Below are 57,156 nucleotides of genomic sequence, written 5' to 3'. Positions count from 1 at the left end.
ATCTGGGCGCAAAACGAGCAGACGGACGTGCAAATGGAGAGTGAAAAGAGAGGAATACGCAGCAGATCAACGGGCAGCAAAGGCGCGGGGAGGGTGAGCTGGCGGCGAACAAAGAAGAAGCCGATCGCCAGCAGGGCGATGAGCTCAGCGCCGGTAAGCATCAGCGATTGTCCCTGCGCAAAGCCGCTCAGCGCCGTAATCAGCAGGCCGAAGGTCAGGGCATTCATCACCGCGCTCGCCACGTCGAAGCGCGGCATACTGCTTTTGGGGCCGTTAGCGGGAAGAAAGCGCAGGGCAAAGAAGATAGCGACGATACCCAGCGGCACGTTAATGGCGAACAGCCATTGCCATGACGCGACGGAAAGGATCGCTGCCGCAATGGTTGGCCCGGCGGCAGAAGAGACGGCCACAATAAACGAGTTTATCCCCATCCCGCGCCCCAGATGGCGCTGGGGATAAATCAAGCGGATCAGCGCCGTGTTTACGCTCATGAGCGCCGCGCCGCCAAAACCCTGCGCAATACGCGCTAGCGTCAGGGTATGCAGTGAATCTGAAAGGGCGCAGAACAGGGAGGTAAACGTGAAAACCACCAGGCCACACTGATACACCCGGCGGTAACCGAACATATCGCCCAGGAAAGAGAACGAGAGCAGTGAAACCACAATCGCAATCTGGTAGGCGTTAACAATCCAAATCGAACTGGCGGGTGAGGCATGCAGGTCGCTGGCGATGGTTGGCAGGGCAACGTTGGCAATCGCGCCGTCAAGGACGGCCATGGAGATACCGATAATGATGGTCGCTATTGCGCCATACCGCTGGGGTAAGGGCAGACCATCGGAAAGATTCTTGTCCATCAGGAGTAAAAAGCTCAGCGTGAAATTATTCTCAGGGTAACTATTTTAGCATTGTTACAGCCGCGATATGTCGCAGATTTGTAACGAAGTAAACGCGGATTGATTGCAGCTGACATGACGGGAACTTATAATAAAAACCAGTTCTGATTTTTATAAAACACTCGCTATGAGGTGGTAAATGGCTATTGCGGATTTGGATAAACAACCAGATTCTGTTTCTTCCGTGCTGAAGGTGTTTGGCATCTTACAGGCGCTTGGAGAAGAGCGTGAAATAGGTATTACAGAGCTGTCGCAGCGCGTGATGATGTCAAAAAGCACCGTTTATCGCTTTTTGCAAACCATGAAATCATTGGGTTACGTTGCGCAGGAAGGCGAATCTGAAAAATATTCTCTGACGCTGAAGCTGTTTGAATTAGGTGCGCGTGCGCTACAAAATGTTGACCTGATCCGCAGCGCGGACATTCAGATGCGTGAAATCTCTCGCCTGACCAAAGAGACCATTCATCTCGGTGCGCTGGATGAAGACAGCATCGTTTACATTCATAAAATCGACTCCATGTACAATCTGCGCATGTATTCGCGCATTGGGCGCCGCAACCCGCTCTACAGTACCGCGATTGGTAAGGTTCTGCTGGCGTGGCGCGATCGCGAGGAAGTGGAGCAGATCCTCGAAGGCGTGGAATACAAGCGCAGCACGGAACGAACCATTACCAGTACGGAAGCGCTGCTGACGGTGCTCGACCGCGTGCGCGAGCAAGGGTATGGCGAAGATAACGAAGAGCAGGAAGAGGGGCTGCGCTGTATCGGCGTCCCGGTATTTGACCGCTTTGGGGTGGTGATTGCGGGCTTAAGTATCTCTTTCCCAACCTTACGCTTCTCCGAAGAGCGTCTGCATGAGTATGTGACTATTCTGCACACTGCCGCACGTAAAATTTCTGAACAGATGGGCTATCACGACTACCCGTTTTAATCCCTGCTGAAATGAAAAAACGCCGCATCTGATGCGGCGTTTTTTATGCCTCATGAACCTGGCTGATTAGCCGTTATCAATCACGACGGATGTTTTACGCAGTACAGGACATTGGGTTAAGCCAATGATCCCGCTGTCAGTATGCAGATACTGGGCGGTGCTCATTCCTTGTGCGGTTAGGTATTTACACTGAATGCCTAACCCGGCTGCGTTTTCTGTGCTCCCCACAAGCACACCATAGCCCGTTAACAGAAGGCCAATCCAGACAAGGGCCAGTGCAATAATTGTTCGAATGATGAATCGCATTATTACCTCTTTTATCGTTGTTATCGTAATGCTAGCGTAACGTGTTTACGCAATGAAACAAGTGCAGCATTCTTAAAAACCGCGATGGAGGCGCAGTTAGCCCTTGTTTAAGATAAGCGTGATAATCTCGTTACATCAGGTCCTTAGACGGAGTGTGGAGTGAAAAAAATACGCTGGGTAATTCTGATTATCGTACTGATAGCGTGCGTGGTGTTATGGACGCAGACGATCAATGTGATGTGCGATCAGGATGTACAGTTTTTTAGCGGCGTTTGCGCAATCAACAAATTTATTCCGTGGTAATACACATTTTTTCTCAACGTGATTTCCTTCCTTCACGCCAGTGGTAAAATAGACGTTTTTATTGAGGTGGTGAAATGGGTGAGTTACTGAATTCAGGGCTGCTGAATATGGCATCCCTGATGATTTCTTTGGTGGTTCTGCTTGTGGGGCTGGTCATCTGGTTTTTCGTGAATCGGGCCAGTTCGCGTACAAATGAGCAGATCGAACTGCTGGAAGCGCTGCTCGATCAGCAAAAACGCCAGAATGCATTGCTACGCCGTCTTTGCGAGGCTAACGAACCGGAAGAGAAAGACGCGCCGAAAGACGCGGTCGCTGAAGATAACAAAGACGAAGACGACTTTATCCGCCTGGTGGCTGAGCGTTAATCTTTTTAGTCCTGGGAGGTGGCTGTGGTCTGGAAAAATCCCTGGTATGACCCCTCCCTGAAACATCATACCCCGAACGGCTTTCGTAATACCCTTCCTGTCGGACATCAACCCGGTGACCTTGAACGTTGGCGTAAAGCGCGCAAAGAGGCCGGTTTACCGAAGCCGCCCGCGCTGGGTTATGACGATTTCATCCGCCAGTGGTGGCAACCCGTTGAGCTTGCGGCATCTCATGAAGATGGGGTGTGGTGGCTCGGACATGCGAGTGTGTTGCTGCACCTGGACGGCAATATCATCCTTACCGATCCGGTGTTTTCACGACGTGCTTCTCCGCTGCCTTTCCTGGGACCACAGCGCAAAACGCCTCCCGTACTGTCTGTCGAGCAACTTCATCAGCTTGATGCGGTTGTCATCTCCCATAATCATTACGATCATCTTGATGACGCAACCATTCGCAGAATCCTCAAGCGCTTTCCCGACGTCTGTTGTTTCGTTCCGTTGGGCCTGGCCGACTGGTTTCGTCGCCGGGGAGCAAAACGCGTGGTCGAACTCGACTGGTGGCAGAGTTTCACCTGGCAGGGGATGACGCTGACCGCCGTGCCGGCACAGCACTGGAGCATGCGCACGCCATGGAACCGCAATCGTTCCTTATGGTGCGGCTGGGTGATGGAAGGACGGCATCACCGTTTCTGGTTCAGCGGTGATACCGGCTATTCGCCTGAGCTGTTGTTGATTCCTGAACGCCTGGGCCAGATAGATGCCGCCGCGTTGCCGATTGGTGCCTATGCCCCACGATGGTTCATGGCTGTTCATCATATGGATCCGCAATCAGCGGTGGCATTGTGGCAGCAGTTGGGTTGCCCTCTGGCGTTTCCCATTCACTGGGGCGTGTTTGAACTGGCAGATGAAGCTTTAGATGAACCTGTGCAGGAGTTAACTGACGCGCTCGATAATTTAGCACCAGTTAATCATTCTTTCAGGATACTGAAAATTGGTGAATATTTATCCTTCTAAACGAAGCGATAAATTGTTGCATATATTCTTGATGTAAACGCGCCTGGGAATGTTTTATTTTTATCGAAACGTTTTGCTTGCCTTCTTTTGATGCAGAGTCATAAAAATTTCATTATTTTGGTGCATAACGCTGTTTATTCGCTGGTGCATTTTAATACAGATGGAAGCGGGTTTTTAACAGTGTTTTTTCTCTGAAACAATTTGGTCGCGTTACAATGATTTAAGCATAACTTTTCACAAATTGTTCTAACTCAATCAGGGGGAAAGATTTCTTTTCCTGGTTGCTGGACGGTTCGTAATGAATGAGCTATGTTAAAAAAGTCTTAGATTACAGCGGTTGTGCAAGCAATGCTGGGTCTTTGTTACGCAGCAGGGCTGTCTGTACGCGATGCGCATAATTGTGCAAAACCTGACAGGCACTGTTCGAATTTGTGCGGCGGATCGAGACATGTTTAAAAATGGCTTGCCATATTAAACATAGTGTGTGATAACACGTTTTGGGTCAAACGAGGTACAGTTCTGTTTATGTGTGGCATTTTCAGTAAAGAAGTCCTGAGTAAACACGTTGTCGTTGAATACCGCTTCTCTGCCGAACCTTATATTAGTGCCTCATGCAGTAATGTCTCAGTTTTATCTCAGTTAATGCCTGCGGGCTAAGAAAACACTCTAAGGAATTTTGCAAAATGGCAAAGATTAAAGGTCAAGTTAAGTGGTTCAACGAGTCTAAAGGTTTTGGTTTCATTACTCCTGCTGACGGCAGCAAAGACGTGTTCGTACACTTCTCTGCAATCCAGGGTAACGGCTTCAAAACTCTGGCTGAAGGCCAGAACGTTGAGTTCGAAATTCAGGACGGCCAGAAAGGCCCAGCTGCAGTTAACGTAACTGCTATCTGATCGAACCGCTGCTGACTGAAGTGCCCGGCACTTCACTCTCAGACATAAAGCCTCGCCTGTCGCGGGGCTTTTTTATGTCCCTTATCTTTCAAAATATTACCATCCACGGTCTTGTTAGTAACTTGTTGCAAAGCTGCGAGGTTAGTAGCACTGTTTTGCCACCCTAAACCCATCTTTTCCCGTTAAATCAGTGCGTTGTTTTACAGTCCTGGGGTTCAGGTGAAGAAGAAATCGATAGCGACCGTCGGAAATTTCACGCCGGCGCGTTTTGTGCTGCTCTGTTTAGCTATTTTTTGTAGTCTGGCTTTTCTGCTGGGTCGCGTTGCCTGGCTGCAAATCATTAAGCCTGACAATCTGGTGAAGCAGGAAGATATGCGATCCCTCCGCCAGCTGGCGATTGATGCGCCGCGCGGCATGATAATGGATCGCGAGGGCCGCCCTCTGGCAGTGAGCGTGCCTGTCCAGGCCGTCTGGGCCGATCCTAAGACGGTGCTGGCAAAAGGGGGCGTCAACCTTGATGAGCGCTGGCAGGCGCTGGCCAGCGCGCTGCATCTCTCCCTCGGCACGCTCTCGGCACGCATCAACGCCAACCCGCAGGGTCGTTTTATTTACCTTGCCCGCCAGGTCGATCCGGCACAGGCAAAGTGGATCGATAAACTGAATCTGCCCGGCATCAATTTACGCGACGAGTCCCGCCGTTTTTATCCTGCTGGCCATGTGGCAGCGAACCTGATTGGTTTCACCAATATTGACGGGCAGGGCATTGAAGGTGTGGAAAAGAGCTTCAACGCCCAACTCACCGGCAAGCCGGGCGTGCGTCAGGTGAGGGAAGATCGCTATGGGCGCGTGGTTGAAAACCTGACTGAAATCGCGCCCTCACCGGCGCATAACATTCAGTTAAGTATTGACGAGCGGCTGCAAACCATCACCGAAGATGCGCTCGACAATGCCGTGGCCTGGAACAAGGCCGAGTCGGGGGCATCGGTATTAATTGATATCCCAACCGGGGAAATACTCGCGATGGCGAGCTATCCGGATTTCAATCCCAATAATCGGGAAGGCGCGACGATAAATGATTTCCGCAACCGCGCGATCAGCGATACGTTCGAACCCGGTTCGACCGTCAAGCCGCTGGTGCTGATGACGGCCCTGCAGCAGGGCCTGGTCCAGCCGGACAGCGTGATTGACACCCATCCGTATACCCTTGACGGGCATCGCATTCGCGACGTGGGCTATTACCCTGAGCTGACGATGACCGGGATCCTGCAAAAATCGAGCGACACCGGCGTTTCCCGGCTTTCTCTGGCGATGCCCGTTCAGCACCTTATTGATACCTATCGAAACTTTGGTTTTGGCACCAATACGGGGCTTGGCTTAACGGGGGAAAGTTCAGGGCTGTTGCCACAGCGTAAATACTGGAGCCAGCTCGATCGCGCGACCTTTGCCTTCGGCTACGGGCTGATGGTCACGCCGCTCCAGCTGGCCCACGTCTACGCCACGATTGGCGGGTTCGGGCTTGAGCGTCCTCTCTCCATCACCCGCATCGATCCCCCCGTTATCGGGCACCGCGTCATGCCGGAAGAGATTGCGCACGAAGTGGAGCACATGATGGAGAGCGTTGCGCTGCCGGGCGGCGGTGGCGTTAAGGCTGCCGTGCGTGATTACCGGGTGGCGGTGAAAACCGGCACGGCGAAGAAAATTGACGATAGCGGGAAGTATGTCGATAAATACGTCGCCTACACCGCGGGCGTTGCGCCTGCCAGCAATCCGCGTTTTGCTCTGGTGGTGGTGATTAACGATCCGCAAAATGGGGCCTACTACGGCGGTGCCGTCTCCGCGCCTGTCTTCAGCGAGATTATGGGTAACGTGCTGCGTCTGGAGAATATCAAACCTGACGGATTACCGGCGGGGTCCGATCACCTTATCGTCATGCGCTAACCGGGCGTTTATAACAGGGGCGAATAGCGGTACACTTCGCCCTTTGATTATGCTCCGGAGTTGCCATGTCCTTCAGCTGTCCCCTTTGCCACGCCCCCCTGACGTACTCAGATAAACGTTATACCTGTCCGCAGGGGCATCAGTTTGACCAGGCAAAAGAAGGCTACGTGAATCTTCTGCCGGTGCAGCATAAGCGCTCGCGCGATCCTGGCGACAGTGCAGAGATGATGCGGGCGCGCCGCGCGTTTCTCGATGCCGGGCACTATCTGCCGCTGCGGGAGACCGTCGCGCAGAGGCTGAATGACATTCTGCCGGCTTCCGCCACCGCCATGCTCGATATCGGCTGTGGGGAAGGGTACTACACCGCACGGTTTGCGGAGGTTGCTCGTGAGAAGGGCGCACAGACATTCGGTCTGGACGTGTCGAAAGTGGCCATTCGCGCGGCGGCGAAGCGTTATACCGACGTGACGTTCTGCGTGGCGTCCAGCCACCGGCTGCCGTTTGACGATGCCAGCATGGACGCGGTTATCCGCATCTACGCGCCGTGTAAGGCGGAGGAGCTGGCGCGCGTCGTGAAACCGGGCGGATGGGTGGTCACCGTGACGCCTGGCCCGCGTCATCTGATGGAGCTGAAAGGGCTGATCTACGACGAAGTGCGTCTCCATGCCCCTCATTCTGAACAGCTGGCCGGTTTTACCCTGAAGCAAGCGGAATCGGTGGCGTACGAAATGACGCTGAAAGGGGAAGAGGCCGTCGCGTTATTGCAGATGACGCCGTTCGCGTGGCGGGCAAAACCTGAGGTATGGGAAACGTTAGCGGCACACTCAACATTTCGCTGCCAGACGGACTTCAGCATCCACGTCTGGCAGCGCGAAGATTAACCGGCGAAGTGTGCCCAGAGGATCTGGGCGCCAATGCCAATCAGCACAATCCCCCCGAGGATCTCGGCGCGTTTACCCAGCAGCGGGCCGATAAACCGTCCGACCATCATGCCCAGCGTGGACATAATCAGGGTTGCACAGCCAATAGCCAGCGCGGTGGCGATAATATTGACCTGCAAAAATGCCAGACCGACGCCGACGGCCATCGCATCAAGGCTGGTGGCAATGGCCGTGGTGACCAGCAGCCAGAAGCCGTGGCGGTGCTGCGGCTCCTCGTCTTCATCATCGCCGCCGCGAAAACCTTCAATGACCATTCGGCCACCGAGAAACACCAGCAGGACGAAGGCAATCCAGTGGTTCCACTCCAGCACGAACTGGCTGGCGAGCATGCCAAGTCCCCAGCCGAGAAGCGGGGTCAGCGTTTCGATAGCGCCAAAAATCAGGCCGGTACGCAGAGCTTCTGAGAATTTAGGTTTGTGGAGCGTGGCGCCTTTTCCGATGGAAGCAGCAAACGCGTCCATGGACATGCCAAAAGCGAGAAGGATCGTAGCGGAGATATTCATAACAGCGTCCAGACCGGGGATATCCATATGACACATCACTGCCCCCAGTAAACAGCAGTTGATGTATCTATGGTCTCGCCTGATCGCAACGCACATAAGACATGCGGTAAGCGATCCGTACGTGCCACGTTTTTCAACGAGTATGTTGACACGTACATTTCCTGCGAACAGGAAATCGGCTACTCCCCAACGACGGGCGCAACCTTAACATATTTTGAGAATATAAAACAACAATGAAAAGGCATTATTTAAATCGTTTGTTGATAACGATTTTCATTTGTCTTTAATCGTGAAAATATCGTTAACAAATAGCGTTCAAATTAGCAGTGGGGATATAGCTTTGGCTATATTGCTTGCGCAAAATAAACACAAGTTATAGCCATTGCTATATAGCTAAGTTATTGAGTTTTAACAAGTAACTTGTATATCTTTTCCAGGTCATCAATATTCTTCACCCGAATAAGCAGGCGGCGTTGTTCTAATTGCATCACCAGTACGCCGTCCTCGGATAAATTCATCTCTTTAATACGGTTATATTCTATCCATACATTGGCGAAGAAGAATCCGTGGGATTTAAAAATGATTTTCGGCGTGCGGATCCAGAACAGATAAATCGCCATTAATGCCAGCGCACATAATAACCATGTGGTTAATAATGCACCATGGCTGGTGACGTTATTGTAAATAAGAATGGCGATGAGGCCCACGAAGATAAAGGCATCCACGCGCCCGCGTCGTAGCAGGGGAAGGGAGAGCAGCGTCTCGCCGTGACGGCGCGGCATGATGAACTCGTCATAGATCGCATAAGCCAGAAGGGCAATAATAAATAAAACCAGTACGATGTCCGTGACAGTCATTCTTCCTCCAGATAACCAATAAAAAACCGGGGGCAAGCCCCCGGCGTCTAACGTTATTGCATTACAGACCCAGCAGGCCGACGGCGTAACCCGCGATACCGATGACGAAGAAGCCAACGATAATCCACAGCGGGTTCACTTTCTTACGCAGCAGCCACATACAGGCGAAGGTCAACAGCAGCGGGACCAGGCCCGGCATCAGCTGGTCCAGAATCGTCTGCACGGTGGTGACGCGGGTCTGACCATCCTGTCCGGTGATGGTCGATACCACCAGCGGGATGTTCACGTGCGTCCACTTGTTAACCAGTGCCCCCATGACAAACAGGCCGAGGATTGACGCCCCCTCAGTCAGTTTCTGCAGGAAGCCACCGCCCATGTCCTTAACGATGTCCACCCCTTTACGGTAGCCGTAGGCCACGCCGTAGTAACGGGTCAGCAGACGCACGGCGTTGAACAGGATGAAGAACAGCAGAGGGCCAAGCAGGCTGCCGCTCATCGCGATACCGGCACCCAGCGCCGCGAACACCGGACGCACGGTACCCCAGAAGATCGGGTCACCGACGCCGGCCAACGGGCCCATCAGGCCGACTTTGATACCGTTGATGGCACCGTCGTCAATCTCTGCGCCGTTCGCACGCTGCTCTTCCATCGCCAGCGTTACGCCCAGAACGGGGGCCGCAACGTAAGGATGGGTGTTAAAGAATTCCAGGTGACGCTTGATGGCCTGACGGCGCGCTTCGTTGTTTTCCGGATACAGGCGTTTGATCGCCGGAACCATGGAGAAGCAGAAACCCAGCGCCTGCATACGTTCGAAGTTCCATGAACCCTGAAACAGGTTAGAACGGATGAACACGCCACGAATATCACCCGGAGTGAGTTTTTTCTCGGTGGTAGTTTTTGTCATATCAACCATGTCGCTCACCTGTTAGTCCAGTTCGTTATCGAGATCGTTGTTACCAGCAGCCTGCGCTGGGGCACCCGCGACGCGGTTATATTTCGGGCTGAGCTGGATGTAGAGAATCGCCATTACCGCACCAATCACACCCAGTGCAACCAGGTTGAAGTTGGTGAATGCCGCGGTCACGAAGCCGAGGTAGAAGAACGGCATCAGGTAGCCTGCGCGCATCATGTTGATGACCATCGCATAACCAACGACCACGATCATGCCGCCCGCGATGTTCAGACCGCCGGTGACCACTTCAGGAATGGCGTTCAGCATGCTCTGGACTTCACTGGTACCGACGGAGATCGCAACGATAACCGCCGGGATCGCGATACGCATCGCCTGCAGGAACAGGGAAGAAACGTGGATCCACGACAGTGCCGTGAGGTTGCCGTTTTCGGCGGCCTTATCCGCTGCGTGCTGGAAGGCTACGGTGATAGTACGAACAATGATGGTCAGAACCTGGCCTGCGGCTGCCAGCGGGATCGCCAGGGCGATACCTGCACCAATACTCTGGTGACCGGCAATAACCAGAACGGTCGAAATGATAGAGGCCAGCGCGGCATCAGGCGCAACTGCCGCACCGATGTTCATCCAGCCCAGGGCGATCATTTCCAGGGTACCACCGATGATGATACCGGTTTTCATGTCACCCAGAACGGCCCCAATCAGCGTACAGGCCACCAGAGGGCGGTGGAACTGAAATTCATCAAGTACGGATTCCATACCCGCAATACATGCGACGACGAACACCAGTACAATCTGAAGAGTGGTAATCTCCATTGCACTTCTCCTATTACATAAACTTTATGTGAGAACCGGCGCGGGCTTATTTCCCAACTTTGCCGATCAAATCCATCATTTTCAGTTTTTGATCCGTGGAAACCTTACGGGCTTCCAGCTCAATACCGCGCGCATTCAGCTTGTTGAATGCCTCGATATCTTTCGCATCAACTGAAATGGCGTTGTTGACCTGCGTTTTGCCCTGACGGAAGGCCATACCACCAATGTTAACGGAGGTGATTTTCACGCCGCCTTCAACAATGCGCTCAACGTCTGTCGGGTTAGTGAACAGGAGCATTACGCGTTCGCCCGCATATTTCGGGTTGTTGTAAACGCGGATCATCTTGGCGACATCCACGACGTGCGCGGTAACGCCAGGCGGAGCAACCTGTGTCAGAAGGGTTTTACGAACGGTGTCGGCGGCCACTTCGTCGCTGACTACGATAATACGTTGAACGTTGGTCTCTTTGGTCCAGCGCGTGGCAACCTGACCGTGGATGAGGCGGTCATCAATACGCGCAAGGCCAATCACCATGTAATCATTCGGCCCCATCGGTTTTGCCGGCGCTGCCGCTTTCGGTGCCGCTGCGGGCGCAGGGGCAGGTTTTTCCACCGGCTGTGCTTTAAGGGCTTTCACCCCTTCACGGCCCGTTTCAACGGCCAGGGCCACCAGCTCGTCGAAAGACGGATTGTCGTCGCGCGCCATGAAGGTTTCCACCAGCATGGGGATATTGACCCCGGCGACAACTTCATAGTGCTCTTTATCGACGACAATGCGGCTGGCAGCATTGAACGGGCTGCCGCCCCATGTATCAACGAGAAACAGCACGCCCTTGCTGGTATCCAGCTTCGCGAGTTGAGCGTTGTACTTCTCAATCAGCGTCTCGGCGTTTTCACCGGGAACGAAATCGATCCAGCCGACGTTTTCCTGCTCGCCCAACAGCATCTCTGCCGTTTTGAGTAGCTGCTCAGCAGCCCAACCATGTGTGCCTATGACAATAGCAATGGTCACTTGCTACCTCCTTTTATTATCATTAATACGCCTGCCGGGCAGTCGTACTGAGAATCGTATTGGCGAACCGAATCGATTCAGATAAGGGTTAGAGTTCAAAAACTAAGACTTCCGCGAATTATTTTAGATAGTGAAAAAATAATTTATGTGATGAAGATCCGTAATTTAGCCACGCGCGACAGATTTATCTTAAGGGTACAGCCACTGTGTTACAGATCTTTGCAAAGGAACGTAAATCTTTGCTAAAAATGCATTGTGTCTGATATGTTTAGCCTCCGTTTAATTGTTCAGGAGTATAGGGCTACAGCCCACTATATGGACCGTCACCGACGTCAGTCATCTTTCAGGCCATTTCGCGCCTTTTTCACCGGCGATCCTCGCCACGTATCGACTCTGTCTGCCTCTGTTTTGCCCACGTTGAGTGGGGCACCGTTTCGTCATTCCTTTAGCAGGAGCTTGTCATGGAATTCTTAATGGACCCGTCAATCTGGGTAGGATTGCTCACGCTGGTGGTGCTGGAGATTGTTCTCGGCATCGATAACCTGGTGTTTATCGCCATCCTTGCGGATAAGCTGCCGCCAAAACAGCGTGATAAAGCGCGTCTGATTGGTCTCTCGCTGGCGCTGGTCATGCGACTGGGTCTGCTCTCCGTTATCTCGTGGATGGTCACGCTGACCAAACCGTTGTTCTCCGTCATGGATTACACCTTCTCCGGCCGTGATTTGATCATGCTGATCGGGGGGATATTCCTGCTCTTTAAAGCGACGACAGAGCTCCATGAGCGGCTGGAAAACCGGCAGCACGATGATGGTCACGGTAAAGGCTATGCCAGTTTCTGGGTGGTGGTGCTGCAGATCGTGGTGCTGGATGCGGTCTTCTCGCTGGATGCGGTGATCACGGCGGTCGGCATGGTGAACCACCTGCCGGTCATGATGGCGGCGGTGGTTATTGCGATGGCGGTCATGCTGCTGGCGTCGAAACCGCTGACGCGTTTCGTGAACCAGCATCCGACGGTGGTGGTGCTGTGTCTGAGCTTCCTGCTGATGATTGGTCTGAGCCTGGTGGCGGAAGGCTTTGGCTTCCATATTCCGAAAGGCTACCTGTACGCTGCGATTGGCTTCTCGATCCTGATCGAGCTGTTCAACCAGATTGCGCGTCGTAACTTTATTAAGCAGCAGTCAAATCAGCCGCTGCGCGCCCGTACCGCGGATGCCATTCTGCGTTTGATGGGCGGTCGTCGTCAGGTGAACGTTCAGTCTGATTCCGAAAACCACAACCCGGTTCCGGTGCCGGAAGGGGCGTTTGTGGAACAGGAACGCTACATGATTAACGGCGTGCTCTCTCTGGCCTCCCGTTCGCTGCGCGGCATCATGACGCCGCGCGGGGAGATCAGCTGGGTCGATGCTAACCTGAGCGTGGATGAAATTCGCCAGCAGCTGCTCTCTTCACCGCACAGCCTGTTCCCGGTGTGTCGCGGCGAGCTGGATGAGATCATCGGCGTGGTCAGGGCAAAAGAGATGCTGGTCGCTCTGGAAGAAGGCGTTAACGTCGAAGCCGTTGCTGCTGCATCGCCTGCGATTGTGGTGCCGGAAACGCTGGATCCGATCAACCTGCTCGGTGTGCTGCGCCGCGCGCGCGGTAGCTTTGTTATCGTCACCAACGAGTTTGGCGTGGTGCAGGGGCTGGTGACGCCGCTGGACGTGCTGGAAGCGATCGCCGGTGAATTCCCGGATGAAGACGAAACGCCGGAAATTGTTGCCGACGGCGAAGGCTGGCTGGTTAAAGGTACGACCGACCTGCACGCGCTCTCGCACACGCTGGGGCTGGAAAACGTGGTCAACGATGAAGAAGACATCGCGACCGTTGCCGGTCTGGTTATCGCCGTTAACGGGCAGATCCCGCGCGTCGGCGATGTGATTGAGCTGCCGCCGCTGCACATTACCATTGTCGAAGCCAACGACTATCGCGTTGATATGGTCCGCATTGTTAAAGAACAATCTGCCCACGATGAAGATGAGTAAGTCTGCTTAACGCAGCGGCATTAAGGGCACGATGTGCCCGTTATGACGCGCTGGCGGGGGAGCACTTCCCGCCAGCCAGTCTGGAAAGTCCCGCAGCGGCATCGGCCGCGCATAGAAAAATCCCTGCAGCACAGGTACGCCGTGACGGCGTAAATAGCGCGCCTGCTCCTCAGTCTCAACCCCTTCCGCCACCAGTTCGATATTCAGCCGCTGGCCCAGCGCAATAATCATATCCGTCACCGTTGAATTCACGGCGTCGGTGCCGATGGCGGTCGTAAAAGACTGGTCAATCTTCAGAACGTCCGGGTGCAGCTTTTCAAGCCAGGAGAGGGAGCTGTTCCCGGTGCCGAAATCGTCGATAGCAAGCTTCACGCCTTTGCGATGCAGTTCGCGCACGATGCGATAATCCGCGTCCAGCAGCGCATCCCGTTCCGTGAGTTCAATTACCAGCTGTTGGCGCGGACAGGCGCTGAACCAGAGACGGTTCAGGTCCTGTATCAATACTGCGTGGCGGAAATGGCTGGCGGCGACGTTAATGCCGATGTGAAAACCGGGGCTGGATGGGAAGTAGCCTATCTGGCGCACCGTTTCGGCGATGACGTAGCGGGTCAGGGGGACAATCTGGTTATGTTCTTCTGCCAGAGGGATAAACACCTCCGGGGTGATCCAACCCTGACGGGGGTTATTCCAGCGCAGCAGGATCTCCACGCCAGTGCACGCCTGGGTGCGGGCATTCACCAGCGGCTGGCAGAAAAGCTCAAATTCTCGCGCCGCAATGCCCATATCGATCTCCCACGTAAAGCTCATCCGGTTTGCCGTCGCCAGCCAGGCGAGATAGCCCAGCAGCAGGCTGAGCATCAGTCCCAGCGGCAGCTGGGCGGGCAGGCTTTTTAAGGCTAACTCTCCAGGGCCAGGTCCGCCGACCGTAATCGTGAAAGGATTTTGGGTTGAAGACTGCTGGAAAAGGGCGCTCTCCTCATCAAACGTCAGGCTGTCGGTGACGCGTTGACCGTAGCGTAAAAAGCGATTGCCGACTGTCAGCACCACGTCACTGATGAGCGGACGCTGGGGCTCGAGGATCATTCTGGCGATCAGGTCGATATTGATAATCTCGACGACGCCATCTTCACCGTCCTGAGAGACGGGATACCACTGGATCAAAACAGGGCTGCCCTTAAGCAGCCACTGGTCGGTCGATAAAATCAGCTTCGCCGTGCTGGCAGGGAGCTCCTGAAGGACGTCACGCACAGGCTCGCTGCGGCTGCCGAAAATACTCGAACAATACAGGATACCGTCTTTGATCAGGGCAATGGAGCGTACCGTCTGCAAAATGGCTGCCTGCTGCCGCAGCGCCAGTTGCACCTGCGGGCAGGGCTGCCCCACCAGCGGCTGCAGCACGTTGCGGTGGTTTTCCAGGGAAAGCAGAACGTTATCAAGGGCGCGAACGGTATGGCTGGTAAAATCGAGGATCCGCTGTTGGTTAACGTTGCGCTGGGAGATAAAGCGAATGCCTAGCGTCAGGATGAGCGTGAGGAGCGCAACCGTCACGCAGACGATAACGCGTTTTCGGCGATAATTTTTAATGATCGTTTGTGCAGTTTGCATGAACGGTCGCCTGATAAGCCACCAGCCACAAAAGCCGGACGCAACAGTCAAAGTGTAGTGGGGAAAGCAGAAGGAGACGAGGAAGAAGAGGGAAATTCGCCCATCCGTTGCAGATGGGCGAAAGGCAGTATTAGTCGCACTGCACCTTAATGGCCAGGCCACCGCGGGACGTCTCGCGGTATTTCGCGTTCATGTCTTTGCCCGTTTCGTACATGGTTTCAATCACCTTATCCAGCGATACGCGAGGTTCGCTGGTACGGCGCATCGCCATACGAGAGGCGTTGATGGCTTTCACCGAGGCAATCGCGTTACGCTCAATGCACGGCACCTGCACCTGGCCCGCGACCGGGTCGCAGGTCAGACCGAGGTTATGTTCCATACCGATTTCAGCCGCCACGCAGACCTGCTCAGGGCTTGCACCCAACAGCTCTGCCAGACCCGCCGCCGCCATGGAGCAGGCCACGCCGACTTCACCCTGACAGCCCACTTCCGCACCGGAGATGGAGGCATTCATCTTGTACAGCGCGCCGATGGCACCTGCCGCCAGGAAATAACGGATATAGATGTCCGGCGTCACGGGCTCAATAAAGTGGTCGTAATACGCCAGCACCGCAGGAACAATGCCGCACGCGCCGTTGGTTGGCGCCGTCACGACGCGGCCCCCGGCGGCGTTCTCTTCGTTAACCGCAAGCGCAAACATATTCACCCAGTCGACCACGTTCATCGGGTCGTTGGAGAATTTGTCCGTGGTTACCAGCATACGGCGCAGAGCAGAGGCACGACGCGGCACGCGCAGCGGACCCGGCAGAACGCCTTCGGTATTCATCCCGCGATCGATACAGGCACGCATGGTTTGCCAGACGTTGGCAAAATAGTCTTCAATCTCTTGTTTGCTGTGCAGGGCCAGTTCGTTCTGCATCACCATGCCGGAGAGGGAAAGACCGGTTTGTTTGCAGTAGCCCAGCATCTCGGTCGCCGATTTGAACGGGTACGGTACGCTGACGTCGCCGACGCTGTCTTTGCCAAAATGCTCTTCATCCACGATGAAACCACCGCCGATGGAGTAATACGTTTTGCTGTAGATCTCTTTTTCACCGCTGTAAGCGTGAATGGTCATGCCGTTTTCATGCAGCGGCAGGTTGTCGCTGCGAAAACGCATGCCGTCATCCTGCGGGAAATCGACTTCCTGCTGGCCGTTTGCCAGCAGCAGGCGGCCGCGTGTTTCCACGTCGCGGATGAATGCCGGAATGGCATCAATATCAACGGTATCCGGCATATTGCCTGCCAGACCCATAATAATGGCGATATCGGTGTGGTGGCCTTTACCCGTTAATGACAGCGAGCCGTAAACATCCACGGCCACACGGGTAACGCTTTCCAGTAATCCTTTTTCGACCAGATCATCGACGAACTGTTTACCGGCCTTCATCGGGCCAACAGTATGGGAAGACGAAGGGCCAATTCCCACTTTGAACATGTCGAATATACTAATCACTTTCACACTCCTGACAGGGTTACCGGGGTTCCAGTAACGATGTTATAACTGCGCATAGTGTAAGAGGGAACACCGACCTCGGCTTAACTATTCACATGAATTAAACTAATGGTTAACGATGGGTTTTGCTAATAGCGCGACGCAGATCGCAAACCTGGCAGAAGAGGGCGGAATGTAAAGTATAGTCAAGGTTTCAGGCCGATCTGCAGCGCCAGTTCACGAATGATGCCCGCCGTCATGCCCCAGACAAAATAATGCTGATACCAGGACAACCAGACCCGATGGTCATGCCCACGACGCTGAATATCCAGCGGGTGGTAACGACTCAGTCGAAGGGCTTCATCCAGCGGCATTTCAAACACCGCAGAGACTTCATCGACGCTGGCGTGATACTGCAGGCCCGGCGGGATAATGCCCACCACCGGCGTGACCTGGAAACCGGTAACGCTGTCGACGGGCGGCAGCACGCCGATGATCTCAACGGCCTCCGGCGGAATGGCCACCTCTTCCTGCGCTTCGCGCAGCGCGGCGGCAATCAGCGAGGCGTCGGAGCTGTCTACCGCGCCCCCCGGAAAAGCGACCTGACCGGCATGCTTACGTAAATGGGCGGAACGCTGGGTGAGCAGCAGGCCCGGCTTCGCGCGACGCACGACCGGGATCAGCACGGCCGCCTGACGCTGATTCAGCGCCTCGCGGCTCACCTGCGGTCTTAGTAGCTGAAAACGCGATAAAAAGTCATCCAGCGTCAGGTTCTCTTTTTCCACCCGTGATTACTCCAGTAGTTTCAGGATACGGTTAACTTTATCAAAGGTTTCCTGATATTCCGCATCGACCTGGCTGTCGGCAACAATCCCGCCCCCGGCCGAACAGTAAAGGTTTCCGTTGCAGGCGGTCAGCGTGCGGATGGTAATGCTGGTATCCAGCGTGCCGCACAGGCTGATATAGCCGATGCTGCCGCACCAGGCATTGCGCCGGTGGGGCTCCAGTTCATCAATGATCTCCATTGCCCGCACCTTCGGCGCACCGGTGATGGAGCCGCCCGGGAACGCGGCGCGCAGCAGGTCGCAGGCCGTGCGCGAGTCTGGCAACTGCGCGGTAATGGTGCTGACCAGATGATGCACCGCAGGGAAAGGCTCGACGACAAACAGTTCCGGCACGCGGACGCTGCCCGGCACGGCCACCCGGCCAATGTCGTTGCGCATCAGATCGACAATCATCAGGTTTTCGGCGCGGTCTTTCGGCGAGGCGGCCAGCTTTTCCGCCTGCTGACGGTCGGCGTCGGGATCGGCAAGGCGTGGAAGCGTGCCCTTAATCGGACGGGTTTGAATCGTGCCCTCGGCCAGATGAATAAAGCGCTCGGGCGACAGGCTGAGGATCGCCCCCTGTTCCAGACGAACAAACGCGCTAAACGGTGCCTTGTTGCTGGCATTAAGACGGGTAAACGCCTGCCACTCATCTCCCCGATAGGTCGCCTCGAAGCGCTGGGCGAGGTTAACCTGGTAGCAGTCGCCGCTTTGCAGATACGCCTGAACGCGCGAGAATTTTTCGCCATATTCCGCAGCGCTCATGTTGGAGCGCCAGCCGGAGGTCAGCGTGAACGTCTCTGCGGGTGCAGCCTGTTGAGCCTCAAGCCAGGCCAGACGCGCCTGGACGTCACGATGGCTCAGCAGGGAAACCGTTTTTTTCAGGTGATCGACGATTAACGCCCAGTCATACAGCCCCACGGCCATGTCTGGCAGGGAAATATCAGCCTGCGCATGCTCGGGCAGCGTTTCGAAACGGCGGCCCAGGTCGTAACCAAACAGGCCCAGCGCGCCTCCCTGAAAGGGAAAGTCCGGGTTTGGCGTAGCGGATAAGCCCAGCGCGTTAATATCGTGCTGAAGCTGCGCCAGCGGATCGTCCGTCAGCGACAGGTCATCGGTTGTCAGCGTCTTCAGCGGATCGGCGACCAGAATATCAAAGCGGCTGTAGGGATGGTCCGCATGGCCGGAGTGCAGCAGCATCGCAAACGGAAGATGGCTCAGGCGGGCAAACCAGTATTCAGCGGCGTCTGTCCGCCAGGGCAGGGTAATAACAGTGGGGAAGCGCATGTTCATGTGTGGCATACTACCGGGCAGCGTGAAATAATTAGCGCGAATAATTTAGCAGGAGTTGACGATGTTTGCAGGTTTACCTTCTCTGAGCCATGAACAGCAGCAGAAAGCGGTTGAGCGAATTCAGGAACTGATGTCCCAGGGGATGAGCAGCGGACAGGCGATTTCCCAGGTGGCGGAAGAACTGCGCGCCACGCATACCGGCGAGCGGATCGTGGCGCGTTTCGAGGATGAAGATGAAGAGTGATCGGGCTTAAACCGCCGCGATAATCTTAATCTCAACCTTGTATTCCGGCTTCATCAGCGTGGCCTGTACGGTGCAGCGTACAGGCGCGTGACCCGCCACCACCCACGCATCCCAGGCTTTGTTCATTGCCGCGAAGTCATCTTTGTTCGCCAGGAAAATCGTCGCATCCAGAATGCGGGATTTGTCGCTGCCCTGTTTTTCCAGCACCGCGTCAATCTGCGCCAGGGTATTGGCCGTCTGCTCAAACGCATCCGCGTCAAGGTTCGCCGGGACGCCGGTGTAGTAGAGCGTCTGGTTGTGGATCACCACATCAGACCAGCGGGCTTCGGCATCAATGCGCACAATTGTCATAAACGTTTCCTCGTTATTTTTCGTCGTCAGGCGGCAAGACTGCCATATTGTTCTCGTGTCGTCACTATTTGGGGTGGCACAGGAGAGGATGGGCTGACATAATCCCTGTGCAAAAATACAGTGAGAGAGCACCGTGGCAGACGATTTTTCCCCTGAAGGTCAATTAGCGCAGGCTATCCCCGGCTTCAAACCCCGTGAGCCTCAGCGACAGATGGCGCACGCCGTTGCACGCGCCATCGATAAGGCTCAGCCGCTGGTGGTCGAAGCGGGTACCGGCACGGGTAAAACCTATGCTTACCTTGCGCCGGCGCTGCGGGCGAAAAAAAAGGTGATTATCTCCACCGGTTCGAAAGCGCTGCAGGACCAGCTCTACAGCCGCGATTTGCCCACGGTGGCAAAGGCGCTGAAATATAAAGGCCGTCTGGCCCTGCTGAAGGGGCGATCCAACTATCTCTGCCTGGAACGCCTTGAGCAGCAGGCGCTGGCGGGCGGTGACCTGCCGGTGCAAACCCTGAGCGACGTCATTATCCTTCGCGCCTGGGCGAACCAGACCGAAGAGGGCGACATCAGCACCTGCGCGAGCGTGCCGGAAGACTCTCCCGCCTGGCCGCTGGTGACCAGCACCAACGACAACTGCCTCGGCAGCGACTGCCCGCTGTATAAAGACTGCTTCGTGGTGAAAGCGCGCAAAACGGCGATGGATGCGGATGTTGTTGTGGTGAACCACCATCTGTTCCTCGCGGATATGGTCGTCAAGGACAGCGGCTTTGGTGAGCTGATCCCGGAAGCGGACGTGATGATCTTCGACGAAGCCCACCAGCTACCGGATATCGCCAGCCAGTATTTCGGCCAGTCGCTCTCCAGCCGCCAGCTGCAGGATCTGGCGAAAGATTTCACCATTGCGTACCGGACCGAACTCAAAGATACCCAGCAGCTGCAGAAGTGCGCCGATCGTCTGGCGCAGAGCGCGCAGGATTTCCGTTTACAGCTCGGCGAGCCGGGCTATCGCGGTAACCTGCGCGAGCTGCTGGCGGACAAAAACATCCAGCGCGCGCTGCTGCTGCTCGATGACGCGCTTGAGCTCTGCTACGACGTGGCGAAACTGTCGCTCGGCCGCTCCGCGCTGCTCGACGCGGCCTTCGAACGCGCCACGCTCTATCGCGGGCGGCTGAAGCGGCTGAAAGAGATTAACCAGCCGGGTTACAGCTACTGGTACGAATGCACCTCGCGCCACTTTACCCTGGCGCTCACCCCGCTGACGGTGGCGGATAAATTTAAAGAGGTGATGGCGCAAAAGCCGGGCAGCTGGATCTTCACGTCGGCAACCCTGTCGGTGAATGACGACCTGCACCACTTCACCGAGCGCCTCGGCATCGAGCAGGCGGAATCGCTGCTTCTGCCCAGCCCGTTCGATTACGAAAAGCAGGCGCTGCTCTGCGTGCCGCGCAATCTGCCGCTCCCCAACCAGCCGGGTGCGGCCCGGCTGTTGGCGGCGATGCTGAAGCCGATGATCGAGGCCAATAACGGCCGCTGCTTTATGCTCTGCACCTCCCACGCCATGATGCGCGACCTCGCCGAGCAGTTCCGCGCCACCATGACGCTACCGGTGCTGCTGCAGGGCGAAACCAGCAAAGGCCAGCTGCTGCAGCAGTTCGTTAGCGCCGGTAACGCCCTGCTGGTCGCAACCAGCAGCTTCTGGGAAGGGGTCGACGTGCGGGGCGATACGCTTTCGCTGGTGATCATTGATAAGCTGCCGTTTACCTCTCCGGACGATCCGCTGCTGAAGGCGCGCATGGAAGACTGCCGCCTGCGCGGCGGCGATCCGTTTGACGAGGTTCAGCTGCCGGATGCGGTCATTACGCTTAAGCAAGGGGTAGGGCGCTTAATCCGTGACGTCACCGATCGCGGCGTGCTGGTCATCTGCGATAACCGGCTGGTGATGCGTCCTTACGGGGCAACCTTCCTTGCAAGCCTGCCGCCCGCACCGCGGACGCGGGACATAAAACGCGCGGTGCGTTTCCTGGCAAACCCAACGGCGGAGTAATTTACCCCGGAGTGTGCTAAGATGCGCGCCATTTTGTGACTGACCCTTGCGAGAGCGCGACGACTGATGCGAATTCTGGCTATTGATACCGCGACAGAGGCTTGCTCTGTTGCTCTGTTGAACGACGGTGCTGTTTCTGCCCATTTCGAAGAGTGCCCACGGGAACACACCCAACGCATTCTCCCCCTGGTAAAAGCCATTTTAACCCAGGGCAACACCTCCTTAACCGACCTCGACGCGCTGGCCTTTGGCCGCGGCCCCGGCAGCTTTACGGGCGTACGCATCGGGATTGGCATTGCGCAAGGGCTGGCGCTGGGCGCCGAACTGCCGATGATCGGCGTCTCAACCCTCGCCACCATGGCGCAGGGCGCATGGCGCATGACCGGGGCAACGCGCGTCCTGGCCGCAATAGATGCCCGCATGGGCGAAGTTTACTGGGCCGAATACACCCGCGACGAGCAGGGCGTGTGGCACGGTGAAGAGACGGAAGCCGTGCTTAAGCCGGAAGCGGTGACGGAACGGCTGAAGCAGCTGTCCGGCGAGTGGGCGACCGTCGGTACGGGCTGGCCAGCGTGGCCTGAGATGGCGAACGGCACCGGGCTGACGCTGGTGGACGGCAATATGCTTCTGCCGGCTGCGGAAGATATGCTTCCGATTGCCAGCCAGCTGCTCGCAGCAGGCAAAACCGTGGCCGTTGAACACGCGGAACCGGTTTATTTGCGAAACACCGTCGCGTGGAAGAAACTTCCGGGCCGCGAGTGAATCTCAGTAACAGGAACTGAGAAAAAGGAGTCGCATCATGGCGGTTCAGACTAAAGTAGTACGCCTTATTATGGCAGGCGCGGTTGCCATAGCACTGAGCGGATGCGTTTCCGTTCCTGATGCGATTAAGGGCAGCAGCCCGACGCCACAGCAGGATCTGGTTCGGGTGATGAATGCACCTGAGCTGTACGTCGGCCAGGAAGCCCGCTTTGGTGGGAAAGTGATCGACGTGCAGAACCAGCAGGGGAAAACCCGCCTGGAGATCGCCACGGTACCGCTCGACAGCGGCGCTCGGCCTGTACTGGGCGAGGCCTCCCGGGGACGTATCTATGCGGACGTCAGCGGGTTCCTCGATCCGGTCGATTTTCGCGGACAGCTGGTGACCGTTGTCGGGCCGATTACCGGCGCCGTACAGGGCAAAATCGGCAGCACGCCGTATAAATTTATGACCATGCAGGTGAACGGCTACAAGCGCTGGCGGCTGGCACAGCAGGTGATCATGCCGCCTCAGCCGATCGATCCGTGGATGTGGGGTCCACATCCTTATCGTTACGGCTACCCGGGCTGGGGCTGGTATAACCCGGGACCTGCACAGGTGCAAACGATCGTAACTGAGTAACTTACTGTTATTGTTAGAAAAGAGACAGCGGCTCAGCCGCTGTCTCTGTTTTTTTACGGATAAAACGAAAAAAAAGAGTGACGCGCTTCGCAACCTTAAATCTGAACAATTAATAAACTGGTACGCTGAGTTAATATAATGTTAACAAACTGTTTATTATCGGGGTTGTGATGACGACGAACACTCATTTCAGAGGTGATGCATTGAAGAAGGTTTGGCTTAACCGTTATCCCGCAGACGTTCCTGCTGAGATCAATCCTGACCGTTATCAATCCCTGGTGGAATTATTTGAACACTCGGTAAGGCGCTACGCGGACCAGCCCGCATTTGTGAATATGGGCGAGGTGATGACGTTCCGTAAGCTGGAGGAGCGCAGCCGGGCGTTTGCGGCGTACCTGCAGGAAGGGCTGGGGCTGCAAAAAGGGGACCGCGTCGCGCTGATGATGCCGAACCTGCTGCAATACCCGGTGGCGCTGTTCGGTATCCTGCGTGCCGGGATGATTGTCGTTAACGTCAACCCGCTGTACACCCCGCGCGAGCTGGAGCATCAGCTTAACGACAGCGGCGCAGTCGCGATTGTCATTGTGTCCAACTTTGCCCATACGCTGGAAAAAGTGGTCGACAAAACCCAGGTGAAACACGTCATCCTGACGCGCATGGGGGATCAACTCTCCACCGCCAAAGGCACGCTGGTTAACTTTGTCGTCAAATACGTCAAACGTCTGGTGCCAAAATACCATCTGCCGGACGCTATCTCCTTCCGCCGTGCGCTGCATGCGGGCTATCGTATGCAGTACGTTAAGCCGGAAGTGGTCTCAGAAGATCTCGCGTTCCTGCAGTATACCGGCGGTACCACCGGCGTGGCGAAAGGCGCAATGCTGACCCACCGCAACATGCTGGCGAACCTTGAGCAGGTCAATGCAACCTACGGGCCGCTGCTGCATCCCGGCAAAGAGCTGGTCATTACGGCGCTGCCGCTGTACCACATTTTCGCACTGACCATGAACTGCCTGCTGTTTATTGAGCTCGGCGGTCAAAACGTGCTGATTACCAACCCGCGTGATATCCCGGGGCTGGTGAAAGAGCTGGCAAAATACCCGTTCACCGCCATGACCGGGGTAAATACCCTGTTTAACGCGCTGCTTAATAACAAAGAGTTCCAGCAGCTGGACTTCTCCACGCTCCATCTCTCTGCGGGCGGCGGCATGCCGGTTCAGCAGGCGGTGGCCGAGCGCTGGGTGAAGCTTACCGGCCAGTATCTGCTGGAGGGCTATGGCCTGACGGAGTGTGCGCCGCTGGTCAGCGTTAACCCGCATGACATCGACTACCACAGCGGCAGCATTGGACTGCCCGTTCCTTCCACTGAAGCGAAACTGGTCGATGATAACGATAACGAAGTCGCGCCGGGTGAGCCGGGTGAGCTTTGCGTCAAAGGTCCACAGGTCATGCTGGGCTACTGGCAGCGTCCCGACGCGACCGACGAAATCATCAAAGACGGCTGGCTGCATACCGGTGACATCGCGGTGATGGATGACGAGGGCTTCCTGCGCATTGTCGATCGCAAGAAAGATATGATCCTGGTCTCCGGCTTCAACGTCTATCCGAATGAGATCGAAGACGTGGTCATGCAGCACAGCGGCGTACTCGAAGTGGCAGCGGTCGGCGTGCCTTCCGGCAGCAGCGGTGAAGCGGTGAAGATATTTGTGGTCAAGAAAGATCCTTCTCTCACCGAGGAAGCGCTGATAACGTTTTGTCGTCGTCAGCTGACGGGCTATAAAGTGCCGAAGCTGGTGGAATTCCGCGACGAGCTGCCGAAATCCAACGTCGGGAAGATATTACGACGAGAATTACGTGACGAAGCCCGTGCCAAAGTAGACAATAAGGCCTGAGCTTCACGTTAATCGTCCAGACGCCGGTTAAGCCGGCGTTTTTTATGGGCGCAAACAAAAGAGAATCCGATTTGAATTACCAGATGATCACGACCAACGACGAGCTGGCTTCGCTGTGCGAAGTGACGCGCGACTTTCCTGCCATTGCCCTGGATACCGAGTTTGTCCGTACCCGGACGTACTACCCGCAGCTGGGGTTGATTCAGATGTACGACGGTAAACACGTGTCGCTGATCGACCCTCTCGGCATTACCGACTGGACGCCGATGCGCGATCTGCTGCTCGATACCGCCGTCACGAAATACCTGCACGCAGGCAGTGAAGATCTGGAAGTCTTTCTGAACACCTTTGGCATCATGCCTCAGCCGCTGATTGATACGCAGATCCTTGCGGCGTTCAGCGGGCGACCGCTCTCCTGGGGCTTTGCCGCCATGGTGGAGGAGTATACGGGCCTGACGCTGGATAAAAGCGAATCCCGTACCGACTGGCTGGCGCGTCCGCTTACCGCGCGCCAGCTGGAGTATGCGGCGGCTGACGTGTTTTACCTGCTGCCGATCGCCGGACAGCTGATGCAAGAAGCCGAGGCATCCGGCTGGCTGTCCGCCGCGCTGGACGAGTGCCGTATGACCCAGCTGCGTCGTCAGGAAGTGGTGGATCCGAAAGAGGCCTGGCGCGACATCAGCAACGCCTGGCAGCTGCGTACGCGTCAGCTGGCGTGCCTGCAGCTGCTGGCAGACTGGCGCTTGCGTAAAGCGCGCGAGCGCGATCTGGCCGTTAACTTTGTGGTTCGCGAAGAGCATCTCTGGGCGGTTGCGCGCTATATGCCGGGCAGCCTCGGCGAGCTGGACAGCATTGGACTTTCGGGCAGCGAAATCCGTTTCCACGGCAAAACCCTGCTGGCGCTGGTCGCAAAAGCGCAGGCGTTGCCGGAAGAGGCGCTGCCGGAACCGCTGCTGAACCTGATGGATTTGCCGGGCTATCGCAAAGCGTTTAAGGACATCAAAGCGCTGGTGCAGACGGTGGCTACGGAAAGCAAGCTGAGCGCGGAGCTGCTCGCTTCACGCCGTCAGATTAACCAGCTGCTTAACTGGCACTGGAAGCTGAAGCCGCAGAATGGCATGCCGGAAATGATGGCGGGATGGCGCGGGGAATTGATGGCCGATCGCCTGAATACGCTGCTGGAAGGTTATCCGCGATAAAAAATATGCCGGGTGATAAACCCGGCATATTTCCCCGGTGGCGCTGCGCTTACCGGGGCGACGAAATCACAAACCTACGGACGCGACTCTTCCGCTTCCGGGAGCGTCACGTTCAGCTCCAGAATCGAAATATCCCCGTCTTTTTGTTCCAGCTGCACCGTCACCATCTCCGGGTCAATCTGCACGTACTTACAGATCACTTCCAGGATGTCCTTGCGCAGCTGCGGCAGGTAGTGAGGCTCGGCGTCGCTACGACGACGCTCCGCAACGATAATTTGCAGACGTTCTTTTGCGATGTTGGCGGTGTTCTTTTTCCGCGAGAGAAAAAAGTCCAGTAATGCCATAACTTATCCTCCGAACAGGCGTTTGAGGAAACCTTTCTTCTCTTCTTCAATGAAGCGGAAAGGACGTTCTTCTCCCAGCAGACGGTCAACGGTATCGGCGTAAGCTTTACCTGCATCTGCCATTGTATCAAGGATCACTGGCTCGCCCTGGTTAGAGGCGCGTAACACGGACTGATCTTCCGGGATAACGCCCACCAGCTTAATGCGCAGGATCTCCAGCACGTCTTCCATGCTCAGCATGTCACCTTTGTTCACGCGGCCCGGGTTGTAGCGGGTGAGCAGCAGGTGTTCTTTAATCGGGTCTTCGCCATTTTCCGCACGACGGGATTTAGAGGCGAGGATCCCGAGAATGCGGTCTGAGTCACGCACGGATGAAACTTCAGGGTTGGTGGTGATGATTGCTTCATCAGCGAAGTAGAGCGCCATCAGGGCACCGGTTTCGATACCGGCAGGGGAGTCACAGACGATGAAGTCGAACTCCATTTTTTTCAGCTCGTCGAGCACCTTTTCTACCCCTTCACGGGTCAGGGCGTCTTTGTCACGCGTCTGAGAAGCCGGGAGAATGTAGAGGTTCTCGGTGCGCTTGTCTTTAATCAGCGCCTGGTTCAGCGTGGCATCGCCCTGAATGACGTTCACAAAGTCATACACGACGCGACGCTCACATCCCATGATGAGGTCGAGGTTACGCAGGCCGATATCGAAGTCGATAACGACGGTTTTCTTTCCCTTCTGGGCCAAACCAGTAGCGATGGCCGCGCTGGAGGTGGTCTTGCCAACGCCTCCTTTACCCGAAGTAACAACAATAATGCGTGCCATAGAAATTCCTTGTTAAAAAGGGATCAATTCAACGGTTGAACGGTCAACGCGTCGTCTGCCAGAAGCAGGCGAGCCGCTTTGCCATAAAATTCGGCTGGGATCTTGTCGCTCAGCCAATATTCACCTGCGATGGACACCAGTTCCGCCGTCAGGTGAGTACAAAATATTTGCGCGTCCCGATCGCCACTTGCACCTGCGAGCGCACGTCCACGCATCATACCGTAAACGTGAATATTGCCATCTGCAATCAGCTCAGCGCCAGCACTGACGTGGCTTGTAACAATCAGATCACAGTTTGGTGCATAAATGCGCTGACCGGAACGAACCGGCACATCAATCATTCGCGTTTTTGTGATGTTTGTAACGTTTTGCGCCGCAGGAGGGGGCGTTTCGACGGCAACGGGTGCCGCACGCGGGGCTTTTTCTTTGCCTTCATTCAGAAGCGGCAGCCCCGCACGGTCAATTTCCGCTTTCAGTTCAGTATCTTTGCAGCCGCTGATGCCGACAATACGCAGTCCGGTCGAGGAGACGGCCTGCTGGAGACGTTTCCAGTTAACCGGCGCTTCAAGACCGCTGACGTTGATCACAACAGGGGCGTGCTTCAGGAAGGCGGGAGCCTGGGCGATTTTGTCTTCTAACGCCTGACGAATAACCTCGGGTTTTGCATCATGCAAATGTACCACTGATAAGGTGAAGCTACTGCCTTTAAGCTCGATGGGCGTGTTTGACATCCTGGCCTTACTCAATTTGCTATTAACCGCAACCACTCGCTGCGATATTCCGAAGAGTATCAGGCATGTTATAGTCAGGAGTATATTGAGGCAAGCAACCACCCATTAATTCAGAGTAAAAACATGTTTTGTGTGATCTACAGAAGTACAACCCGTGACCAGACCTATCTTTATGTCGAAAAGAAAGACGATTTTTCACGCGTGCCTGAAGAATTAATGAAGAGCTTTGGCCGACCGCAGATGGCGATGCTGCTGCCGCTTGATGGTCGCAAGAAACTGGTGAATGCCGATCTGGAGAAAGTGAAAACGGCATTAGCCGAGCAGGGCTATTATTTACAGCTTCCGCCGCCACCCGAGAATTTATTAAAACAGCATCTTGAGGCGAACGGTAAAAAATAGTCTCAACTGTTTTTGAGCACAACACATCAACCGTTTAGGGGTCGACCATGTATCAACATCATAACTGGCAAGGTGCATTACTGGATTATCCCGTCAGCAAAGTGGTTTGCGTGGGCAGCAACTATGCAAAACATATTCAGGAGATGGGCAGTGCGACGCCACAAGAGCCGGTTCTGTTCATTAAGCCTGAAACGGCGCTTTGCGATATTCGCCAGCCGCTGGCCCTGCCGCAGGGGCTCGGCTCGGTGCACCACGAAGTGGAACTCGCCGTGCTGATCGGCGCAACGCTGCGTCAGGCCTCCGAAGAGCATGTGCAAAAAGCGATCGCCGGATACGGCGTGGCGCTGGATCTGACGCTACGCGACGTGCAGGGTAAAATGAAGAAAGCGGGGCAGCCGTGGGAAAAAGCCAAAGGGTTTGATAATTCCTGCCCGATTTCGGCGTTTGTGCCGGTGAGCGAATTTACCGGTAATCCGCAGGACACGCCGCTCAGCCTGAAGGTTAACGGTGAAATCCGCCAGCAGGGCACCACGGCAGACATGATCCATAAGATTGTGCCGCTGATCGCCTACATGAGCCGCTTCTTTACCCTCAAGCCGGGTGATGTGATCCTGACAGGCACGCCGGAAGGCGTTGGTCCGCTCGCGAGCGGTGATGAACTTGAAGTTGGTTTTAACGGCCTGTCGCTGAAAACCCGCGTGCTGTAACCTCCTCTTGCCGCCTGAAAAGGGCGGCAAAACTTGCAACGACGTGCCAGACTCGTTATAAGGTGCGCTTTCTTCTGACGTGTGGACATCCTGATGAACGACATCCCTTTCTGGCAAAGCAAAACTCTCGACGACATGACCGACGCGGAATGGGAATCCTTATGCGACGGCTGCGGTCAGTGCTGCCTGCACAAGCTGATGGATGAAGACACGGACGAAATCTACTTCACCAACGTGGCCTGCAAGCAGCTGAACATCAAAACCTGCCAGTGCCGCAACTACGAGCGCCGCTTCGAGTTCGAGCCAGACTGCATTAAATTAACCCGTGAGAATCTGCCCACCTTTGAATGGCTGCCGCATACCTGCGCGTATCGCCTGCTGGCGGAGGGGAAAGGTCTGCCTGACTGGCACCCCCTGCTGACCGGTTCAAAAGCGGCGATGCACGGCGAACGTATCTCCGTGCGCCACATTGCGGTAAAAGAGTCCGAGGTGCGGGACTGGGAAGATCACATCATGAACCACCCGACCCGTTGAGATTAAAAAACCCGCCAAAGCGGGTTTTTTATTGTGCGCTGTTGTGTCGGGTGGCGCTGCGCTTACCCGACCTACAAAACCGTAGGCCCGCGCAAGCGAAGCGCCGCCGGGCGAATTAGCGTCCGAACAAATCGCGTTTCTTCGGTTTGAACGGCTGAGCGATCAACACCAGCAGCGCCACGACGAAGTAGGCGGCAAAAATGCCCACCAGCCACTGCGGCATCTCCAGCGTCAGGAATTCCCACTGGCGAACGGAGCAGTCACCGGAGGCAACGAACACCTGCGGCAGCCATTTGTCCAGCGGCAGCCAGCTCGGGAAGCGGGCGGCAAAATCGCAGGTCATAAACGGTGACGGATGCAGCTGCATCATCGTGTGCTGCCAGGAGAGTTCAATGCCTTTCCAGGCGCTGTACAGCCAGATTGCGATCCCGGCATAGCGAAGCGGCGACTTCGGCGCAATCGCGCCGACCAGGCCAGCCCCCATAATGCCGAACAGCGCGCAGCGTTCGTAAATACAGAGCACGCAAGGTTTGAGTCCCATTACGTGCTGGAACCACAGCGCGACCATTTCCAGCGCAAAGGCGGTCAGGGCCATTAACAACCATGCTCCGCGACCGCGGGAGCACTGGTTTAAAAATCTCAACATAATCATTTCCCTGGAACATGCTTAGAAAGCGCAGTGTAAACGAATTCGTTTTTCGCGCCACCTGTACCTGGCGAAATAAAACGTAATTGGATGTTTATCGTGCGAAAAGGCAAACGGGCAGCGAACTGCCCGAGTTGCAGAGTTTACTGCGCCGCAAGTATACCCGCTTGTATCAACCATTGCGTACAGGGAATAAGGGTAATTTTGACGCAAAGCAATCCCACGATCGTAAGCACCAGCGTATAGGGCAGGGCCATCCAGACCATTCTTCCATAAGAAAGACGTATGAGTGGCGCAAGGGCGGAGGTCAGCAGGAACAGGAAGGCGGCCTGGCCATTGGGTGTCGCCACCGACGGCAGGTTGGTACCGGTGTTGATCGCCACGGCCAGCAGTTCAAACTGTCCGGCGCTGATCACGCCTTGCTCCATCGCGGTCTTAGCCTCGTTAATGTAAACCGTCCCGACAAAGACGTTATCTGAGATTGACGAGAGCAGGCCGTTAAACAGATAAAACAGCGACAGCTGAGCATCCGGTGATGCCCGTAAGACAAAGGCAATAATCGGCGCGAACAGGTGCTGGTCGATTATCACCGCCACGACCGCAAAGAACACCGCCAGCAGGGCGGTAAACGGCAGCGCTTCGGTGAAGGCTTTGCCGATGGCATGCTCATCCGTCACGCCGGTAAAGGTCGTGGCGAGAATAATCACGGACAGACCAATCAGCCCCACTTCAGCAAGATGGAACGCCAGCGCGGCGATAAGCCAGACGCCGATGATCCCCTGTGCAATCAGGCGCAGCGTCTCCTGGCGCGTCCGCTGGCGTCGGCTCTGCAGATCGAATTTATGCAGCTCCTGACGTACCGGCTCCGGGAGTTGTGCCCCGTAACCAAAGAGGCGAAACTTCTCCACCAGCAAACAGGTCGCCAGACCGCAGATCAGCACCGGCACGCTCACCGGGGCCATTCTCAGGAAGAAATCACCGAAGTGCCAGCCCGCCGCTTTCGCAATGATCAGGTTTTGCGGCTCGCCCACCATCGTCATCACGCCCCCCAGGGCGGTACCCACCCCGGCATGCATCATCAGGCTGCGCAGGAAGGCGCGAAACTGTTCCAGTACCTCGCGGTTATGCGCATCGACATGGCTGTCATCCTGCAGATCCTCACCCGGACGAGAGGAGGCCACGCGGTGATAAATACCGTAAAACCCCACCGCGACGCTTATCACCACCGCGACGACCGTCAGCGCGTCCAGGAAGGCTGACAGGAAGGCGGCCGCAAGGCAAAACGCCAGCGAGAGAACCGTTTTCGACGGAATGCTGAGCAGCAGGCGCGTAAAGATAAACAGCAGCAGCTGTTTCATAAAGTAGATGCCCGCCACCATAAACATCAGCAGCAGAAGCACTTCAAGATTTGAAGCCAGCTCTGCTTTGACATGCTCGGCTGAGGTCATGCCAATCACTACCGCTTCAAACGCCAGCAATCCGCCCGGCAACAGGGGATAACATTTCAGCGCCATCGCCAGGGTGAAGATAAACTCCGCGACCAGCAGCCACCCGGCAACGAACGGGTTCACGTAAAAGAGGAGAGGGTTAACGGCTAGGAACACCAGCAGTATCAGTTTGTACCAGTCAGGAGACTGGCCTAAAAAATTGCGCCACAGGGCGCGCCCAAAAGAAATTTCCACGACAGACGTCCTTCCCCGTCAAGTAAGACAAAACATCAGTATACGCAAAATTCACGGTCCAGACGCGGATAAGACTGCATTGTAAATTTCATAAAAATGAAACGGCGATCCCTCTTTTCTCTCTTTGCCGCGCTACCTGCCACTGCACGCCTCTGGTATGATGAGTCCAATTTGCTAAAGCTGTGTAATGGAAATCTCACTATGGTCATTAAGGCGCAGAGCCCGGCGGGTTTCGCGGAAGAGTACATCATTGAAAGCATCTGGAATAATCGTTTCCCTGCGGGGTCCATTCTTCCGGCTGAACGCGAACTCTCTGAACTGATTGGCGTCACTCGCACCACGCTGCGTGAAGTGCTTCAGCGACTGGCGCGCGATGGCTGGTTGACGATCCAGCACGGCAAGCCAACAAAAGTGAACAACTTCTGGGAAACCTCCGGGCTGAACATTCTTGAAACGCTGGCGCGTCTCGATCATGAAAGCGTGCCGCAGCTCATTGATAATCTGCTCTCCGTTCGCACCAACATCGCGACGATCTTTATTCGTACGGCTTTCCGCCAGCATCCGGAAGATGCGCTTGCGGTGCTGGCCAGTGCCAACGAGGTGGAAGATCACGCCGACGCGTTTGCCACCCTCGATTACAACGTCTTCCGTGGCCTGGCGTTTGCCTCCGGCAACCCGGTGTATGGTCTGATCCTCAACGGTATGAAGGGACTCTACACCCGCATTGGCCGCCACTACTTTGCCAATCCCGAAGCCCGCAGCCTGGCGCTGGGCTTTTACCATAAGCTGAGCAAGCTGTGCTCCGAAGGTCTGCACGATCAGGTGTATGAGACGGTGCGCCGCTACGGTCACGATTCCGGTGAAATCTGGCACCGTATGCAGAAAACGCTGCCGGGTGATTTGGCGATTCAGAGCCGCTGAAATAAAAAACCTCTCGTGTGAGAGGTTTTTTTTCGCCCGGTGGCGCTTCGCTTACCGGGCCTACAAAACCCGTAGGCCGGGTAAGGCGTAGCCGCCACCCGGCAAAAAACTACAGCGTATTCAACCGCGCCGGGCAGCGTTCAAGCAGCTCGACGCTCCCGTCTTCATTCTGCTGCTCCAGCTGAACATCAAAGCCCCACAGGCGATGCACGTGCTTCAGCACCTCTTTACGCCCTTTATCCAGCGGCGCGCGATTGTGCGGGATATAGCGCAGCGTCAGGGAGCGGTCACCGCGCAAATCCACGTTCCACACCTGAATGTTGGGTTCAAGATTGCTCAGGTTGTACTGGGAAGAGAGGCGAGAGCGGATCTCACGGTATCCCTCCTCGTTGTGGATTGCGGAGATCTCCAGATAGTTGTTGCGGTCGTCATCCAGCACGGTGAAGAAGCGGAAATCACGCATGATCTTCGGCGACATAAACTGGCTGATGAAGCTCTCATCCTTAAAGTCGCGCATCGCAAAGTGCAGCGTTTCCAGCCAGTCAGATCCGGCGATATCCGGGAACCAGTATTTGTCTTCTTCCGTCGGCGACTGACAGATACGCTTAATGTCCTGGAACATGGCGAAGCCAAGGGCATACGGGTTAATCCCACTGTACCACGGGCTGTTATAGGGCGGCTGGAACACCACGTTGGTATGGCTGTGGAGAAACTCCATCATGAACCGCTCGGTAACTTTCCCCTCGTCATACAGGTGGTTGAGGATGGTGTAGTGCCAGAATGTCGCCCAGCCTTCGTTCATCACCTGCGTCTGCTTTTGCGGATAGAAATACTGGCTCACCTTGCGCACGATGCGCAGGATCTCACGCTGCCACGGCTCCAGCAGCGGGGCGTTCTTCTCCATAAAATAGAGCAGGTTTTCCTGCGGCTCGGACGGATAGCGACGCGCTTCGGCGATCGTTTTTTCTTCCTCACGCTTCGGCAGGGTGCGCCACAGCATGTTCACCTGGCTCTGGAGATACTCTTCGCGGCTTTTCTGCCGGGCCTTCTCCTCCTGCAGGGAGATTTTCTGCGGACGTTTGTAGCGGTCAACGCCGTAGTTCATCAGCGCGTGACAGGAGTCGAGCAGTTTTTCCACTTCGTCCACGCCGTAGCGTTCTTCGCAGTCGGTAATGTATTTACGGGCGAAGATCAGGTAATCGACGATGGAGCTGGCATCCGTCCAGCTGCGGAACAGATAGTTATTCTTGAAAAAGGAGTTGTGCCCGTAGCAGGCGTGCGCCATCACCAGCGCCTGCATGGTAATGGTGTTCTCTTCCATTAAATAGGCGATACACGGATTGGAGTTGATGACGATTTCATACGCCAGACCCTGCTGGCCGTGCTTATACAGCCGCTCCGTTTCAATAAATTTCTTACCAAACGACCAGTGCGGATAGTTGATCGGCATCCCGACGCTGGAGTAGGCGTCCATCATCTGTTCGGACGTAATGACTTCAATCTGATGGGGATAGGTATCCAGGCGATACAGTTTTGCAACCCGGTCGATTTCGGCGAGGTAAACATCCAGCAGCTCGAAGGTCCAGTCGGGTCCATCGCTCAGACGTGTGTTGTCCTTGTTCAGGGAATCAATAGTAGCCATTAGCGCGCCCTCGTTGTGGGTGCTCTCTCTGTCTGGAGAGCCTCCTTTCAAGCATAGATCAACGTGTTAAAAAGCGTGCTGGGGCAGAAATTTTTTCTTTGCGATTTCGCGTTTTTGATACGGCAAAAAAACGGTGTCTCTCAGCATTTTATGCTGGTTAAAAATAACGCGCAGCAGGAGATCCCAAATTAGCACTATCCCCTGATGCTGGGGGATGTGTGAGGTAAGTCACCATAAAAAAGTCGTATGTTGAATAATATTTTCAACTAGGTTATCAATCTGTAATTAGAAGATTGTTCTTTTGCACATAATGGAGTGGCTATGCGTGTTGTCATACTGGGAAGTGGTGTCGTTGGGGTAACCAGCGCCTGGTATTTAAGTCAGGCGGGACATGACGTCACCGTTATCGATCGTGAGTCAGGCCCCGCGCTGGAAACCAGCGCGGCGAACGCCGGGCAAATCTCTCCGGGCTATGCGGCACCGTGGGCAGCACCGGGCGTTCCGCTGAAAGCGATTAAATGGATGTTCCAGCGCCACGCGCCGCTGGCCATCAGCCTTGACGGCACGCAGTTCCAGCTGAAGTGGATGTGGCAGATGCTGCGCAACTGCGACACACGCCACTACATGGAGAACAAAGGGCGCATGGTGCGCCTGGCGGAATACAGCCGCGACTGCCTGAAAGCGCTGCGCGCCTCAACCGGGATTGAGTACGAAGGCCGTCAGGGCGGAACGCTCCAGCTGTTCCGCACCGAACAACAGTATGAAAACGCCACCCGCGATATCGCCGTGCTGGAAGATGCTGGCGTACCGTATCAGCTGCTGGAAGCCAGCCAGCTTGGTCAGGTTGAACCTGCGCTGGCGGAAGTGGCGCATAAGCTGACGGGCGGCCTGCGCCTGCCGAATGACGAAACCGGCGACTGCCAGCTCTTTACGCAGCGTCTGGCGCAGATGTGCGAGCAGGCAGGGGTGAAATTCCGGTACAACACCTCTGTCGACAAGCTGCTGTCGGAAGGGGAAAAAATTTACGGCGTGAAGTGTGGCGAAGAGGTGATCAAAGCAGATGCTTACGTCATGGCGTTTGGTTCGTACTCCACCGCGATGCTGAAGGGCATTCTCGATATTCCGGTCTACCCGCTAAAAGGCTACTCGCTGACCATTCCGGTAAAAGAGGAGAGCGGCGCACCGGTTTCTACCATTCTGGATGAAACCTATAAAATCGCCATTACCCGCTTCGATAACCGCATCCGCGTAGGCGGCATGGCGGAGATTGTCGGCTTCAACACCGAACTGCTGAAACCGCGTCGTGAAACGCTGGAGATGGTGGTGGGGGACCTCTTCCCGCGCGGTGGCTTTGTCGAGCAGGCGACCTTCTGGACCGGCCTGCGTCCGATGACGCCGGACGGCACGCCGATTGTCGGGCGCACGCCGTTCAAAAACCTGTGGACCAATACCGGACACGGTACGCTTGGCTGGACGATGGCCTGCGGCTCCGGGCAGCTGCTGAGCGACCTGATTTCCGGACGCACGCCGGCCATTCCGTTTGACGATCTCAGTGTCGCGCGCTATCAATCGGGGTTTACGCCGTCGCGTCCACAGCACCTGCACGGCGCACATAACTAAGGAGTTGTCATGTCCCGTCCTGTTCTCGCTCAGCTGAACCTGCAGGCCCTGAAGGATAACCTGCAGATTGTTCGTCGGGCGGCACCTGGCGCACGCGTGTGGTCGGTGGTGAAAGCGAATGCCTACGGCCACGGCATTGACCGTATCTGGAGCGCGCTGAGCGCCACCGATGGCTTTGCGTTACTCAATCTTGAAGAGGCCATTCTGCTGCGCGAGCGCGGCTGGAAAGGGCCCATACTGCTGCTGGAGGGCTTCTTCCACGCCGACGATCTGCCGCTGCTGGATAAGTACCGGCTGACCACCAGCGTTCATAGCAACTGGCAGATCAAAGCGATTCAGGATGCGAAGCTCCACGCGCCGCTGGATATCTATCTCAAGGTCAACAGCGGCATGAACCGCCTGGGCTTCCAGCCTGAGCGGGTGCATACGGTCTGGCAGCAGCTGCGCGCCCTGAAGAACGTGGGTGAAATGACGCTGATGGCGCACTTTGCCGACGCGGAAAAACCGGACGGTATCGCCGATGCCATGGTCCGCATTGAGCAGGCGGCAGAAGGGCTGGACTGCCCGCGCTCGCTGTCCAACTCGGCGGCCACGCTGTGGCATCCCGAGGCGCATTACAACTGGGTGCGTCCGGGGATCGTTCTGTACGGCGCGTCGCCCTCGGGCCAGTGGCAGGATATCGCCAACAGCGGCCTGAAGCCGGTTATGACCCTGCGCAGCGAAATCATTGGTGTGCAGACCCTGAAAGCTGGCGACACGGTGGGCTACGGTAGCCGCTATCGGGCAAAGGGCGAGCAGCGGATTGGTATCGTGGCGGGCGGCTATGCCGACGGCTACCCGCGCATTGCGCCGACCGGTACGCCTGTGTGGGTAGATGGAGTCCGCACGGGAACGGTAGGCACCGTATCTATGGATATGCTGGCCGTTGACCTGACGCCATGCCCGCAGGCGGGTATCGGTTCCCCGGTCGAGCTGTGGGGTAACGAAATCAAAATTGATGACGTGGCGGCCGCGGCGGGCACGGTAGGGTATGAACTGATGTGTGCCCTGGCACCGAGGGTGCCGGTTGTGACGGTGTAACGTATGTTCGCCGGGTGGCGCTAACGCTTACCCGGCCTACGTTCGAGGGTTTTGTAGGCCGGGTAAGGCGAAGCCGCCACCCGGCAAAAAACCGCTACTCCGCTTCCTCTTCCATCGGCCTCAAACCGACTTTCCTTACCGCGTTATCTTCTTTCTCTGCTACCGTCCAGATCATCCCGGCAAACTCTACCTGATCGCCCACGACCGGGGCAGCGCCAAGCCGCTGCTGGATGATTTCGCCCAGCGTTTGCTGGCTATCTCCGTCTTCAGCACCTTCATCCAGGCCGTAAATCAGCGCCACATCGGCAAACCTGGCGCTGGCTTCCAGAATAAAATCGCCGAAGAAACGCTGGTCCAGCGCCACTGGCGGCGACTGGCTGAACAGCTTGCCCAGCGCGGGCAGGTCACGCTCGCGGCCAATCACGCAGAGAATATCCCCTTCGCGCAGGCGTGTGCTGCCGGTAGGGTGCAACAGGACATTGTCGCGGAACAGGGCGGCAATGCGCGTTTCGGCCGGCATGTGCAAATCGCGCAGCGAAGCGCCCACGCACCATTTGTCGGCGCTCAGCTGATAGACGAACTGCTCCCACGGGTTTTCCGGATGAATGTCGAGCCCCACCCGCGACACCGGCCAGCCCACGGGAGGGACCACGACTTTGGCTTTTTTCGCCGCCCACCCGAGGGACGTTCCCTGGAACAGCAGCGAAATCAGCACCACGAAGAAAGCCACGTTAAAGAACAGCCGGGCGTTATCCAGACCGGCCATCATCGGAAAGACCGCAAGAATAATCGGAACCGCGCCGCGCAGACCCACCCAGCTGATAAAGACGCGCTCGCGCAGGTTGAAGCCGCGAAACGGCAGCAGGCCAGCAAATACCGACAGCGGACGGGCGAAGAAGATCATCCACGCAGACAGCAGCAGCGCCGGAACGGCGATGGGCAGCAGGTCCGATGGGGTAACCAGAAGACCGAGCACCAGGAACATGCCGATCTGCGCCAGCCATGCCAGGCCGTCGAAGTTCTGCAAAATGGCATGGCGGTTGCGAATAGGGCGGTTGCCCATCAGGAACCCGCAGAGGTAGACGGCGAGAATGCCGCTGCCGTCCAGCGCCGTGGTAACGGCAAAAATGAGAATGCCGCCGCTCAAGGCCAGCAGCGGGTAAAGCCCCGAGGGCAGCGAGATGCGGTTGATCATCTGCTGTAAGAGGTATCCCCCCGCCAGGCCAATAACAATCCCCAGCCCGAACTGCTGCAGGATATGCCACGCAAACATCCAGCTGAGCCCCGTCTCGTGCTGCTGGATCATCTCAATCAGCGTGATGGTGAGAAACACCGCCATCGGGTCGTTGCTGCCGGATTCAATCTCAAGCGTGGAGCCAACGCGTTCGTTAAGCCCTTTACCGCCGAGCAGGGAAAACACCGCTGCCGCATCGGTTGAGCCCACGATAGCGCCTATCAGCAACCCTTCCATGATATTCAGATGGAAAAGCCACGCGGCCATCATTCCGGTGAGGCCGGAGGTAATCAACACGCCAACCGTCGCGAGCGACAGCGCAGGCCCTAAGGCCACGCGGAAGGAGCTCGCCTGAGTGCGCATCCCGCCGTCCAGCAGGATCACCGCCAGCGCCAGGTTACTCACCATGTAGGCGAAAGGGTAGTTATCGAAAGGGATACCGCCAATGCCATCAATGCCGGCCAGCATGCCGATGGCGAGGAAAATAACAAGAATAGGTATGCCGAGACGCGATGAAAATGAACTTAATAAAATACTGCTGGTTACAAGGACCGAACCCAGAATGAAAAGGCTGATTATCGCTGCGGCATCCAATGTTCTCTTACTCCCACCTCAATGTTAACGCTGTTACTAAAACCCTAACATATTAACGACGGCAACAGCGTTTTATTAAGGGGGTATAACGGCTTTTTTATGCCTTTATGACAGGATGGCCGCTGATGGTCAGCCGGGAGCCGGAATCATTATGGAGCAGGGAGGCGTGCGCCCCCAGCGCCAGGGTCACGGTGCGCTGCTCATGACCGAAGTCCAGACCGGCGATCACCGGAATATCCAGCCGCGAGCGAATGAACTCAACCATGGTTTCCAGGGAGTAACCCGCGTCATAGTCATTCGGCTCAGAGCCGCTGAAGCTGCCCAGCACAATCGCGGACTGGCGCTCAAGAATACCGGCATGATAGAGCTGCAACAGCATCCGTTCGACGCGGAACGGATGTTCGTTGATATCTTCCAGCACCAGAATGCCGTTTTCAATGTTCGGCATCCACGGGGTGCCGATGAGCGAAACCAGCATCGCCAGGTTGCCGCCCCAGAGCTGACCTTCGCATTCCCAGTGCGGTCCATTCCCCTGCCACTCCACGCTGTAGGTGGGATTACGCAGCGCGCGCCAGAAGTGTTCAACCGTAAACGCATTCAGCTCCGGGGCGCCGAAGTTACCGGCCAGCATCGGTCCGCTAAACGTGATGACGTTATGCAGCGCCAGCAGCCCAAGCTGGATAACGGTGAAGTCGCTATGGCCGCATATCAGCAGCGGATCCTGCTGCTGACGCTCCGCCAGGCCATGCCAGTCAATGCTCTCCAGCAGCCGGCTTGCGCCATATCCGCCGCGCACCGCCAGCACAATCTGGTTTTCACCCTTCAGGTTCGCCAGGCTGTTGATATCATTCAGCCGCTGCGCTTCGGTACCGGCAAAACGCTGCTGGCGGCGGGGGATAATCGTCTGATTTTCTACCTTGTGGCCCGACTCCAGCAAACGCTGAACGCCCCGCTGCGCCGCGTCCTGGTTAATGCAGTAGCCCGACGGCGCGATAAGATGAAACTGAGACATGGCAATTCCTTGCTGAATGAGAAACTAATTGTCTATATCATGCCGCTTATACGCCGCCTGCTTCAAGAGCGGCGCACCGCGATGACCGGCTATAAGGATAGATGACGTGAAATTGAGATGGTTTGCTTTTTTGATTGTGTTGCTCGCTGGCTGTAGTTCAAAACATGATTATCAAAACCCGCCCTGGAACCCGGAAGTGCCGGTGAAGCGGGCGATGCAGTGGATGCCGATCAGTGAACAAGCCGGGAAAGCCTGGGGCGTCAGTCCGCGCCTCATCACGGCGATCATTGCGGTGGAGTCCGGCGGTAACCCCACGCTTGTCAGCAAGTCCAACGCGGTGGGGCTGATGCAGCTTAAAGCGTCAACGGCGGGGAGAGAGGTATACCGCTACATGGGCTGGAGCGGCCAGCCGTCGACCAGCGAGCTGAAGAACCCGGAACGCAACATTTCAATGGGCACGGCCTATCTGAGCATCATGGAGCATGGCGTGCTGAAGGGGATTCAGGATCCGGAGGTCATGCAGTACGCGCTGGTGGTGTCTTACGTTAACGGCGCCGGCGCGTTGCTGAGAACCTTCTCCTCTGACCGCAAAGAGGCGATAGAAGAGATTAACGGCATGGACAAAGACGAATTCTTTGAGCATGTGGTGAAAAATCACCCGGCACCACAGGCGCCTCGTTATATCTGGAAAGTGCAGAAAGCGATGGATGCCATGTAATGCCGCAGACGGGCGGCGGTCACGCTGCCCGATGTTTTTTTACAGAACTTTATTTGCGCGTTCGCGCGCCTCCCGCTCCAGGGAGTAGATAATGCGCTGCAGTTCGCGCTCAGCGCCAGGTCCGACGTTGAGGAAACGGAAGCTCAGACGCGGCGTGGTGATCGTTTCATTTTTGCTGTCCACGACGGTGCGTTCGCTGATGGCAATCAGCTGTGCATCGAAATAAAACCGCCCCCAGCCCCCCATATCCAGCTCGATTTGCGTGAACCGCATACCCTCTACCAGTCCGTCAGGCTTCGGCGTATCCATCAGCGCGCCCATACCGCCCAGCGACAGATCGAAGAGACGGAAGCGAATCTCTTTTTTGTCCGGCATTTTGGCCTTGCAGAAGTAGGCAGGGTGAAGCGGGGCGCTGATGCGGAAATATTCACGACGCTGGACAAACCAAAGATTAGTGGGAAGCGGGGTCACAAAGGCCGGCAGCCCCTGGTATTCGCTCAGTTCCAGTCGCGACAGGACAAACTCCACTTTGGCGCCCTGCGTTTCGGCCATCACGGCGATATTCTCCGCCTTCAGCGCCGCGCGGTTTTCATACTCCTGGCTGCCTAAATCAATCACCAGCCGCTCCTGTGAGGCGTCAAGGATCTTACTGATGAACTGATTATTCGACCAGCTGATGCGCAGCGGCACTTCACCTTTTTGCAGGTCGCGTAATACCCCTAATACAGCCAGCGGATTTTGCTTGAGGAACTGCTCACTGTAATGACTCACGCCGGATGGCTCCTTGATAGATGACAGACTGTCTTAGCGTTATCGGCAATCTGCAATGAAACTTAATACAAACCGGTGAGTTTTTTTTGCCTGTTTAGGCAAAGATAAGTCGGTGACAAGAAAATGATTTTCCGGCGATGACCTATACTTAAGTTAGCTGTGCAGAAGGTTTTCTGCACATGCGTTAAACCTGCAAGAGGGCATCGCTATGGGTATCATCGCCTGGATTATCTTTGGTCTTATTGCTGGCGCTATCGCGAAATTGATCATGCCGGGAAACGATGGCGGCGGCTTTATTTTGACCTGTGTACTCGGGGTCGTTGGTGCGGTTGTGGGCGGCTGGCTGGCGACGATGTTTGGCTTCGGAGGCAACATAAGTGGTTTTGACCTGCACAGTTTTCTGGTCGCTGTCGTGGGCGCCATTGTGGTGCTGGGCATATTCAGGTTACTGCGACGAGCATAAGATAACGTAAACGGCTCTCTGCGGAGGGCCGTTTTTTTACCTGAGTATTGATTTGTTAATGTAAATGATAATAATTGTCGTTCCGTATTGCATCTGACAACAAGACGACATTATGACTCCCTCACGTTTTATGCTTTGCGCCCTGGCAGGCGCCATCACGCTCGCACTGCACGCTCCGGCATTCGCCGAAGAATCCACTATCGTCGTCACGGGCGCAGAGCAGGGCAGCGCGCTGCCGGCCTGGACGAACAGCGCCACGAAATCGGCCGTAGCTGAAAGTAAAACGCCGCAGGTCATCACGACCCTCTCTGCGCCGGAAATTGACAAGCGCCATGCGAATTCCGTGAATGAAATCCTCCGCTATGCGCCGGGCGTTTCAACCGAAGTGCGGGGAAATACCTCCTACATGAGCGAATATAAAATTCGTGGCTTTACCGTCGACCAGGAGTTCTACAACGGGCTGCAGTTACCCTATAACGTCACCGGCAATACCAAAGCGCGCATCGATCCGCTGTTGATTGACAGCGTTGATATCCTGAAAGGCCCCTCATCGGTTCTCTACGGCGGCGGCTCGCCGGGCGGGCTGGTGAATATCCAGAGTAAAAAGCCGCAGCGGGAAGCGCGAACCGAATTCGGTTTTAACACCGGCAACCGCAACCTGAAAGAGGGCTATCTCGACTCAACCGGGCAGATTGCCAACAGCGACTGGAACTACCGCCTGCTGGGGAAAGCGACGGAAAATGACGATCAGCCGCACACCACCCGGTATGAAAACTACCTGGTTGCCCCGTCCGTCACCTGGCAACCCGACAGCAAAACCCGCCTCACCCTGGATGCGCTGGCGCAGAACTCCCCTAGCCTGACGCCGTCTAACCCGCTTCCGATCGCCTACCTGCGCTCGACATACGCGGGCAAGCGCGATTACGCCGGTGATGAGTGGAGCGGGTTTAAGCAGCGTCAGTGGATGCTGGGCTACAGCTTTGAGCATGAGTTTGACAGCGGCTGGGGCTTTAACCAGAAGGCGCGCTATTTCGACGTCGACACGCATCAGCGCAGCGTCTATGCAACGGGCACGGGAAGCGAGATCTATCAGCTCAACCGTTTTGCCTACACCACCGATGAAGATCTGCAGAGCTTCAACATCGATAACCAGGTCACCAAAACCGTGGCGCTGGGTGACTGGCAACACCATCTGCTGGCCGGGTTTGACTATCAGAAGCTGAACTCCCATTTCCACTACCGTTACGCGTCGACCACGCCGGGCATGGATATGCGTCATCCTGACTATTCGCAAATCAGCGAAAGCGCATTAGGGCTGTATACCGCTCAGAAAAACCGTCTGAGCTATCAGCAGAACGGCTATTACCTGCAGGATCAGGTGGAGTTTGGTGGGTTAAATCTGCTGGCCAGCCTGCGTTACGATGATTATCGCTCCGTCACCACCAATTATCTGCAAAACGGTGATAAGGCCTGGGTATCGCAGGATCGCGTCACCAAACGTCTGGGCGCGCTTTACGCCTTTGATAACGGGATTTCGCCGTTTATCAGCTATTCCGAAGGTTTTGCGCCGGTGTCGCCGCAGGGCACGCTCGTGGCGAAAGACGTCAAACCGACCACCAGCAAGCAGGTGGAGGGCGGCGTGAAATATCTGCTGGCCGACTACGCCACTACCTTTACCGCCTCGGTGTTCAACATCCGTCAGAAAAATGTCGTCACCTCCGATCCGGGCTTCCTGAACTATCGTCAGACCGGGGAAGTGGAATCCAAAGGGGCGGAACTGTCTGCCATCAGCCGCCCGACGGACAACCTGACGCTGATTGCCAACTACGCCTACACCCACGCGATCAATACGGAAGATGACAAGTACAAAGGTAAACGTCCAACGCAGGTGCCGGAGAATGCCTTCAACCTTTGGGGGATTACACCTTTGAAAACACGCCGCTGAAAGGGCTGATGCTGGGCGCGGGCGCACGCTACACCGGACCAATGGAAATCTCACCGGCTAACGATGCGGGTAAGCTGGGGGGCAGCACGCAGTACGATTTGTCGGCATCCTATCGAATGGGTGAAATCCTGCCTTCGCTGGCCGGGCTAACGCTTAAAGCCAGCGCGCAGAACATCACCAACAAAGAGACGCTGACCTGCTACGACGCGACCAACTGCTGGATTGGGCGGGACAGAACGTATCAGCTTGGGGCAAGTTACAGTTTCTGAGCAAGGCCCTGTGAGGGCAAAAAGCAGGCCGGGTAAGGCGTAGCCGCCACCCGGCAATACTCCCTTACTGCGCCGAGGCTTTCACCGGCGCCACCTCGTCATTCGCCGCAGGCCGATTCTCCGGCACGCTGTCGCACGGTTTCTCTTTCGGGCAGACCCGGTCCAGCATCTTCAGGGTCACGCCGTTGCTCCAGCCGAAGCCGTCCTGCAGCGGATATTCGCCGCCGCCGCCGCCCGTACCGGTGGTCGACACGTCATACTTCTCGACCAGTTTCTTTTCCCGGTCATAGGTATGCTGAACGTTTTTCAGGAAGCGCCAGGTCACGTCCATCGAGACCTTCTCTTGCCCGTAATTCTGCAACCCTTCCGCCGCCACCCATTGCAGCGGAGCCCAGCCGTTTGGCGCATCCCACTGCTGGCCGCTGTTGACGGTGGTGGTCGCTATCCCGCCCGGCTTCAACAGACGAGAGGACGTTGCCGCGGCGACTTTTTCGGCACGATCCTGCGCCGCCGCCTTGACGTAAAGCGGGAACAGGGCCGCCGCCGTGAGCTGATTGCGTACCTTCTTGCTCTTCAGGTCGTAATCGGCGTACCAGCCCTCTTTATCATTCCACAGGTGGCTCTCGATGGCTTTCTGACGCGCGGTGGCCAGCGTCTCATACTTGCTTGCGCTGGCGGCATCGCCGCTCTCCTGGCTTGCCCGTGCCAGCAGTTTTTCCATCTTGAACATCAGGGCGTTCAGGTCCACGGGCACAATGCTGGTGGTCCGGATGGTGCCAAGTTTTTGCGGATCGTCCATCCAGCGGGAGCTAAAGTCCCATCCCGAGGCCGCGGCGGACCGTAAATCACGGTAGATCTCGGTTGCCGGTCGGTTTGGGTTACTTTTCGCGGTGTTCACATCGTCAAGCCAGGACTCCGGGCGCGGGGTGTCGCGGTCGTCCCAGTAGCGGTTGAGGACAGCGCCGTCATCCAGTTTCACCACGCGTTTGTTGGCCTGGCCCGGCTGCAGGGCATCGACGCCGTCCATCCAGTAGGCATACTCTTTCTCCATCTGCGGACGATATTTCTTCAGCGCGTCGCTGTCATGGGTCGCCAGCAGTTCAACCATCAGTGAGAAAAACGGCGGCTGGGAACGGCTCAGGTAATAGCTGCGGTTGCCGTTGGGAATGTGGCCGAAGGTGTCGATCTCATACGCAAAGTTATCCACCATGTCGCTGATTTTGTCCCAATGATCGCTCTCTGCCAGTCCCAGCATGGTGAAATAGCTGTCCCAGTAGTAGACCTCGCGGAAACGACCGCCGGGCACAACGTAGGGCTTCGGTAACGGCAGAAGGGAATCCCATTTGTTGCTGGCTTTATCGGTAGTGCGCGTCAGTACGGGCCAGAGATCGTCAATGTGCTCACGTAAACTTTGTCCAGCAGGCGGAACGTATTTTTCCCCTTCCGCAGGGAGCGTAAAGTTCATCTCGACAAAGTGGCGTAAGTCAAAGCTGGACTGCGTGTGCTGCATGCGGTAGTCCGCCAGAATCATCAGCGGGTCGCTTTTGGGGACGGCATCCGCAAAGGTTTTCTGATCGGGAAACAGTTTGGCGCTCTGCACGTCGTTAAACAGAGGGCCAAGTAAAATATCGGGTGAGGTTGTCTGGGTTGCGGGGTTATCGTCGGCATAGCCCAGTGTCGTTACGCCGAGCAGCGCGCCGCCTAACGCAAGGGGCAAAAACGCGGGGCGTAGTGTACGAGGTCTTATCATCAGTTCGTCTCCTGTCTTCACTAAACAGCGTGACCGCTGTTGTCAATCACCTGAAAACCTTAGACGAATATTGCCCGCTTCGCGTTAAATATTGCCGCGCTTTCAGACCTCTTCCGCGGTCTGGCTGGCTTCCCGCAGCGTACCCGGCGCATGGCCAATGATGCGCTTAAACGCCCGGCTAAATGCCGCCAGAGAGCCATATCCCAGCCGCAGCGCGACCGTTTCAATGGGCTGGTTTTCATGACGAATATACTGAATGGCCAGCCGCATTCTCAGCTCGCTGAGATATTTTGCCGGGGTGGTTCCCGTCGCCGCGAGAAACCGTTCCGCGAAAACGGATCGGGAAGTCCCGGCTTCTTTTGCCAGATCCGCCACGCTCCAGTTCAGGCCTGGCTGCTGGTGCATGGCGTAAATGGCCCGGCTCAGGCGCGGGTCGCGCAGCACCTGCACCCAGCCGGTGGCTTTGCCACAGCCGCCTTCAACCCAGCCCCGCACAATTAACGCCGCCACCACGTCGGCCAGCCGCGCAAGGATCCCGGCATACCCGGCCTGACGCGCCGCGGATTCCCGCTCCATCGCCGCCAGCAGCGGATGAATTTCCGGCCAGGTGGACATCAGCCGGCTAACCATCATCACTTCCGGCATCGCCTTGATCAGCGGCTGCATCCCGCCCAGCTCAAAATCCATGCACCCGCTAAAAATGAGGGTGTTCTCGCTCTCCGGGCAGGGCTCGCAGGTAATGGCGCAGACCGAGCTGCAGATAGGCTCGCTCGGGAAGGCGTTGACCGGGGTAAGGGTGGCCTGCTCGTCAGAGAGCAAAGCGTGGGAATTCCCGCCGGGAATAAAGAGGGCGTCGCCACCGCTCAGTTCAAACGTTGCGCCGCTCTCCATGCGCAGCAGGGCGCTACCGTGGCTCACAAAATGGAACTGTGCCCGGCCGGGAGCCTGATGAAACGCGACGCCAAAGGGCGCGCTGGCTTCAATCCGCCGGTATTTCACGCCTGACAGGCGCATGCCCCGTAAAAGTTCGCTGATCAAATCGGGTGACTGTACGGTCATGGCGCAACTCCGGACGAATAATCAATAAGTGGAGATTATATGTCATAGATCGTCCAGGGTGAACCTTCTATTCTTTTGCGACAGTAGTCACATTTTTATAACGGGAGATCAACAGATGAGTTCATGTGTCGCGGCGAGCGAGGCGGTAGCGCCTGCAAAACCCGCCTGGCGGGCCGTCTATTCACTGGGGCTGGGGGTATTTGGTTTGATTACGGCAGAATTTCTGCCCGCCAGCTTGTTAACACCCATGGCCGCGAGCCTGGGCGTGACCGAGGGGATGGCCGGACAGGCTGTCACCGCCACCGCGCTGGTGGCGCTGGTCACCGGGTTGTTGATCACCCCGGCAACCAAGAGTATCGACCGCCGCTGGGTACTGATGTTTTTCTCGGTGCTGCAAATTATCTCCAGCCTGCTGGTGGCCTTTGCGCCCAACCTGCACGTCCTGCTCATGGGGCGTCTGCTGCTGGGGATAGCCATCGGGGGATTCTGGGCCATGTCGACGGCGACAACGATGCGTCTGGTTCCGGCGGATAAAGTGCCGAAAGCGCTGGCGGTAATCTTCTCCAGCGTATCAATTGCCACGGTGGTCGCGGCCCCGCTGGGCAGCTATCTGGGCAGCCTGATCGGCTGGCGCAACGTCTTTGTACTCTGCATTCTGCCGAGCATGCTGGCGCTGCTGTGGCAGCTCTGGGTGCTGCCGTCCATGAAGCCGGAGAGCAGCGGTAGCCTGAGTACGCTGTTCCGCGTGCTGCGTCGTCCAGGGATGATCGGCGGCATGCTGGCGACCATTCTGATCTTCAGCGGCCATTTCGCCTTCTTTACCTACCTGCGTCCGTTCCTGGAGACGGTAGGGCAGGCGAGCGTGGAAACCATTTCACTGATCCTGCTGGGCTTTGGTATCGCCAACTTTGTGGGCACCTCCGTGGCCGGACATCTGCTGGCACGTAATCTGCGCCTGACGCTGGCGCTGGTACCGTTTGCGATGGGCGTTCTCGCGCTCATGATGGTCGCCTTTGGTCATCTGGCGATGCTGGACGGGCTGCTGGTCGCGCTGTGGGGCTTTGCATTTGGTCTGGTTCCGGTGGGCTGGTCAACCTGGCTTGCGACCACCGTTCCGGATGAAGCCGAAAGTGCAGGGGGGCTGCTGGTGGCCTCAATCCAGCTGGCGATAAGCGCCGGTGCGGCAGGAGGTGGGGCGGTATTTGATCTTAACGGTGCCAGCGGCGTGTTCGCGGGCAGCGGTTTGCTGCTGGTGACGGCGATGGTGATTGTGTTTATGGGTGTGAAAGTGAAAGCGGAGTGATTTTTTAGCCGGGTGAGCGTTCGTGCCACCCGGCCTCAGGTTTACAGCCCTTTCTTATCCATCAATACCGCCAGATCCACCAGGCGGTTAGAGAAGCCCCATTCGTTGTCATACCACGCCAGGATCTTCACCATATTCCCGCCAATCACCAGCGTGGAAAGCCCGTCGATAATCGAGGAGCGCGGGTCACCCTGGTAATCGCTGGAGACCAGCGGTTCATCGCTATAGCCCAGAATGCCTTTCAGAGGCCCGCTGGCGGCCGCGTTGCGGAACGCGTCATTCACCTCTTCGGCGGTCACGTTGCGGCTCAGCGTCACGGTTAAATCGACAATCGACACCACCGGCACCGGCACGCGCAGGGAGTACCCGGTCAGCTTGCCGTCCAGGGAGGGGATCACTTTCCCCAGCGCTTTCGCCGCGCCGCTGGAGTAGGGCACAATCGACAGCGCCGCCGCGCGTGCACCGCGCAGATCTTTTTCTGGCTGATCGTGCAGCGCCTGGCTGTTGGTGTAGGCGTGCGTGGTGTTCATCAGGCCATGCTCAATTCCGAACTGCTGGTGCAGCACCTGAGCGGCCGGTGCCAGACCGTTCGTGGTGCAACTCCCGTTGCTTACCACCGCGTGCCGGGCGGGATCGTACTGATCATGGTTGACGCCCATCACAATCGTCAGGTCGTCGTTTTTCGCGGGAGCGGAAATGATGACGCGCTTAGCGCCGCCGTGGGTGATATGCACCGCCGCTTTCTCCCGCTCGGTGAAGAAGCCGGTGGCCTCAATCACCACGTCTACCCCGGCATCACGCCACGGGATATTCGCCGGGTCGCGTTCGCTAAATACCACGATCCGCTGGCCGTCTACCTGCAACGCACCGTCACCCGCTTCAACGGGCGCGGGCAGTTTGCCCAGAAGGGAATCATGCTTCAGCAGATGGGCGAGGGTTTTACTGTCCGTCAGATCGTTAATGGCCACAATCTGCAGATCCGGGTTGCCCAGCGCCGCGCGCAGGACATTACGTCCGATACGGCCGAAACCGTTAATACCGACCTTAACCATGGTGCACTCCTTATCTCTGTTGTCTGGAGTCACTGTAGGCGTCGGGCCGCTTGGCGTAAACGACAAAAAAGGATCAGATTACGCCATCTTGCGGCAGTGAAAGCGCTGGCGGTATTCGCCGGGCGTGAGGTGAAGCTGTTTCTCAAAGATGCGGCGCAAGTTAATGCTGGTGCCAAACCCGCTTTGCTCCGCAACGCGCTCAAGGGGATCGCGGGTTTGCTCAAGCAGCTGGCGGGCGGCGGCCAGTCGCGCTTCGGTCACGTAGCGGGCAGGCGAGACCCCGGCCTCGCGGGTAAACACGCGGGTGAAGTTACGCGGGCTCATCGCCGCTTTCTCGGCCAGGTTCTCCACGCACAGATCGGCGGTGAGGTTCTGCAGGATCCAGCTTTGCACTTCGCCTATCGGCCCTGCGGTGCCCGGCTGCTGCAGGCTGTAGCGGCTGAACTGCAGCTGTCCGCCGGGACGTCGCAGGTACATCACCATATCCTGCGCCACGTCGCGGGCGAGGGTAAATCCGTAGTCGTCCTCCACCAGCGCCAGGGTCAGGTCGAACCCGGAACTCACGCCGCCGGAGGTCCAGATGGGGCCATCCTGAATGTACAGCGGGCCGCCTTCGACCTGGATTGACGGGTACTGGGCTTGCAGGGTCTCCAGCAGCCGCCAGTGGGTGGTGGCGCGCCGACCGTCCAGCAAGCCGGTCTGGGCCAGCAGCATCGCGCCGCCGCAGATAGAGGCTACCCGCCGGGCGTGCGGCGCAGCGAGGTGCAGCCAGTCCACAACGGCTATGCTCTCCTGCTCGTTCATGCCGCGTCCGGTGATGATAATGGTGTCCAGCGGTTCGCGCGGATCCAGCTCCGGCAGACGATAGTCCGCCAGCAGGTTCAGACCGGACTGGCCGTGGATCACCTGGTGAGGCTGCGTGGTGGCGATGATAATCCGGTAGCGGGGATGCGCCAGCCCTTCCGGATGCAGCCGGTTGGCCTGCATCAGAATGTCGGCGATACCGGCGGCTTCAAACAGCATGCCGCCGTCGGGAACGATAATCAGGATCTTCTTCATGTCCTGAAAAGTACCTTTAATACAGAATAAGTCAAGCGTGCCCGCACTTCACGTTTCTGGCAAAGCAAAGCGATTTAAGTTGTTTGTGATTTCAGGCGTAATCCCCGATCGTCAGGGCACTGTCTCTGGCGAAACGGCGTCTGAAGGAATGGGTAAACGAAGCTCCCTCTATTTACATCCGCAACAACGCAATCAAATTCACCGCCTCGCGTCGGGTTTCTTATGGCGAAGCGAACTGCCCACCTGGCTGTTAATGTTCACGATTTATGCGGGCTGGTTTGCCACGCTGGCGTTCTGGCAAACGCTCGGCCTGCTGCCCGCCACGCTGCTGCTGATCGGGTTTACCGCCTGGTATATGTCCCTGCAGCATGAGCTTATCCACGGGCATCCCACCCGTTTTGCCTGGCTTAACCAGCTGTTCGGCACGCTCCCGCTGGCGGTCTGGTATCCGTATGGCCTCTACCGGGATTCCCATCTGGCCCACCATCGGTACGATAGCCTGACCCATCCGGTGGATGACCCGGAGTCGTACTATTTTACCGAGGCGAGCTGGGCGCGCTTTTCCCCCTGGCAGAAGCGCCTGATCCGGGCCCGAAATACCTTTGCCGGGCGGCTTCTGCTGGCGCCGCTGCTGGATATCGTCCAGACGCTGGGCAGCGCCGGGGCGGCGTTTCGTCATTTTCACCTGCGGGCGATGACGATGTGGCTGGTTCACATCGCGCTGCTGGTGGCGCTTTTCGCCTGGATGACGCACGTCGGTTTTTCCCCCGTCTGGTTCGTGCTGGCGGTCAGCTATCCGGCGCTGGCGCTGACCAAGGTGCGATCGTTTCTCGAACATCGCGCGGCGGACGATCCGCTGGCGCGCTCCGTCATTAACGAGGCCGGGCTGTTCTGGCGGGTACTGTTTTTGAATCTCAACTACCATTCAGTACACCATGATTTACCGGGGGTGCCGTGGTACGGGCTGAAGGCGATCTACCAGCAAAACCGGGAGGCGTACCGGGAGCGAAACCGCGGTTTTCTCGTCAGGGGCTACGGTGAATGGCTGCGCCAGTTCTGGGCCAGGCCCGTCGACGTCACCGTGCACCCCGGAAAACAACAGGAGGAGGGATATGAGTAACCTGCTGGCGTTTCCCATGTATGCGGTGGATCGCGCCGACACCCGCGCGCTCTGGCTGGCGGTAAAGGGGCTGCTGGCCGCTCGCGGTGTGCCCGTCGAAGATGTCCCCGACTGGCCGGAGTCCGATCTGCTGACCCACTGGCGACAGCCTGGGCTTGTCCTCAGCCAGACCTGCGGTTATCCGCTCGTCACGCAGCTTTCGGACGTGCAGGTTGTCGGCTGTTTTCACTACGCGGCCCCGGGCTGCGAAGGGATCCACTACCGCAGCTTTCTGATGGTGCGCGAGGAGGATCGGCACCTCACGCTGGCGGATTTTCGCGGCCGACGAGCGGTCTGTAACTCTGCGGACTCGCAGTCCGGCTACAATGCGCTGCGAAAAAAAGTGGCGCCTCTGGTGGCTCAGGAGCCGTTTTTCGCGCAAACGTCCTTTAGCGGCAGCCATCGCCAGTCGCTGATTGATGTTAAACGCGGGGCAGGGGATATCGCGGCCATCGACTGTGTCACCTGGGCACTGCTGCAGCGTCACGAACCGGAAAGCCTGACGGGTCTGGCGGTCTTTGACCATACCCCTCTGACGCCAGGGCTGCCGCTCATTACCTCGCCCCGCACCTCGCCTGAGACCCTGAACGCCCTTCGCGATGCGCTCCACGCGCTGGTGAGTTCGCCGGAGCACCGGGCCGTTTGCGACGCGGTGCTGATCCGCGGTTTTAGCGTGGTGACGCGTCAGGCCTACGCCTCATTGCTGGCGTGATAGATCTCCTGCGCGTCGGTAAAACAGCGCAGCGCCAGCGAGGAGACGGGTTTCTGCCGGCGCATAATCAGGCCGACAGGGGCCTCGATATCCGCGTCGGCGATGGGGACAATCCTGAAATGGCTGTTCAACTCTTCCAGCCCGTTGTTCAGCGGCATCACGGCACAGCACACGCCGCTTTGCACCGCCTGAATGATCTGGAACGTGGAGTCGCTCTCGAAAACGGACCTCGGTTCAATGCCAGCAGACTTAAAGCTGGCCTCCATATGCGCCCGGTAATGCATCCCTTTGGTCAGGAACCCCAGCGGAAAATCCGTCAGATCGCGCCAGGTCAATGTCTCCTGGCCGAGCTGGAAATGGCGGACGTCGTGCAGCAGGCCCATCTTCGTTTTGGGAAGCTGGATAATATCGAACAGGCTGGTGTCGATGCTGTTGAGATAGCAAATCCCCAGCTCAAGCTGATTGCGGCTGACGCCGTCGGCAATCTGCGCGGAGGACATGGAATAGAGGCTGTAGGTCAGCTCCGGGTATTTTTCCGTCAGCAGACGGATAAAGATCATCGGATCCACGCTCGCCAGCGGCACCATCCCCAGACGAAGTTCGCCCACCACCTGACCTTTGCACAGCGCGGCTTCCGCCTGTAGCCCGTCATGTGCAGCCAGCAGCGCGCGGGCCCACGCGAGGATGCGTTCACCCTCCGGCGTAAACCCTTCAAAGCGCTGCCCGCGCACAATCAGTACCAGCCCGAGCTCCTCTTCCAGGCTGCGGATGCGCATGGAAAGGGTCGGCTGAGTGATGTTGCACTGCGAGGCCGCCTTGCCAAAATGGCGGGTCTCGTCGAGCGCGATTAAATACTTTAACTGTTTGATATCCATCTTTTTCTCTGCGCGATCGGCTTACAGCATGCGGATCTCTTTTGAGCGCAGGGTGATGCGAACCGGAACGGATTTATACGACGGCGTACCGCTGTCCTTATCCAGATAATCAAGCGGGACCAGCACGTTGGCCTCCGGATAATAGGCCCCGACGGTCCCCGGCGCGATGCTGTACGCCACCACGGTAATGTCTTCCAGACGCTGTCCGTTGCCGGGCAGGGCGGTTTCGATATCCACGCGGTCGCCGTGCTCCAGCCCTGACTGCGCCATATCCTCTTCGTTCATAAACAGCACGTCGCGGCGGCCAAACACGCCGCGGTAGCGGTCATCCAGCGCGTAAATGGTGGTGTTGTACTGGTCGTGGCTGCGCAGCGTGATCAGGCGCAGGAAGTGCTCACCTTCACCGCTGGCGTTCTCGTGTACGCCGTCGAAGACCGAGAACATCGCTTTTCCCGTCGCCGTTGGCCAGAGACGTTGCGTTGGCGGCAGCGGCATACGGAAGCCGCCGGGAACGCGGATCCGCGCGTTATAGTTCTCAAACCCCGGAATGGTCTGCTCGATCAGATCGCGGATGCGGTCGTAATCCTCAACCAGCGTCATCCAGTCCACGCGGGTATCCGGCAGGGTGGCTTTCGCCATGCCCGCGACGATAGCGGGTTCTGACCGAAGCAACGGGGAGGCGGGTTTGAGCTTGCCGGATGAGGCATGCACCATCGACATCGAGTCTTCAACGGTAATGGACTGGCGGCCGGTGGCCTGAACATCCAGCTCGGTACGGCCAAGACATGGGAAAATAAAGGTCTCTTTGCCCACCAGCAGATGGGTACGGTTGAGCTTGGTGCCGACGTGGACGCTCAAATCCAGGGATCCCATCGCCGGAAAGCCGCGTTCATGATCGGGCATCGCCACCGCAAAATTACCGCCGAGGCAGATGAGCGCCTTCGCGCGGCCGTCGATCATCGCCTGGGTGGCCTGCACCGCGTCATGGCCGTGGTGAGACGGTGGCTCAAAGCCGAAAACCTCCTTCAGACGGTTCAGGAAGGCCGGCGTGGGTTTCTCGCTAATCCCGACGGTACGGTTCCCTTGCACGTTTGAGTGGCCGCGCAGCGGGCATATTCCCGCGCCGGGCTTGCCGATATTCCCGCGCATCAGCAGCAGGTCCGCAATCAGGCGGACGTTGGCCGTCCCTTTATTATGCTGGGTAATGCCCATCCCGTAGGTAATGATGGTGGCATTCGATTTCGCATACGCCTCTGCCACCTTTTTGAGCGCCGCCTGGCTGAGACCTGACTCGCGCTCAATGTCGTCCCAGCGGGTTTGCGCGATATCGGCGGCAAAGTCCTCAAAGCCCTGAGTATGTTCGGCAATAAACGCGCGATCGAGCACGTCCCCGCGTTCGGCCTCCATTTCCAGCAGGTGTTTGGCAATCCCTTTCAGCGCGGCGGCATCGCCTCCGGCCTTCACCTGGAAATAGGTCGAAGCGATATCCGTGGAGCCGTAGGTCGCCATTTCAATCACGCTTTGCGGGTCCGCAAAACGTTCCAGTGCGCGCTCGCGCAGCGGGTTAAAGACGATAATCGGCACGTTGCGACGGGCCAGCTCATGGAGGGTCCCCATCATTCGCGGATGGTTCGTACCGGGGTTATGGCCGATGGAGATCACCAGCTCCGTCTTGTCGAAGTCGTCCAGCGAGACGGTCCCTTTCCCGATGCCAATCGAACGGGGCAAACCGACGCTGGTGGCCTCGTGACACATATTTGAGCAGTCGGGGAAGTTGTTGGTGCCGTATTCGCGGGCGAACAGCTGGAACAGATACGCCGCTTCGTTAGAGGCGCGTCCGGAGGTATAGAACTCGACCTGGTCCGGCTCGAGCCCGCGCAGTACTTCGCCGATGCGTTGAAACGCCGCGTCCCAGTCGACGGGGCGGAAGGTGTCACTCGCCCGATCATAGCGCAGGGGGTGCGTGAGTCGACCGTAGCCTTCCAGCTCAAAGTCCGATTTTGCCAGCAGCGAGGAGACGCTGTTTGCGGTCAGAAACGCGGGGGTGACGCGTTTGCTGGTCGCTTCCCAGGTCACCGCTTTGGCGCCGTTCTCGCAGAACTGGAACGTCGATTTGTGTTCTTTATCAGGCCACGCGCAGCCCGGGCAGTCAAAGCCGTCAGGCTGGTTGGTGCGCAGCAGCGTCGCGGGGGCGTCAAAGGTATCCATTTGGGTGCGTACCGCAATCGCCGTCGCTTTCAATGCGCCCCAGCCGCCGGCAGGGCCGTCATAATGTCTGATGCCCGGCACCGAGCGTCTTTTCTTGTTCATACCCACTCCTGATTTGTTCGATCACACAACGCCTGAGCTCAAAAAATCACTGACGAGAGCAATAGGTGAAAGCAATGACGGCCGGATGGTAACGCACATACGGAACGGGAAAATGCCTTAACGCAAACTCTTTTTATTACAGTAATTTATCTGGTCTGGTGTTTAAATATTTAAAGAAATTATAACGAATATTTATCATTTTAATAATAAATCTTATCTATCGTCCGGTAGGTGAGATAGATGGCGGTGAGCAGGAAAGTATGTAGCGGCAGTAAAACTTCGAATGAAGCTGATGTGCTGGAGATATCGCCGCGATTCGCGGCTGGTGGGCTGCTGGAGGCATTTTTCAATTGAGAGAATGGCAGGAAGGTTTACTCACGCTTAATGAATAATAGATATAAGGTATACCTGACAGTGGAATTATTACGGCCGAAAATATACGCTTTTTTTGCGGCATGAAATTAACATCTTGCTGCATAAGTGAAATATTCTCACCCAGGCGATGAAGCGTCTTCAATATTAAAGATACCCTGTTAGTGCAACAAATAATTCATCAGAGATGTATTCCTTTGACATCAAAAAAACGCGAATTCTACTAATTATGGTAGTGGCGATAATAACGTGATTGCGTTAATGAAAGTGGTTCTCTTTTGTGTTTTTTAGTCTATAAAACATGGTGTTATGTGGTTTTGTGGTAGAGAAATAAGAAAGGATGGGCCATATCGTTTTTTATCATAGGATTAATCCTATAATTTTCCGACTGCTTCATTTACCAACAGTTACGCGGCGGTAAATATTGAATTGATACGAAGCTCATGTAAACTTGTTTACCGTTTGTCAAAATATGTCAGGAAGACACTGGGCCTTATTCTGAAAGGCTCGTGCGGTAGCTATGCCCTTAAAGTAGTAACGCCCCGAAAATATCCTGGCTATTTTAACAATAGCACTTAAGTCAAACTTCATCCCCTTATCTCCATCATCGAAATATCGCTACGGAAAAGCATATGAAAATGCGCGTACTGTTTTCACTTCTGTTTGTAATGGCGGTGGCGGGCTGTAAAGCACCGCAGAAACCTGTGATCAACGACGATACGATCGAGACCAGCCAGGTCAACGGCGTCACCTTAACCCACCGTCACGCTGTGACGCCGCCGACGGAGTTCACGCCGGTTAACGAGCCGTATCGTGCCATGTATCCAGCCTCTCTGATGAGCCGTCCTGACTTCGGCGGTAAAGTTATCCGCACTCTTGATACCGGAAAAACGTACGTGGTGCTGGGTCAGGTTGAACACTACTGGATGGCGCTTGCCGATGAAGGCAACGAGCAGCTGATTGGTTACGTTCCGATGCGCGCCGTTATCAAGGCCGACCAGTACGATGCCGCCGTGCGTAAACAGGCCATTCGCCATAAGACGCGTAAAAAAGCGACCTGTGTCGATGTCGACGGCAACAGCAAAGCCTGCAAAGACAGCGCTAACGGTACCTGGATCCTGAACTAAACGGCTTTCATGAGCGCATTTTTATGAATAATAAAAATTTTCATAGGCTGTGGTTATTCTTTTACGCGATGATTTTCGCGCTGATCGGTGGTTGTTCGTCGTCTTCACACAGCGACCCCTCCCGCTACAATCTGCAGTTTCAGGCTCATCCACAAATCAATGAATCTGCGCCGCTTAAGGTTCGGGTGCTGTTGCTGAAATCCGATGCGGATTTCATGTCCAGCGACTTCTACTCCCTGCAGA

Annotated in this window: 54 protein-coding genes, 2 pseudogenes and 1 riboswitch (2 of these 57 only partly in view); of the genes and pseudogenes, 29 read left to right on the top strand and 27 right to left on the bottom strand. The window is 56.6% G+C overall.

Features of this window, described 5'->3' with window-relative positions; genetic code table 11:
* On the bottom strand, positions 1-854 hold the 5' portion of the coding sequence (locus BFV67_RS13180; protein ID WP_021240422.1) for an MFS transporter. The gene continues 520 nt to the left of window position 1, outside the view; 854 of the gene's 1,374 nt are visible here — the first part of the coding sequence; the start codon lies at positions 852-854; its stop codon lies beyond the left edge, outside the window.
* A 178-nt stretch (positions 855-1,032) separates the two neighbouring features.
* Between BFV67_RS13180 and kdgR the strand changes: the two genes are divergently transcribed.
* The gene (kdgR, locus tag BFV67_RS13175) at positions 1,033-1,824 is read left to right on the top strand and encodes a DNA-binding transcriptional regulator KdgR (RefSeq protein WP_008500482.1); all 792 of its coding nucleotides are present in this window, start codon (positions 1,033-1,035) and stop codon (positions 1,822-1,824) included.
* Positions 1,825-1,890: 66 nt separating this feature from the next.
* Here the strand turns inward: kdgR and BFV67_RS13170 are convergent, their stop codons facing one another.
* A complete protein-coding gene (locus BFV67_RS13170) occupies positions 1,891-2,130 on the bottom strand; it encodes a YobH family protein (RefSeq protein WP_008500483.1) in 240 nt (79 codons plus the stop codon).
* 159 nt (positions 2,131-2,289) lie between these two features.
* Between BFV67_RS13170 and mgrB the strand changes: the two genes are divergently transcribed.
* The 7 genes and pseudogenes from mgrB (at position 2,290) to rlmA (ending at position 7,524) form a co-directional block, all read left to right on the top strand.
* The gene (gene mgrB / locus BFV67_RS13165) at positions 2,290-2,433 is read left to right on the top strand and encodes a PhoP/PhoQ regulatory lipoprotein MgrB (protein ID WP_006175995.1); all 144 of its coding nucleotides are present in this window, start codon (positions 2,290-2,292) and stop codon (positions 2,431-2,433) included.
* A gap of 74 nt (positions 2,434-2,507) precedes the next feature.
* Positions 2,508-2,798 carry a YebO family protein gene (locus BFV67_RS13160; protein ID WP_008500484.1) on the top strand — a complete coding sequence of 97 codons (291 nt, stop codon included), beginning with the start codon at positions 2,508-2,510 and terminating at the stop codon, positions 2,796-2,798.
* Between the two features lie 24 nt (positions 2,799-2,822).
* A complete protein-coding gene (locus tag BFV67_RS13155; protein ID WP_084833294.1) occupies positions 2,823-3,812 on the top strand; it encodes an MBL fold metallo-hydrolase in 990 nt (329 codons plus the stop codon).
* A 525-nt stretch (positions 3,813-4,337) separates the two neighbouring features.
* Positions 4,338-4,482: pseudogene (locus BFV67_RS13150) on the top strand (DUF2627 domain-containing protein).
* A 13-nt stretch (positions 4,483-4,495) separates the two neighbouring features.
* Positions 4,496-4,705, top strand: coding sequence for a transcription antiterminator/RNA stability regulator CspE (gene cspE, locus BFV67_RS13145; RefSeq protein ID WP_001062678.1), 210 nt, complete (start codon positions 4,496-4,498; stop codon positions 4,703-4,705).
* Positions 4,706-4,924: 219 nt separating this feature from the next.
* Positions 4,925-6,643: a peptidoglycan glycosyltransferase FtsI gene (gene ftsI / locus BFV67_RS13140; RefSeq protein ID WP_069598479.1), complete on the top strand. Its 1,719-nt coding sequence runs from the start codon at positions 4,925-4,927 to the stop codon at positions 6,641-6,643.
* A 65-nt stretch (positions 6,644-6,708) separates the two neighbouring features.
* Positions 6,709-7,524: a 23S rRNA (guanine(745)-N(1))-methyltransferase gene (gene rlmA, locus BFV67_RS13135; RefSeq protein WP_045352255.1), complete on the top strand. Its 816-nt coding sequence runs from the start codon at positions 6,709-6,711 to the stop codon at positions 7,522-7,524.
* Here the strand turns inward: rlmA and mntP are convergent.
* From mntP to manX, 5 genes are all read right to left on the bottom strand, one after another.
* Positions 7,521-8,087, bottom strand: coding sequence for a manganese efflux pump MntP (mntP, locus tag BFV67_RS13130; protein ID WP_023293941.1), 567 nt, complete (start codon positions 8,085-8,087; stop codon positions 7,521-7,523). The two genes, rlmA and mntP, sit on opposite strands and share 4 nt — an antisense overlap.
* 9 nt (positions 8,088-8,096) lie before the next feature.
* Positions 8,097-8,287, bottom strand: a riboswitch (yybP-ykoY riboswitch).
* 198 nt (positions 8,288-8,485) lie between these two features.
* Positions 8,486-8,944 carry a DUF986 family protein gene (locus BFV67_RS13125; protein ID WP_063435830.1) on the bottom strand — a complete coding sequence of 153 codons (459 nt, stop codon included), beginning with the start codon at positions 8,942-8,944 and terminating at the stop codon, positions 8,486-8,488.
* 61 nt (positions 8,945-9,005) lie between these two features.
* A complete protein-coding gene (locus BFV67_RS13120; RefSeq protein WP_006810994.1) occupies positions 9,006-9,857 on the bottom strand; it encodes a PTS mannose transporter subunit IID in 852 nt (283 codons plus the stop codon).
* A 12-nt stretch (positions 9,858-9,869) separates the two neighbouring features.
* Positions 9,870-10,670 (bottom strand): PTS mannose transporter subunit IIC, encoded by an 801-nt coding sequence (manY, locus tag BFV67_RS13115; RefSeq protein ID WP_008500490.1) that lies wholly within the window; start codon positions 10,668-10,670, stop codon positions 9,870-9,872.
* Between the two features lie 46 nt (positions 10,671-10,716).
* Positions 10,717-11,682, bottom strand: coding sequence for a PTS mannose transporter subunit IIAB (gene manX, locus BFV67_RS13110; RefSeq protein ID WP_008500491.1), 966 nt, complete (start codon positions 11,680-11,682; stop codon positions 10,717-10,719).
* A gap of 461 nt (positions 11,683-12,143) precedes the next feature.
* Between manX and yoaE the strand changes: the two genes are divergently transcribed.
* Positions 12,144-13,703 carry a CNNM family cation transport protein YoaE gene (yoaE, locus tag BFV67_RS13105; protein ID WP_008500492.1) on the top strand — a complete coding sequence of 520 codons (1,560 nt, stop codon included), beginning with the start codon at positions 12,144-12,146 and terminating at the stop codon, positions 13,701-13,703.
* Positions 13,704-13,709: 6 nt separating this feature from the next.
* Here the strand turns inward: yoaE and BFV67_RS13100 are convergent, their stop codons facing one another.
* From BFV67_RS13100 to pabB, 4 genes are all read right to left on the bottom strand, one after another.
* Positions 13,710-15,308 carry an EAL domain-containing protein gene (locus BFV67_RS13100; protein ID WP_021240414.1) on the bottom strand — a complete coding sequence of 533 codons (1,599 nt, stop codon included), beginning with the start codon at positions 15,306-15,308 and terminating at the stop codon, positions 13,710-13,712.
* A 130-nt stretch (positions 15,309-15,438) separates the two neighbouring features.
* Positions 15,439-16,803, bottom strand: coding sequence for an L-serine ammonia-lyase (gene sdaA / locus BFV67_RS13095; RefSeq protein ID WP_008500494.1), 1,365 nt, complete (start codon positions 16,801-16,803; stop codon positions 15,439-15,441).
* Positions 16,804-16,988: 185 nt separating this feature from the next.
* Complete coding sequence (locus tag BFV67_RS13090; RefSeq protein ID WP_025910133.1) at positions 16,989-17,567, bottom strand: CoA pyrophosphatase; 579 nt, start codon at positions 17,565-17,567, stop codon at positions 16,989-16,991.
* Between the two features lie 6 nt (positions 17,568-17,573).
* A complete protein-coding gene (gene pabB / locus BFV67_RS13085) occupies positions 17,574-18,899 on the bottom strand; it encodes an aminodeoxychorismate synthase component 1 (RefSeq protein ID WP_069598478.1) in 1,326 nt (441 codons plus the stop codon).
* A 61-nt stretch (positions 18,900-18,960) separates the two neighbouring features.
* Between pabB and BFV67_RS13080 the strand changes: the two genes are divergently transcribed.
* On the top strand, positions 18,961-19,143 hold the full coding sequence (locus tag BFV67_RS13080; protein ID WP_008500497.1) for a YoaH family protein: 183 nt from the start codon (positions 18,961-18,963) through the stop codon (positions 19,141-19,143).
* Between the two features lie 6 nt (positions 19,144-19,149).
* On the opposite strand, the gene BFV67_RS13075 is transcribed toward BFV67_RS13080, so the two are convergent.
* On the bottom strand, positions 19,150-19,494 hold the full coding sequence (locus BFV67_RS13075; RefSeq protein ID WP_008500498.1) for a RidA family protein: 345 nt from the start codon (positions 19,492-19,494) through the stop codon (positions 19,150-19,152).
* A 133-nt stretch (positions 19,495-19,627) separates the two neighbouring features.
* Here BFV67_RS13075 and BFV67_RS13070 point away from each other — a divergent pair, with 133 nt between their 5' ends.
* The 5 genes from BFV67_RS13070 to rnd all read left to right on the top strand — a co-directional run bounded on the left by BFV67_RS13070 (position 19,628) and on the right by rnd (position 26,007).
* A complete protein-coding gene (locus BFV67_RS13070; RefSeq protein ID WP_023325496.1) occupies positions 19,628-21,538 on the top strand; it encodes an ATP-dependent DNA helicase in 1,911 nt (636 codons plus the stop codon).
* 66 nt (positions 21,539-21,604) lie between these two features.
* Complete coding sequence (gene tsaB / locus BFV67_RS13065; RefSeq protein ID WP_063435827.1) at positions 21,605-22,300, top strand: tRNA (adenosine(37)-N6)-threonylcarbamoyltransferase complex dimerization subunit type 1 TsaB; 696 nt, start codon at positions 21,605-21,607, stop codon at positions 22,298-22,300.
* 37 nt (positions 22,301-22,337) lie between these two features.
* On the top strand, positions 22,338-22,919 hold the full coding sequence (locus BFV67_RS13060; RefSeq protein WP_023293933.1) for a Slp family lipoprotein: 582 nt from the start codon (positions 22,338-22,340) through the stop codon (positions 22,917-22,919).
* 203 nt (positions 22,920-23,122) lie between these two features.
* Positions 23,123-24,808, top strand: a complete 1,686-nt coding sequence (fadD, locus tag BFV67_RS13055; RefSeq protein ID WP_014884268.1) for a long-chain-fatty-acid--CoA ligase FadD — start codon at positions 23,123-23,125, stop codon at positions 24,806-24,808.
* An 83-nt stretch (positions 24,809-24,891) separates the two neighbouring features.
* Positions 24,892-26,007: a ribonuclease D gene (rnd, locus tag BFV67_RS13050; RefSeq protein WP_157888833.1), complete on the top strand. Its 1,116-nt coding sequence runs from the start codon at positions 24,892-24,894 to the stop codon at positions 26,005-26,007.
* Between the two features lie 74 nt (positions 26,008-26,081).
* Here the strand turns inward: rnd and minE are convergent, their stop codons facing one another.
* Genes minE through minC form a run of 3 tightly spaced genes read right to left on the bottom strand, consistent with a single transcriptional unit; the run spans position 26,082 to position 27,898 of the window.
* Positions 26,082-26,351, bottom strand: a complete 270-nt coding sequence (minE, locus tag BFV67_RS13045) for a cell division topological specificity factor MinE (protein ID WP_008500504.1) — start codon at positions 26,349-26,351, stop codon at positions 26,082-26,084.
* A gap of 3 nt (positions 26,352-26,354) precedes the next feature.
* On the bottom strand, positions 26,355-27,167 hold the full coding sequence (minD, locus tag BFV67_RS13040) for a septum site-determining protein MinD (protein WP_008500505.1): 813 nt from the start codon (positions 27,165-27,167) through the stop codon (positions 26,355-26,357).
* A 23-nt stretch (positions 27,168-27,190) separates the two neighbouring features.
* Positions 27,191-27,898: a septum site-determining protein MinC gene (minC, locus tag BFV67_RS13035; RefSeq protein ID WP_008500506.1), complete on the bottom strand. Its 708-nt coding sequence runs from the start codon at positions 27,896-27,898 to the stop codon at positions 27,191-27,193.
* Between the two features lie 123 nt (positions 27,899-28,021).
* Here minC and BFV67_RS13030 point away from each other — a divergent pair, with 123 nt between their 5' ends.
* From BFV67_RS13030 to BFV67_RS13020, 3 genes are all read left to right on the top strand, one after another.
* On the top strand, positions 28,022-28,297 hold the full coding sequence (locus BFV67_RS13030) for a YcgL domain-containing protein (protein WP_008500507.1): 276 nt from the start codon (positions 28,022-28,024) through the stop codon (positions 28,295-28,297).
* Between the two features lie 47 nt (positions 28,298-28,344).
* Positions 28,345-29,004 carry a fumarylacetoacetate hydrolase family protein gene (locus BFV67_RS13025; RefSeq protein ID WP_044596615.1) on the top strand — a complete coding sequence of 220 codons (660 nt, stop codon included), beginning with the start codon at positions 28,345-28,347 and terminating at the stop codon, positions 29,002-29,004.
* Positions 29,005-29,097: 93 nt separating this feature from the next.
* Complete coding sequence (locus BFV67_RS13020; RefSeq protein WP_008500509.1) at positions 29,098-29,538, top strand: YcgN family cysteine cluster protein; 441 nt, start codon at positions 29,098-29,100, stop codon at positions 29,536-29,538.
* A 115-nt stretch (positions 29,539-29,653) separates the two neighbouring features.
* Here BFV67_RS13020 and dsbB read toward each other — a convergent pair whose 3' ends face one another.
* Both dsbB and nhaB read right to left on the bottom strand, forming a co-directional pair.
* Positions 29,654-30,184 (bottom strand): disulfide bond formation protein DsbB, encoded by a 531-nt coding sequence (gene dsbB / locus BFV67_RS13015; protein WP_028015880.1) that lies wholly within the window; start codon positions 30,182-30,184, stop codon positions 29,654-29,656.
* Between the two features lie 143 nt (positions 30,185-30,327).
* On the bottom strand, positions 30,328-31,866 hold the full coding sequence (nhaB, locus tag BFV67_RS13010) for a Na(+)/H(+) antiporter NhaB (protein WP_021240405.1): 1,539 nt from the start codon (positions 31,864-31,866) through the stop codon (positions 30,328-30,330).
* A gap of 201 nt (positions 31,867-32,067) precedes the next feature.
* On the opposite strand from nhaB, the gene fadR reads away from it, so the two are divergent.
* Positions 32,068-32,787 carry a fatty acid metabolism transcriptional regulator FadR gene (fadR, locus tag BFV67_RS13005; RefSeq protein WP_008500512.1) on the top strand — a complete coding sequence of 240 codons (720 nt, stop codon included), beginning with the start codon at positions 32,068-32,070 and terminating at the stop codon, positions 32,785-32,787.
* Between the two features lie 109 nt (positions 32,788-32,896).
* Here fadR and BFV67_RS13000 read toward each other — a convergent pair whose 3' ends face one another.
* Entirely contained in the window at positions 32,897-34,429 is a 1,533-nt protein-coding gene (locus tag BFV67_RS13000) for a SpoVR family protein (protein ID WP_023293929.1), read from the bottom strand.
* A gap of 321 nt (positions 34,430-34,750) precedes the next feature.
* Here BFV67_RS13000 and BFV67_RS12990 point away from each other — a divergent pair, with 321 nt between their 5' ends.
* A complete protein-coding gene (locus BFV67_RS12990) occupies positions 34,751-36,049 on the top strand; it encodes a D-amino acid dehydrogenase (protein WP_008500514.1) in 1,299 nt (432 codons plus the stop codon).
* A gap of 9 nt (positions 36,050-36,058) precedes the next feature.
* On the top strand, positions 36,059-37,129 hold the full coding sequence (gene dadX / locus BFV67_RS12985) for a catabolic alanine racemase DadX (RefSeq protein WP_008500515.1): 1,071 nt from the start codon (positions 36,059-36,061) through the stop codon (positions 37,127-37,129).
* Between the two features lie 94 nt (positions 37,130-37,223).
* Here the strand turns inward: dadX and BFV67_RS12980 are convergent, their stop codons facing one another.
* Both BFV67_RS12980 and ldcA read right to left on the bottom strand, forming a co-directional pair.
* Positions 37,224-38,957: a potassium/proton antiporter gene (locus BFV67_RS12980; RefSeq protein ID WP_032675016.1), complete on the bottom strand. Its 1,734-nt coding sequence runs from the start codon at positions 38,955-38,957 to the stop codon at positions 37,224-37,226.
* Positions 38,958-39,054: 97 nt separating this feature from the next.
* A complete protein-coding gene (ldcA, locus tag BFV67_RS12975) occupies positions 39,055-39,969 on the bottom strand; it encodes a muramoyltetrapeptide carboxypeptidase (protein ID WP_069598476.1) in 915 nt (304 codons plus the stop codon).
* A gap of 106 nt (positions 39,970-40,075) precedes the next feature.
* On the opposite strand from ldcA, the gene emtA reads away from it, so the two are divergent.
* Positions 40,076-40,687 (top strand): membrane-bound lytic murein transglycosylase EmtA, encoded by a 612-nt coding sequence (gene emtA / locus BFV67_RS12970; protein WP_008502664.1) that lies wholly within the window; start codon positions 40,076-40,078, stop codon positions 40,685-40,687.
* A gap of 39 nt (positions 40,688-40,726) precedes the next feature.
* Here emtA and ycgR read toward each other — a convergent pair whose 3' ends face one another.
* A complete protein-coding gene (gene ycgR / locus BFV67_RS12965) occupies positions 40,727-41,458 on the bottom strand; it encodes a flagellar brake protein YcgR (protein WP_008502663.1) in 732 nt (243 codons plus the stop codon).
* A 208-nt stretch (positions 41,459-41,666) separates the two neighbouring features.
* Between ycgR and BFV67_RS12960 the strand changes: the two genes are divergently transcribed.
* Together BFV67_RS12960 and BFV67_RS12955 are read left to right on the top strand one after the other, a co-directional pair.
* The gene (locus tag BFV67_RS12960) at positions 41,667-41,921 is read left to right on the top strand and encodes a GlsB/YeaQ/YmgE family stress response membrane protein (protein WP_008502662.1); all 255 of its coding nucleotides are present in this window, start codon (positions 41,667-41,669) and stop codon (positions 41,919-41,921) included.
* A 112-nt stretch (positions 41,922-42,033) separates the two neighbouring features.
* Positions 42,034-44,135 (top strand): annotated as a pseudogene (locus BFV67_RS12955) (TonB-dependent siderophore receptor).
* 64 nt (positions 44,136-44,199) lie between these two features.
* Here the strand turns inward: BFV67_RS12955 and BFV67_RS12950 are convergent.
* On the bottom strand, positions 44,200-45,885 hold the full coding sequence (locus BFV67_RS12950; RefSeq protein WP_021240398.1) for an alpha,alpha-trehalase: 1,686 nt from the start codon (positions 45,883-45,885) through the stop codon (positions 44,200-44,202).
* A gap of 102 nt (positions 45,886-45,987) precedes the next feature.
* Positions 45,988-46,944, bottom strand: a complete 957-nt coding sequence (locus BFV67_RS12945) for an AraC family transcriptional regulator (protein ID WP_008502659.1) — start codon at positions 46,942-46,944, stop codon at positions 45,988-45,990.
* Positions 46,945-47,059: 115 nt separating this feature from the next.
* On the opposite strand from BFV67_RS12945, the gene BFV67_RS12940 reads away from it, so the two are divergent.
* On the top strand, positions 47,060-48,247 hold the full coding sequence (locus BFV67_RS12940; protein ID WP_023325486.1) for an MFS transporter: 1,188 nt from the start codon (positions 47,060-47,062) through the stop codon (positions 48,245-48,247).
* 41 nt (positions 48,248-48,288) lie between these two features.
* On the opposite strand, the gene gap is transcribed toward BFV67_RS12940, so the two are convergent.
* Positions 48,289-49,299, bottom strand: a complete 1,011-nt coding sequence (gene gap, locus BFV67_RS12935; RefSeq protein ID WP_069598475.1) for a type I glyceraldehyde-3-phosphate dehydrogenase — start codon at positions 49,297-49,299, stop codon at positions 48,289-48,291.
* A 78-nt stretch (positions 49,300-49,377) separates the two neighbouring features.
* Positions 49,378-50,358 carry a GlxA family transcriptional regulator gene (locus tag BFV67_RS12930; protein WP_039024216.1) on the bottom strand — a complete coding sequence of 327 codons (981 nt, stop codon included), beginning with the start codon at positions 50,356-50,358 and terminating at the stop codon, positions 49,378-49,380.
* 148 nt (positions 50,359-50,506) lie between these two features.
* Here BFV67_RS12930 and BFV67_RS12925 point away from each other — a divergent pair, with 148 nt between their 5' ends.
* Positions 50,507-51,478 (top strand): fatty acid desaturase, encoded by a 972-nt coding sequence (locus BFV67_RS12925; RefSeq protein ID WP_069598474.1) that lies wholly within the window; start codon positions 50,507-50,509, stop codon positions 51,476-51,478.
* Positions 51,471-52,229, top strand: coding sequence for a phosphate/phosphite/phosphonate ABC transporter substrate-binding protein (locus tag BFV67_RS12920; RefSeq protein ID WP_069598473.1), 759 nt, complete (start codon positions 51,471-51,473; stop codon positions 52,227-52,229). The genes BFV67_RS12925 and BFV67_RS12920 overlap by 8 nt, the downstream gene beginning before the upstream one ends.
* Here the strand turns inward: BFV67_RS12920 and BFV67_RS12915 are convergent.
* Together BFV67_RS12915 and BFV67_RS12910 are read right to left on the bottom strand one after the other, a co-directional pair.
* Positions 52,208-53,104, bottom strand: coding sequence for a LysR family transcriptional regulator (locus tag BFV67_RS12915; protein ID WP_023294033.1), 897 nt, complete (start codon positions 53,102-53,104; stop codon positions 52,208-52,210). The genes BFV67_RS12920 and BFV67_RS12915 overlap by 22 nt on opposite strands.
* 21 nt (positions 53,105-53,125) lie before the next feature.
* Positions 53,126-55,414, bottom strand: coding sequence for an FdhF/YdeP family oxidoreductase (locus BFV67_RS12910; RefSeq protein ID WP_069598472.1), 2,289 nt, complete (start codon positions 55,412-55,414; stop codon positions 53,126-53,128).
* A 1,004-nt stretch (positions 55,415-56,418) separates the two neighbouring features.
* On the opposite strand from BFV67_RS12910, the gene BFV67_RS12905 reads away from it, so the two are divergent.
* Both BFV67_RS12905 and tssJ read left to right on the top strand, forming a co-directional pair.
* Positions 56,419-56,913 carry a hypothetical protein gene (locus tag BFV67_RS12905; RefSeq protein WP_039266581.1) on the top strand — a complete coding sequence of 165 codons (495 nt, stop codon included), beginning with the start codon at positions 56,419-56,421 and terminating at the stop codon, positions 56,911-56,913.
* 23 nt (positions 56,914-56,936) lie between these two features.
* Positions 56,937-57,156, top strand: partial view of a type VI secretion system lipoprotein TssJ gene (gene tssJ, locus BFV67_RS12900; RefSeq protein WP_023344389.1) — the 5' end (the start) only. The gene runs 284 nt beyond the window's last position; the window shows 220 of its 504 coding nt (coding positions 1-220); the start codon lies at positions 56,937-56,939; its stop codon lies beyond the right edge, outside the window.

The sequence above is a fragment of the Enterobacter roggenkampii genome (genome assembly GCF_001729805.1).
GTDB lineage: Bacteria > Pseudomonadota > Gammaproteobacteria > Enterobacterales > Enterobacteriaceae > Enterobacter > Enterobacter roggenkampii.
The sequence above is the reverse complement of the archived record's forward strand: the minus strand, read 5'-3'. Positions and strand labels throughout refer to the sequence as shown.

Coding starts and splice junctions, on each gene's coding strand:
- rlmA (WP_045352255.1), top strand. CDS start 6,709: ATGTCCTTCAGCTGTCCCCTTTGCCACGCCCCCCTGACGTACTCAGAT.
- BFV67_RS13020 (WP_008500509.1), top strand. CDS start 29,098: ATGAACGACATCCCTTTCTGGCAAAGCAAAACTCTCGACGACATGACC.
- yoaE (WP_008500492.1), top strand. CDS start 12,144: ATGGAATTCTTAATGGACCCGTCAATCTGGGTAGGATTGCTCACGCTG.
- minD (WP_008500505.1), bottom strand. CDS start 27,167: ATGGCACGCATTATTGTTGTTACTTCGGGTAAAGGAGGCGTTGGCAAG.
- BFV67_RS12950 (WP_021240398.1), bottom strand. CDS start 45,885: ATGATAAGACCTCGTACACTACGCCCCGCGTTTTTGCCCCTTGCGTTA.
- rnd (WP_157888833.1), top strand. CDS start 24,892: ATGATCACGACCAACGACGAGCTGGCTTCGCTGTGCGAAGTGACGCGC.
- BFV67_RS12940 (WP_023325486.1), top strand. CDS start 47,060: ATGAGTTCATGTGTCGCGGCGAGCGAGGCGGTAGCGCCTGCAAAACCC.
- BFV67_RS13100 (WP_021240414.1), bottom strand. CDS start 15,308: ATGCAAACTGCACAAACGATCATTAAAAATTATCGCCGAAAACGCGTT.
- BFV67_RS12960 (WP_008502662.1), top strand. CDS start 41,667: ATGGGTATCATCGCCTGGATTATCTTTGGTCTTATTGCTGGCGCTATC.
- BFV67_RS12925 (WP_069598474.1), top strand. CDS start 50,507: ATGGGTAAACGAAGCTCCCTCTATTTACATCCGCAACAACGCAATCAA.
- BFV67_RS13025 (WP_044596615.1), top strand. CDS start 28,345: ATGTATCAACATCATAACTGGCAAGGTGCATTACTGGATTATCCCGTC.
- BFV67_RS12930 (WP_039024216.1), bottom strand. CDS start 50,358: ATGAAGAAGATCCTGATTATCGTTCCCGACGGCGGCATGCTGTTTGAA.
- minE (WP_008500504.1), bottom strand. CDS start 26,351: ATGGCATTACTGGACTTTTTTCTCTCGCGGAAAAAGAACACCGCCAAC.
- cspE (WP_001062678.1), top strand. CDS start 4,496: ATGGCAAAGATTAAAGGTCAAGTTAAGTGGTTCAACGAGTCTAAAGGT.
- manY (WP_008500490.1), bottom strand. CDS start 10,670: ATGGAGATTACCACTCTTCAGATTGTACTGGTGTTCGTCGTCGCATGT.
- BFV67_RS12910 (WP_069598472.1), bottom strand. CDS start 55,414: ATGAACAAGAAAAGACGCTCGGTGCCGGGCATCAGACATTATGACGGC.
- BFV67_RS13160 (WP_008500484.1), top strand. CDS start 2,508: ATGGGTGAGTTACTGAATTCAGGGCTGCTGAATATGGCATCCCTGATG.
- BFV67_RS13000 (WP_023293929.1), bottom strand. CDS start 34,429: ATGGCTACTATTGATTCCCTGAACAAGGACAACACACGTCTGAGCGAT.
- BFV67_RS13060 (WP_023293933.1), top strand. CDS start 22,338: ATGGCGGTTCAGACTAAAGTAGTACGCCTTATTATGGCAGGCGCGGTT.
- BFV67_RS13125 (WP_063435830.1), bottom strand. CDS start 8,944: ATGACTGTCACGGACATCGTACTGGTTTTATTTATTATTGCCCTTCTG.
- BFV67_RS12945 (WP_008502659.1), bottom strand. CDS start 46,944: ATGACCGTACAGTCACCCGATTTGATCAGCGAACTTTTACGGGGCATG.
- BFV67_RS13030 (WP_008500507.1), top strand. CDS start 28,022: ATGTTTTGTGTGATCTACAGAAGTACAACCCGTGACCAGACCTATCTT.
- BFV67_RS12920 (WP_069598473.1), top strand. CDS start 51,471: ATGAGTAACCTGCTGGCGTTTCCCATGTATGCGGTGGATCGCGCCGAC.
- BFV67_RS12905 (WP_039266581.1), top strand. CDS start 56,419: ATGAAAATGCGCGTACTGTTTTCACTTCTGTTTGTAATGGCGGTGGCG.
- tsaB (WP_063435827.1), top strand. CDS start 21,605: ATGCGAATTCTGGCTATTGATACCGCGACAGAGGCTTGCTCTGTTGCT.
- kdgR (WP_008500482.1), top strand. CDS start 1,033: ATGGCTATTGCGGATTTGGATAAACAACCAGATTCTGTTTCTTCCGTG.
- minC (WP_008500506.1), bottom strand. CDS start 27,898: ATGTCAAACACGCCCATCGAGCTTAAAGGCAGTAGCTTCACCTTATCA.
- pabB (WP_069598478.1), bottom strand. CDS start 18,899: ATGAACATGCGCTTCCCCACTGTTATTACCCTGCCCTGGCGGACAGAC.
- mntP (WP_023293941.1), bottom strand. CDS start 8,087: ATGAATATCTCCGCTACGATCCTTCTCGCTTTTGGCATGTCCATGGAC.
- BFV67_RS13080 (WP_008500497.1), top strand. CDS start 18,961: ATGTTTGCAGGTTTACCTTCTCTGAGCCATGAACAGCAGCAGAAAGCG.
- BFV67_RS12990 (WP_008500514.1), top strand. CDS start 34,751: ATGCGTGTTGTCATACTGGGAAGTGGTGTCGTTGGGGTAACCAGCGCC.
- BFV67_RS13170 (WP_008500483.1), bottom strand. CDS start 2,130: ATGCGATTCATCATTCGAACAATTATTGCACTGGCCCTTGTCTGGATT.
- ldcA (WP_069598476.1), bottom strand. CDS start 39,969: ATGTCTCAGTTTCATCTTATCGCGCCGTCGGGCTACTGCATTAACCAG.
- gap (WP_069598475.1), bottom strand. CDS start 49,299: ATGGTTAAGGTCGGTATTAACGGTTTCGGCCGTATCGGACGTAATGTC.
- BFV67_RS12915 (WP_023294033.1), bottom strand. CDS start 53,104: ATGGATATCAAACAGTTAAAGTATTTAATCGCGCTCGACGAGACCCGC.
- BFV67_RS13075 (WP_008500498.1), bottom strand. CDS start 19,494: ATGACAATTGTGCGCATTGATGCCGAAGCCCGCTGGTCTGATGTGGTG.
- dsbB (WP_028015880.1), bottom strand. CDS start 30,184: ATGTTGAGATTTTTAAACCAGTGCTCCCGCGGTCGCGGAGCATGGTTG.
- fadR (WP_008500512.1), top strand. CDS start 32,068: ATGGTCATTAAGGCGCAGAGCCCGGCGGGTTTCGCGGAAGAGTACATC.
- BFV67_RS13120 (WP_006810994.1), bottom strand. CDS start 9,857: ATGGTTGATATGACAAAAACTACCACCGAGAAAAAACTCACTCCGGGT.
- dadX (WP_008500515.1), top strand. CDS start 36,059: ATGTCCCGTCCTGTTCTCGCTCAGCTGAACCTGCAGGCCCTGAAGGAT.